Here is a 57,671-nt window from a genome sequence, read left to right on the forward strand (position 1 = left end):
AAAGGCCCATGCGAGTTCGTCTCCATGGGCCTTTTTTTTCATATTTGGAATTATACCATTATGCAATATGACACTTTGTAATGCTCCTCGGTAAACCTGCGCTTAACGTGAAGCAATACAAAGCAAAAACGGGGGTAGAAGCCTTGGTATGCTTCTGCCTAAATGACTTTCATAGCTTTTATGATTACGCCTTACGCCGGTTGTGACAGGAAAAAGCGATACGCTGGGTTATCCGTTACTTCTTCAACCTTGTAGCCTAACTCGGCGACATGCTGGTTAAAATCGTCTCGACTTTCTGGTGCGATATCAAACCCTGCCAGTACTAAACCTTCTGCTGCACCGTGGTTACGGTAGTGAAATAGCGTGATGTTCCACTGTTCACCTAACGTATTTAAGAAGTTCAGAAGCGCCCCTGGGCGCTCTGGAAACTCAAAGCTGAAAACTTGCTCGTTGAGAATAGTTGGCGGACGGCCACCAACCATGTGACGAACATGAAGCTTCGCTAACTCGTTATCGGTTAAATTAACGCAGTCATACCCTTTGCTCTCAAGGTCACTTTGCAGTGCAGCAAACTCTTGCTGACCGCCTTTAAGCTTAACGCCCACGAATATATGTGCTTCACTCTCGCTGGCATAGCGGTAGTTAAACTCGGTGATCGCTTTTGCCCCAACGCACTCGCAAAACTGTTTAAACGCACCTTTCGTTTCAGGAATTTTAACTGCAAATACCGCTTCTTTCTGTTCGCCTAATTCACAACGTTCAGACACGTAGCGCAGGGTGTGAAAGTTGATGTTTGCGCCACACAGAATGCCGCCTAGCTTCTTGTCTTTGAGGTCGTGTTGCTTAGCATATTTGCGAATTGCCGCCACCGACAGTGCGCCCGCAGGCTCAGCAATAACGCGGGTGTCATCAAAGATATCTTTAATTGCTCCGCATATTTCATCATTGGTAACAGTAATGGTTTCATCGATTAAACGATTGCACAGGCGAAAGGTTTCTTGCCCCATCACTTTAACCGCAACGCCGTCAGCAAAAATGCCCACGCTTTCAAGCTCAGTAGGCTCGCCTTGTGCTTTTGCTTTAATGAAACAGGCCGACTCTTCTGACTCTACCGCAACAATTTTAATGCTCGGCTTCAACTGCTTTAGATACACCGCAATACCCGCGGCTAAACCTCCGCCGCCAACGGCAATAAACAAAATATCAAGATTAGGATTTTGTTCTAACAATTCTCGCGCAACCGTACCCTGCCCCGCGATGACATCGGGATCGTCAAAAGGCGGAACAAAGGTATAGCCATGGGTTTCGCACAATGCTTTAGCGTGGTTACTGGCTTGGTCAAAGCTGGTGCCATGCAATACCACATTCACGTTTTCACCGCCGAAGCGACGTACTGCATCTACCTTAATATCAGGCGTAGTTTCAGGCATAACGATAGTCGCCTGAATGCCCTTCATTTTTGCGCTGTACGCTAAGCCCTGCGCATGATTACCTGCCGATGCGCCAATTACACCGGCTTGCAGCTGTTCAACGCTTAACGAGCATATGCGATTATAAGCGCCGCGCAGCTTGAAGCTTTTTACCGGCTGCTGATCTTCGCGTTTAAGAAAAATTTCATTGCCAAGTTCGGCCGAAAGCAGCGACATATAAGACAACTCACTCGCCACCGCAACATCGTAAACCGGGGCAAGCAAAATCTTCTTTAAGTACTCGTGATCGCTAACGTGTGTTGCTGTCATTACAAATTTTCCAGCTTAGTTACATCACGTACTGCGCCTTTGTCGGCACTGGTTGCTAACGCCGCAAAAGTTTTAAGTGACGTGGAAACTTCACGTACGCGATCTTTCGGTTTCCAAGGCTTATCGCTGGCTTCCATTTTCGCGCGACGCTGTGCTAGTTCTTCATCACTAATAGCAATGTTGATGCTTCTGTTAGGGATATCTATTTCAATTTTATCCCCATCTTCCACTAGGCCAATGCCACCGCCACTGGCAGCTTCTGGTGAGCAGTGGCCAATAGACAAGCCGCTAGTGCCGCCACTAAAACGCCCATCTGTTACCAAGGCGCAGTGCTTACCTAACCCTTTAGATTTCAAGTAAGACGTTGGGTATAGCATTTCTTGCATACCAGGGCCGCCACGTGGGCCTTCGTAGCGAATAAAGACTACATCACCGGCTTTTACTTCATCGCCCAGGATACCTGCTACCGCATCATCTTGGCTTTCGTAGATACGGGCTGTACCGTTGAATTTTAGAATAGACTCATCCACACCAGCGGTTTTAACAATACAGCCATCTTCTGCCAAGTTGCCATAAAGCACAGCAAGGCCGCCTTCTTGACTGAACGCATTTTCGATGGAGCGAATACAACCGTTTTCGCGGTCGTCATCGGCTTCATCCCAACGACAATCTTGACTAAAAGCTTTAGTGGTACGAATACCCGCAGGGCCCGCACGATAGAAAGTAATTGCGTCTTTATTCTCTGGGTTGGTGATATCCCACTCACTGATAACGTCAGTAAGCGGTTTACCTAAAACGTGGTTAACGTCGGTGTTCAGCAAGCCAGCCTTGTTTAGCTCATTCAAAATACCTAATACGCCACCCGCTCGGTGTACATCTTCCATGTGATATTTCGGCGTAGAAGGCGCCACTTTACAAAGGTGAGGCACTTTGCGAGACAACCTATCTATATCATCCATAGTGAAAGGCACTTCACCTTCCATTGCCGCCGCTAACAAATGCAAAATGGTATTGGTTGAACCACCCATTGCAATATCTAAGCTCATGGCATTTTCGAAAGCTTTAAAATTGGCAATATTACGCGGCAGAACGCTTTCATCATCATCGCCGTAGTAACGCTTACAAAGCTCAACAATTTGTTTACCCGCTTGTTTAAACAAACCTTCACGGTCGGCGTGCGTGGCTAGCATAGAGCCGTTGCCCGGCAAGGATAAACCCAACGCTTCGGTTAAACAGTTCATGGAGTTCGCCGTGAACATTCCCGAGCAAGAACCACAGGTAGGGCAGGCTGAACGCTCAATTTCGTCGGTATCAGCATCGCTAACCTTGTCGTCTGCTGCCGCTACCATGGCGTCAACCAAGTCCAGTTTAATAAGCTGGTCTGAAAGCTTTGTTTTACCTGCTTCCATTGGGCCGCCAGAAACAAAAATTACCGGTACGTTTAAGCGCATAGACGCCATTAGCATTCCCGGCGTGATCTTGTCGCAGTTAGAGATACATACAATGGCGTCGGCGCAGTGTGCGTTCACCATATATTCCACCGCATCAGCGATGATTTCTCGAGAAGGTAGGCTGTACAGCATACCGCTGTGCCCCATGGCGATACCATCATCCACCGCGATAGTGTTGAACTCTTTTGCAACACCACCCGCTTCCTCAACACTTCTCGCCACCAACTGACCGAGGTCTTTAAGGTGAACGTGCCCAGGTACGAACTGCGTAAATGAGTTCGCAATAGCAATAATAGGCTTTCCGAAATCAGAGTCTTTCATTCCAGTCGCTCGCCATAAGGCACGAGCTCCCGCCATATTTCTACCTTGCGTGGTAGTTGCAGAACGTAACTTGGGCATAAATCCTTCCCGTTAATTTTAGGTGCTAGTTTTAATTGCTAGACCTTATGAAAAACTTAAAAACAGTGGTAAACCAGTAATGCTTTGGCTCAACTTCCAATACGCGCTGTTTTACTCAAAATTGCATGTCATAGTGATGATGTAGCACATCATCAAAGGTAGTTCAAAACGAGGAGCAACAAAGCATGACCACTAACAAATCAGTAGCGCTTTGTTCTATATGATATATTTGACATACAATACCTACGTCCATTGGTATTGTAGTAATGAAATGTTGTTCGTTAGAGGTTATGGCTTTACCTCATCACTTACTATCACGAACTGCTTTCTAAACAGCACGTTTCGATATTGGGCAAAGAAATAGCATGAAACACAAGGCCTGATCAAGTATTTTGCGGTAGAAATAACGAGTTAGTGCAGGCAGTAAAAGGGTAAAAGACAATGTTTGATTGGTTTCATTGGTTAAACTTAGCGGGGGTTGCAGTGTGCGCAATTTCCGGCACTCTGATGGCCTATCAAAAGCGCATGGATGGATTCGGTGTAGTAGTACTTGCAAGCGCAACAGCTATTGGTGGCGGAACACTGCGCGATGTCATGTTAGATGTTCCGGTATTCTGGATTGCCGATACTGATTACTTGTACACCACGCTTATTGCCGCCCTTATTCCTATTGTATGGTTACGGATCAGCCCACGCTTTCCTTTTCATTATTTGTTAATAGCTGATGCTTTTGGGCTAGCACTGTTTAACGTAGTAGGTATAGAAAAAGCGTTAGCCAACGAAACAGGCATGGCAGTGGCAGTGGCTATGGGTACCATTACCGGCGTATTCGGCGGCCTGTTACGTGACGTAATATGTCGGGAAGTACCACTTGTATTAAACGGCGAACTGTACGCAATGACCTGCATTGCAGGGGGCGTGGTTTATGGCATAGGCATGCAAATGGACCTCGCTACACAGTGGTGTGGTATTGCAGCGTTGGTTACTACAATACTGCTTAGACTCGGCGCCATGCGCTGGCATTGGCAGCTGCCGGTTTTCTACAACGACCATCACTAGTGCTAATCTATGCTTGCGGAAAAGGGCCACCACTCGCCCTACTTTGTATGCGCGCTCGACAAATCCCTTCGTTAGTACAGTTACATCCTCGCTCTACTCAACTTAAAGTTTACGCCTAATGCGTTGGCTCAAGCTTTGGCCACGCTGGGGCTTTTACATTTTAAAAGCTCGAACAATAAGTCTGAATAGGGGTTACGTAAATTATGGGCATGGCTGTCGTTAAAACCTTTGCCGGGCAGGGCGTGTCAGCGCCAGAAGTAAGTGTAGAGATTCACCTCGCGAACGGTTTACCTGCTTTTCAATTGGTCGGCATGGCAGAAACCAGCGTTAAAGAAGCGCGGGAGCGGGTACGCAGCGCCCTCATTAACAGTGGTTTTGAGTTTCCCGCAAAACGAATAACCGTTAATTTTTCCCATTGCCGTGGGCATTTTAGCTGCGTCGGGCTATATATCAGACATTAGCCTGCTTAACATTGCATTTGTGGGTGAGCTTGCGTTAAACGGTGAAATAAAGCCTGTTAGCGGGCTTATTCCTGTGGTCATGGCAGCAGCAAACGAAGATATTGCACTTGTGTACCCGGGGGATAACGACGTAGAGGCGGCGTTAGTTTCTCACGCAACGCGATACCCTGCTTTCGATTTACTGTCTGTATATGAACATCTTACCGGCAACAAAAAACTTGCTAAAGGCCAGCCGTTTACTTCGCGAGCGCCTAACAAAACCTTAACAGGGTGGGATGACATTATCGGTCAAGAGCAAGCCAAACGAGCCCTGATTATTGCGGCAAGTGGTTCGCATAATTTACTTATGGTAGGGCCTCCAGGCACAGGTAAAAGCTTACTCGCCAGCCGAATGCTGTCACTATTACCCGATATGAGCGAAGAAGAAGCGCTGGAAGTTGCTGCCATCCATTCAGTGAAAGGCGAAAAACTGCATGCAGACCGATTTTTAACCCGCCACCTGCGCTCGCCCCACCATACAAGTTCTGCCGTAGCGCTTACTGGCGGTGGTTCAAACCCTGTGCCAGGTGAAATATCGCTGGCCCACAATGGTATTCTGTTTTTAGACGAACTGCCTGAGTTTGGGCGAAAAGCACTGGATGTTTTACGCGAACCACTTGAAACAGGCGATGTTCATTTGTCTCGCGCCTCGGGAAGCGCGACATACCCGGCTAATTTTCAATTAGTTGCAGCGATGAACCCAAGCCCGACTGGAGATATTGATGATAACCGGTTGACACCACAGCAACAGCTCAATTACTTGAATCGTTTATCAGGCCCGCTACTTGATAGAATAGATATACAAGTTGAAGTGCCTAGACTACCCGACTACGACCTACCAGAGCGCGCCAATAAACCTGACGATTCGTTACACGCAACGCGAGAGCGAGTGATTGCTGCTCGCCATAAGCAAGGCCTGCGACAGGGCAAATCGAATGGTGCGCTGCACGCGGGTGAGCTTGCCGATATATGTTTGCTTAATGACGCTGATTTACAGTTTCTGCAAGCCGCTGCCAAACAGCTTAATTTGTCTATGCGTGTGTTTCACCGCACGCTAAAAGTGGCAAGAACCATTGCTGATCTTGAAGAAGAAGACGCCGTTTCGCGGGCACATATTGCTGAAGCATTAGGCTATCGCGCTCTCGATAACCTTATAAAACAGTTGAGCGCTAGCTGAGCACCAACTATGCCTTAAACTTACCCACGCGTTTGCAAATTAAGCTGCATAAAGGCGTTAATCAGCGGCTCGTTTTGTTTGTCTTGCAGGCAGCATAAACCGAGGGCATAAGGCTCAATATCTTCAACAGGTATTTGGGTTACAGCATTGGCCATACTGGAGTGATCAAGTACCACTTTAGGCACAAAACCCACGCCACATTCAAGTGCCACCATGCTTACAATAGCTTCATTCCCGCCCACGTAGGCATATACGTTAGGGCGAATGCCATGTTCAGCAAACCAGTGGTAGGCAGTACGCCGAGTTGGCCCAGTTTCAGGCATGATCACCTGATGCTTGGTCCAATCAAGCTGACTTAATTGCGTAAGCCGCCATTCCTTTGGCGCAATAAGCACCAGGGGCACGTTATCAAGGGCGGTAAAATGCAAATCTGTCGGCATATCAGGGGTGTAAATAGCTATAGATAAATCGCACTGTTTGCCTTTAACTTTTTCTATGGCAAGGGCAGGGTCGCCGGTAATAAGGCGTATATCTACGCCAGGATGCTGCTGCCTGAATTGTCTGAGCATAGCGGGCAAATGACTTTGACTGGCGGTAACCGAGCAAAATACGCTGAGCTCACCCTGCAATGCGTCGTTATCTTCTTTTAAATCTACTTTTAACTGCTGCCAGTCTTTCAGCGCTTGCTTGGAAAACGACAGTAACTTATGCCCGCTGTGAGTTAGCGCCACTTTGCGATTATCACGCTTAAATAGCGTACAGCCTAGTTCGTCCTCAAGGCGTTGAATCACGCGGCTTAATGTGGAAGGCGATACATACATAGCTTCAGCAGTTACGCCAAAGTGTAGGCTGGTAGCAAGGTGATTAAAGAGCTGTAGACTACGAAAATCCATATACATTTCACTTTTTGCAATATTATCTTGCAAATATATCATTTTCCAAAACAAAAGAAATCTTTTAGTCTCACTACCAAGTCGTCATAGACGAGGTCTGTCAACACCAAGGTCGGTGTTTGATATTGACAAAAATGAATGTTGTTCGGAAATTTTTATGGCTAATTATTTCAACACCCTGTCACTTCGCCAGCAGTTAGATCAGCTTGGCCGCTGCCGTTTCATGGCACGCGATGAATTTGCTGACGGTTGTCAGTTCTTAAAAGGCAAGAAAATTGTCATTGTAGGCTGCGGCGCGCAGGGCCTTAACCAAGGCCTGAATATGCGTGACTCAGGGTTAGATGTTTCTTATGCGCTGCGTCAGGCAGCCATTGATGAGCAACGCGACTCATATAAGCGCGCAACCAGTAACGGATTTACCGTTGGTACTTACCAACAGCTCATTCCAGAAGCAGACGTGGTATATAACCTAACACCTGATAAGCAGCACGCTAGCGTAGTTGAAGCTGTTATGCCGCTTATGAAAGAAGGTGCGACACTAGGTTACTCTCACGGTTTCAACATTGTTGAAGAAGGCCAGCAGATCCGTAGCGATATCACAGTTATTATGTGTGCGCCGAAAAGCCCAGGTTCTGAAGTACGTGAAGAATATAAGCGTGGTTTTGGTGTACCAACACTTATTGCCGTGCACCCAGAAAACGACCCTGAAGGTAAAGGGTGGGATCAGGCTAAAGCACTTGCTAGTGCAACGGGCGGTGACCGCGCAGGTGTACTTGAGTCATCATTTGTGGCTGAAGTTAAATCTGACCTTATGGGCGAGCAAACCATTTTATGTGGTATGCAACAAGTTGCAGCAGTACTTGCGTTTGAAAAAATGGTTGATGACGGCATTGACCCAGGTTACGCAGGCGCACTTATTCAGTACGGCCTAGAAGCCATTACTGAAGCACTTAAGATTGGCGGTGTAACCAACATGATGGACCGTCTATCAAACCCTGCAAAAGTGAAAGCATTTGAGCTTTCTGAGCAGCTAACCGATTTACTTCGTCCGCTATTTGAAAAGCACCAAGACGACATCATCAGCGGTGAGTTCTCTCGCACTATGATGGAAGACTGGGCCAATGGCGATGCGAACCTACTTAAGTGGCGTGAAGAAACCGGTGAAACCGCGTTTGAAAACGCACCGGCTTATGAAGGTGAAATCAGTGAGCAAGAATTCTTTGACCACGGCATCTTACTGGTTGCCATGATCAAATGCGGTGTTGAAGTGGCGTTCGACGTAATGGTTGAAGCAGGAATTCTACCTGAGTCTGCGTACTACGAATCACTACATGAAACACCGCTTATTTCTAACACAATCGCACGTAAGCGTTTGTATGAAATGAACGTTGTTATTTCAGACACAGCAGAATACGGAAACTACTTGTTTGCCAACGCAGCAATTCCGATTTTGCGTGAGAAATTTATGCCTACCATTGATACCAGCGTTATCGGTAAGGGTTTAGCAGCTACTTCTAATCAAGTAGAGAACAAACGCCTTGTTGAAATTAACGAAGCCATTCGTTCACACGGTGTGGAATCGGTAGGTAAGACCTTGCGTGGCTACATGACTGACATGAAAGCCATCATAGGATAGGACAGTTTCTGTCGTTAGGTGCTTAACTAAGCCCTCTTGCCCGACCATTTTGGTCGGGCTTTTTTATGTCTGTAATTCAGTAATTCACATCTCTTTTTACAGCGAACTACTTCTCACTCAAAGCGGTTACTGAAAAATGCTTATCTCGTTAAGAAACAACCACTTACCGAAGCCGTTCAGCGAAGCGAACTGACACATAAGCCAGTGCAAAAAAGACAAGAAAACCCCAACCTATTGGCATCAAGTTCCCATTTAAAAAACTATCGACTATAAGGGCAACAGGCACCGAGAATAAGCTTGAAAAGCAACCAATAATTGCTGCACCTAAACCAGCCATATCGCCAAGAGGCTGCATTGCCATAGCGTTTAAATTGCCAAACAGAATACCTACAAAGAAAAAGCCAACGAACATAACGGCCACGGTCGGAATTAATGGCGGCAGACCATCGTAAGCAAATAGCAGTGCCAAATACACCACCGCAAAACAATTTACGCCTTTAAGCGCAAATCGACACAGCTTGCGCATGCCGAAGCGCATTACCATTTTTCCGTTAAAGTAAGAAGCAAGGCCTATGGAAAAGGCGAGGGTAGCAAAGATATACGGGAACCACTCGCCCACGTCGTAAAACACAGTAAATATGGTTTGCGATGCACTTAAGTACGCCAGAAATGCTCCAAAAATACAGCCCATAGCAAAGGTGTAACCCATCACTGCTGGGTTAGTCAGAATATACTTTGACGATAAAAAAAACTGCGCCCATGAAAACTTTTTACGCTTCGCCCGCGGCAAGGTTTCTCCTTGACGAGAAAAGAACCAGATACCAGCCATGGTAGCCACAATAAGAAATAGCGTGAAAATATGGAACCATGAAGATAACTCCATCACCGTTTGCCCGATAATAGGCGCCAGCATAGGTACTAAAATAAATACCATCATGATAAACGACATGACTTTTGCCATTGCATCGCCTACGTATAGGTCACGAATAATGGCCATTGAGGCTATGCGAGGGCCTGATACGCCAAACGCCTGAATAACACGCCCCACCAGCATGGTTTCCAGGTTGGTTGCCAACATACACACAAAAGTACCTAAGGCGAAAATACACAAGCCCACTAATATAGTTAAACGACGACCGCGGCTATCTGAAAACGGACCGAAAAACATTTGCCCAAATGCCATGCCTAAAAAGAAAACGGTGACAATTAAATGGGTTTGATGATCTTCTTCCACATTTAGAGACTCACCAATTTGAATAAGTGCGGGCAACATAGCATCTATACTCAGTGCTACTAGCGAAGTCATCGTTGCCATTAAAGCTACAAATTCAACAAGGCCAAGGGCGGGCTTTTGCGCAACTGCGGTTTCAACAGATACGCCATTAGGTGTCTGGGGCATAAAATCTCGAATGTGAATAAAGTGGAGGAAACGTATATGGTGCGCATATGGAGCGATAACGCACACGAATAATAGGATAACAGAATATCGATTAAAAAGCCGTCAGCAAAATATTGCTAATCGTAAATACTGGTGTTTTCAACGGGTAGACGACCAATACAGCAGATACTTAATAAAACGGGTTAAAAAACTATCCTCAGGCGATATTGTTAGTATGACTAGCACTTTTAATCTACATTTCTATAGCCTGTGGAACTTTAACAATGCAGTAAGCTCTATTATGTACTGTAAGCGGCGCACAACATGCTACGCATGTTTATCGGGGTCAAAACAATGCGCACTGTTTGGCTAGTGACAATAGTTATGTAGCATCGTTTTAATGAAAACGTTGTTTGCATAATTGGGGCACTTTTTTGCAACTGCGCACATAAAGGTTCTAAACCGCCTCACATTAGCGCAATAATGTGATCTCTCGTCGTACTTTGCAGATACAAATTACAGATATGGTATTATTAACCACAGATATATTATGGATTTTACCCACACGCGGTAAGCGTCTAAGCGCAGCGTTACCTTAAGGATTCAGCCTTTTCATGCCTTCGATTTGGAGCAGGCTTACTAGTTTTCGAGAGCCTCTATTCCGACAATTTATATTGAAAAAAAGCCGAGCAGTTCGTGTTTTGGTTTGCCATATCTTGTGCACGCTTACTTTCGCCTTGCTTAACAACTCTTACGCCCAAGAGCCTATCTCTTACAATATTCAAGGAGTTGAAGACGCTCAACTTCGCAATAATATTCGCCTGCATTTGAATAGTCTTGATGTAGAAAAAACTCTGCTCACCGACCCCTATTGGCAAGACGAAGTAGGTGAAACAGTAGCGACAGCAGTACAACCCTATGGTTATTACAACAGCGAGACCAAAGTGAACATTGAAGAAGGTGACAGGGTTACCGTGAATGTTGCTTTGAATGCGCCACTCACTATCAATAAGGTTACTCGCGAAATTATAGGTGCAGGACGCGAAGATAAGGCTTTTAGAGAACGTTTCAACTCGCTAAAACTCAAAGAGGGCGACGTGCTAAACCAAACCATCTACGAGTCGTTTAAGTCGTCCATGTTCAACTATGCACTATCTAATGGCTATTTTGATTACTTTTGGCAGGCTACTCGCCTCGACTTGGTGCGCGATGAAAAACAAGCCAACGTTCTGCTCATCGCACAGAGTGGCCCTCAGTACAAATTTGGTGAGCTAAAATTTATTGGCAACGACAAGGCAAAAGCTATCATCGAGCGACTGAAGCCCTTTCAAACGGGCGATGCGTACTCTTCATCTACGTTAGCTGACTTTAACAGAAGCCTGAATCAATCAGGGTATTTTACCCGCGTCATTGCCCGACCGGTTGTAAGTGAGGCTGATGGCTTGCAGGTTCCCATAGAAATATCATTGCTTCACCGCCCCACCGATGCGTTTAATGTTTCTGTTGGCGCGGCCACCGATACCGGACCACGGCTTCGCTTAGGTTGGGAGCGACCTTGGGTTAACAGCAAAGGTCACTCAGTTTCATCGGATATTTTCATTTCAGCACCAGAGCAATCCGTCACTGCTGATTACCGCATACCAATGAAAAATATCACTCGAGACTATGCCAGTATAGAAGCGGGCTACCAGTTTATTGAATACAGCAATACCTCGTTTGAAAGTGAAACGTTATCTTTAGCGGCACATCGATATTGGCAGGGTAATGATTCACCTTGGCAGCACGATGGCTCTATCACTTACTTACGTGAAACTTATGATCAGGGAGAGTTGAGCACGAATACCACCTCTTTGGTGCTGCCAGGGTACTCGTTAACCTATCGTGATAAAGACAGTGAACTTAATATTAATAACGGTACCTACCTTCAAATGCTCACCCAAATTGGTAAAGAAGGGTACGGTTCTGATATCGATTTTGCCAAAGCCGTTGTCGAAGCAACGTTTATAAGAACGTTTAATAATGTACACAGAATAGCGCTGCGCGGTGAGGCTGGGATCATAAAAACTAATCGTTTTGATGACGTACCTACTTCGCTGCGTTTTTACGCCGGGGGCGATAAAAGTGTTCGTGGCTTTGACTATCGAGAGATCTCTCCAACAGCGGAAGTTATCGACCCGGAAACAGGCGAACTTACCGTTGATTCAATTGGTGGGAAATACCTCGCTACGTCAAGTATAGAATATGCCTATCAAGTGGCAGAGAATTGGCGAGTAGCAGCTTTTGTTGACGCGGGCACAGCAACTAACGATACGAATACAACGCTGACATACAGTACTGGGCCCGGTGTACATTGGCTCTCGCCAATTGGCCCAATACGATTATATATAGCAAGAGGTTTTGCGCCAGAAGAAAACACATGGCAGCTACATATTATGTTGGGGCCTGAGCTATGAAAAAACGTACGCTTTCGGCCATTTTACTTTCACCGGTTCTTATACTGGTCGCATTGTATGCTGTTTTGATAAGCCCTTTAGGCGGTCCTGCCGTTAAGTTTTTGGCCAACACGCTGGTTGAAAACCTTTCCATCGATGCCATTGACGGCGGATTTGCTGACACGCTAGAAGTACATAATGTTGAGTGGGAGAACCCGCAATGGAAGGTAACTGCACAATATGCCTACATTGACATTACGTGGCGTTGTTTGTTTGAACCTAGAGTATGTATCAATGAAGTCATGCTTGAAAACGCTACGCTTACACAGCGCTCAAGCGCACCTGAATCTTCCGATGATACACCTGCAGGAGGCCAGGTTGAATTGCCGCTGCCTATTGATGTTGGGTATTTAGCACTAACGAATATCAAACTTGCGTTGCTTACGACAACAGTGGAGATTGATGAACTAGAGTTGGCCGATTTTGAAGGAAATAGCGCCCTTATTCTCGACAGTATAGCCGCCAAAGGTGTTCGTATTTCTCTTTTAGAGCAAAATGAAGCAGATAGTCCATCGTCTGCAGCCATCACCAATGCATCGAAGGCTAACAGTAATCAACCTGCCACACATACACAGCAAGCCCCCGAGGAAGAAGTGCCCAGTACTGATAGCGCTTTGCCTACGTCATACTCATTAAGCTACAACGTTCCTGAACTACCCAACATTGCCTCACCTATACCTTTGTCTCTTGGTAATTTTTTAGTAGAAGATCTACACATAATTCAAGGAGAGAGTGCACAACACGTCTCACTCATCTCACTATTAGAGGCTCACTTCAAGGGCAGTGATGTCGCTATTGCAGACATGACCGTTGTGCATGAACAAGGTGAAGTAAAAGGAAAAGCAAGCGCAACACTTGATGGAAACTTCCCATTAAATGTGGCTATTAACGCGAAAACGAAGCTTGGCGACACACCACAAGAACTGAGTGTAGCGGCTGAAGGCGCGTTGGACGACTTAACGCTGTCAGTTGCGGCCAGAGGCGCGATAACTGCGAATGCTAACCTTATGGCCAACTTGCTAGACAGTAATCTACCTATAGAATTCACTGCGAACTGGCAAGAACAAGCCATACCGACAATGGAAAATACTACGCTCAAAGAAGGACAGTTAACGCTTTCCGGCACCATGGGTGATTACGTGCTTAAAGGGGCTGGCGCCGCTACATTGCCGGACATTGGCAATGTTCCGGTATCACTTGATGTGGTGCTGAAAAAGAACAATATCTTTGTTAATCAAGCCAATATAAACGCCTTGGAAGGGAGCTTAACCAACACAGGTACTCTGTATTTAAATGAAAGCATTGCGTGGGAAGGTAAGACAACGCTTAAGAATGTATCAGGGCGAAAGTTCAGCACTTATGCGCCTGAAAAAATTAGCGGAGAAATAGACAGCATACTGCAATACTCTGAGCGCGGCGGATTACATATGAGCCTAAGAGATATGACTGTCACAGGCGTACTTCAGGGCAAACCGCTTCAGGTGAAGGGGAATGCGGTTTATGCTAGCCCGAGCGACTTATTCGTTACTAACGTCAATATCACTCAAGAACACCAGCAAGAGCGAAACACGATACGCGCCATTGCTCAAGTACTGAATAAGCGGCATTTAAATGCAGATATTGCGATAAACGTAAACGCAATTTCAAGCCTATACCCCGAAATAACGGGGGCGCTAACCGGCAATATAACAGCCACCGGTCCGTGGCAAAACCCGAGTGCCAACGGCACAATTGCACTTTCTAATATCGCGGTGTCACCCAATTTAAATGCCTCTGCCGCGCAGCAAGGGCCATTGAACGGCGAAATCAAAGTTACCGGTACCTATCGCGATCACACCGCAGATATTGACCTTGCTGTGCCAAATAATAATATTGGGCTGTCTTTGAAAGGCGCGTGGACGAATAACCATTGGGTTGGAAAAATCAGTGATACTGCGCTAAAAATTGCCAATATGCAGTGGACGCTATCAAGCCCGTTCAACGTTGACATAGGCACCACACCTGTAACGGCTAAAATTGGTCAGCACTGCTGGACCTCGCGAAAAGAAGGTGAGCTTTGTATTTCAAACGTGAATTATCAAGAAGACAAAGCCAGCTGGGATATTAGCGCAACATCGCTGCCCATTGGGTTATGGGCAAATGAGTTAGCGCCAACGGTTGTATCAAGCCCTTCAAAGGCAACACTTACCGTAAAAACCAAAGGCAGTTATTCAGCTAACAATCCCATTGATGCGACGTTCACTGCGTCTATGAGCTCAGCGCCATGGCAGCTGGGTGAAACGCGACCGCTGACGCTTACTATTAACGCTATAGAAACCAACGGTAAAATAACGCAGGGGCAATTAGAGTCGACATCTCTTATATCGAGCCAAGATATTGGTGATGCGACGCTATCGCTAAATACTCGCCCATTTGATGAGCGCGTTCCGCTAGAGGGAACGTTGATGATGGAAGGGCTTAACGTTGCGCCATTTAAACCCCTTTCCCCGGCAATAAGAACCCTGACGGGAAAGCTTAATGGTAACATTTCGCTAAGTGGGTTCATTGACGATCCAGCGCTAAACGGTGAATTGAGCATTGCCAATGGCGCTATTGATATTCAAGATACACCGGTCTCTCTGGCTGACTGGGAACAAAGCGTTGTACTTGATGGCCAAACCGCCGCTCTTGACGGTACATTTGTTTTGGGTGGTGGAAAGGGTGCGCTGAAAGGCGAGGTAGACTGGTCATCCAACCCCAGTGCGACATTTAATTTAAAAGGAAACGGTTTCGAAGTTCGTCAGCCAAACATTCGACTGAAGGTATCACCGAATATCGATATCGCCGCCACAAAAGAAAAAGTGGACGTGAGTGGCGAGGTAAATATTCCGTGGGCGAGAATTGAAATAGAGTCGCTACCTGAGAGCGCGGTTTCACCATCAAAAGACGTACACCTGCGGGGAGAACCGGATAGAGAGGAACCGCTGGATATCGTCCATGCTTCAGTATTGGTCAATATCGACAAAAACAAAACCGAAGAAGTGAAACTTGAAGCGTTTGGTCTTACCGCAAGTTTGTACGGCGGTATTCGCGTAAACACCCAGCCTGCGCTTGTGGGCTATGGTGACCTACAAATTTTAAATGGCCGTTACAATGCCTACGGACAACAGTTAATTATTCAAACTGGTGAAGTACAATTTAACGGCCCTATTGATCAACCGTTGTTGCTGGTTGAAGCCATTCGCGACCCGGCTAAAACCGATGACGACGTAATTGCAGGTATTCGTATTGATGGCGCTGCCGACTCGCCAAGTATCAATCTGTTTTCAGAGCCTGCAATGGATCAGCAAGGCGTACTGTCGTACTTGCTTACCGGCTCGGGTCCGAACTCAGGAACACAAGATCCTAATTACGCCGCACTGCTTTTAGGCTTTGGCTTGTCGAACACCAAAACCCTAACGGGCCAAGTTGGCAGTGCGTTGGGCATTGATGACTTCAGCCTAAGCACCAACGAGAACATGCTGTCAGTGACAGGGCAAATTAATGAACGATTATCAGTAGAGTACAACGTAGATGTTGGCTTGAGTAACAACGACGCTAACAGCACGCTACGCCGTAGGCAATTACCACCTGATTTAGCGCTAAAGTATCAATTGTTGCCTAGCTTGTACTTAGAAGCGATTCAAACCACATTGGAAGATCAATCTGAATTTGCCTTAGATCTCTATTATGAGTTTTTCTTGGGCGATAACAGAGTCCAAAAAGATAATGATGAAGACAACAGTGATCCTAACGATACCGATGTAAATGCAGAGCAAACGCTGAAAGATAACTGAGGCGCACCCAGTGTTAGTCGTAACACATCAGTAAAATGTACGTGAAGCTGCCATTGGATAATTGTAATTCCTAAGGCAGCTATGAGCGTGCAACGGACGCTCACAGTTCATAATTTTATTACTGAGAATTCTCAGTAAATCCCCAGATACACACAAATAACTTAGCTAACATTTTGATATAACAAAATAAAGTGAGCTTCTCATCATTGGATATTACTATGAAGTTTCAGTAATACCTCAATAAGGTTAGTTTTAAGCGTAAGCTGTATTATTAACAATTTGAATTATTAGACTTTTCTGGTAATTTGAATAGAAAATCGTAGACAGATATTACTGAGACATCTAAATAATAATCTGTTAGCTGCTTAATGCAGTAGCAATCCATTTCTTATAATCTGAATTATCGGAAGTAAAATTTAAAATTAATAGGACGTATAAATGAAAGTATTTTTGTTATTTATAATAATAATTCTCACAGGTTGCAGTGACCCTCAAGGTGAGATAGAAAAGCTAGGTATTCCATATACTCAAAAATCTTTTTTCGAGCAAGCCGTTTATAAAAAAGATACAAATTTGATAAAGCTTTTTTTGAATGCTGGCTTGTCTGTTGAGGCCACAGATGAAAGTGGAGATACAGCACTTATTAACGCTGCTATAAGAAATGATTTTGAAAGCATAAAAATGCTTATTAAAGAGTTTGATGCTAATGTACATACAAAAAACAAATATGGACGTGATGCCTTAGCTGCATTTTTAGATAATAATATTAAAGACTTTTCATCTATCAAAAAAATAACTCCATTTATGTTAGAACATGGAGCAACTTTAGATACATACTCCAATACAAAGAATAACTCTTTAGAAAAATTAACTCGAATTCATGATAACTACTATACAAAGGAAGCACATATTCCTTTATTAGCCCAATTCTTTGAGTGGGGGTATGATATTAACAAAAATATAAAGTCTTCATACTATATCGGTGGGCAAAGAATTCCATTAAATACTTATATGGATGCAGCGATTTCCGCCTTAGACTTTGAGTTAATTGATTTATTAATAGAAAAAGGAGCTAAATTTCAAAAGCATGAAGCTTTAGTAAATATATACAGATCACTTTATTACGACCAAGCAATAAGAAAATTACCTAAAAAGTATCAAGGTGATATGTCTGAGCACACTAAAAGAGCAATGCAGACGATTTCTGAAATAGCAAAAGGTTTAAAAGCATTTGAACCTGATATTTTATTTAAAATGAAATATGACAGAGATACAGTTGGTGTTTGGATGATAGAACCAATCAAACTAGCAATTGAAAAAGGCATCGATATTAATAAAATACCTTATGGTGAAAACCCATATTGGAGAGACAACAAAGCCTTACCAATCACACATAAACTTATTTCTAGCTCAAGATATTTCGAACCAGTTAAACCATTAATAACTGAATTACTTAAAATAGGAGCGGACCCTTCTATAGAAGTTGCAAGTAGAAGGAACTCCGGTTATTCATTTTCAGAGCATACTGCATTGACCTTAACCTGTGATAGAGTTTTTAGTAAAAGCAAACCCAATTTCTGCGTTAATAAATCACTTATAGAATATAATAGTTATTTCTTAAATTAAAAAATTCTAAATGCTTTTTTATACAAAATGGAACCGTCGATAAAATATATTATCGACGGTTTATATGACATAAGTTTTGTGTGTAATCGCAGCTAACAAGCAAATTAATCAGGACAAATTACAGTTGGTTTTTGCTCCTGCGTCGCTTATTTTAACCAACTGTAATTTGTCCATTATTTGGGCGTTACTAATGACCGCTTCTGGCAAAAAGCAGAAGTAGCGCGTCAATGATCTGTTCGTCCGTAATTTGCCTGAAACGGCCGAACGCAAGAGCTATGTCAAATGTTCGCTTAACGCTCATAATAAACGGCTAAGCAAGGTTCCAACCTAGCACTGAAAAGTTTGTCAGCGTGCAATGCCCCAAACAACATATCACATCTTTATCTGTGCCCTTACCTATACTGCGCCATATTCTCTAGTGCGTCGAGTTGACGCTCGAAGCGCTTTTGTCTTTTGTTGGCCCATACATACCACACTAGCATCACAATGCTTATTGAAGACAAGACAATAACAATTCTTGCGGCTTTTTCTGCCGTCAGCTCACCATAAAAATACCGCTCCAACGCCAAGCCTACCCCAAAAACCATGCCTATCCACGTTGAGTGTTTAGTCATATAAGCAATTCTGACGTTATTCCTGATTTGCTTAGTGAGTTTTGCGAGATGGTCAGTAGTTTGTGTATTTTTATAGAAAGCAGCTTCGCTTCTCAGCCACAGTTGGTAAGCAAGAAAAGGAATGGACGCGATTAAGATAAACATAATTATCATATGCGCAATATGCGACATGTTGTCCCAATATTTTAAAAGTACATAAATACCAGGAGCAACCATTAATAAATCCAATATTATGTACCAACGCTGTTTTGTTCGCTCGCTGCCCAAATTAGCTTTTACACCTTCAAGGTTGATAGTTGTCACTGGCTGGGCTTGCCATAGCGCAGAAAGGGAATCATTTTGCTCATTGTCTGCCAATACAGGCGGGTTTGTCTGATTTTCTTTGTCTGAATTATGCATGCGGTTGCTCCTGCATGATACTTTGCTTGGCGCGTTTTAATATCACACCAACATGATTTTTCGTCAGACCACTTACGTCTGCAATTTCATCGTAACTTAAACCTTCAAGGGAAAGCGTAAGCACTTGTCTTGACGGCAATGGAAGTGCTCGTACCGCGCGCAATAAGTGTTCTAATGACTGGTGTTGACTCGACATTTCTTCTGGTGAGTGGGTGTTACTCGCGAACCCGTCAGAGCCTAGGTCATCGTGGTCATATTGATGGGTATCAAGACGCTTCACTTGACTTGCTACGTGAGTTACTGCGCGGTTATGAGCTATCTTCAAAATATAGGTTTTCACGCTGCTATCGCCTTTAAAGCGCGACAGTCCCTGCCAGACGGCAAGAGCAATTTCTTGCAATAATTCTTGCTGCATCGCCTCATTCGCTTCATAACTGTTGGCTACACGGCTTAGTATTGCCCCGTATTGCGCAAAAACATCTTCAAAACCCTGCCCCAACGTCACATCCCTAATCACAAAAATTGTTGTTATTTTATTGTGTTACTTCTATCAGTCTGCCCCCACGAATTTTTATTACAAACTTTTTTCGTCAATGCTGTAATTTTTTTAAGCAGCAAACGACTAGTTAAAACAGCAAGTGCAGTAACGTGCGTTTAGGGCATTTTCCCTAAACGCCTTCAACCGTGAAATTTAGATTAGGAAAACACTATGTCTACGTTAAGTTTAGTTTTGTTAATTAGCAGCATTACGTCGCTTGTGCTTTTGGCAAGCTACCTAGACGCAAAATTTCAATGGCGACTAAACGACTGGATGAACGGCGAGTGCAGCAACCCGTTCGTTAAAAGCCTGACCGACAAACAGCAGCAACGTTTAGAGGAAAAAGATGCACAAATTGAAGCCCTGATGGCGCGTATTGAAACCCTTGAGACCATTGTTACTGAGCCTGCTTATGAACTGAATAAGAAAATCAACGCGCTCAAATAAACGGTTTTACTGGGCCCTGACATTCGTAAAATAACATCAAGCCCTAGCTCGATACCGGTGGGCGACGCATAAAGCGGGGGATCTTGCCCATTGCTATGGCGTTACCCACCAGCACAATGATAACCCCAATGACTGATAACACGCTCCAGGTGTAGCCTTCAAAGAAGGTAGAAATAACCAGTGCCACCATGGGGTATACCAAGACAACATACGCGGCTTTGTCAGCGCCCATTTGCTTTAACAACTTCATATAAGCGCCAAACGCAAATACAGAGCCAAAGATAGCCAAATAAAGCAGCGACAAATAAAACTCACTATGAGTAGGTATAACCAGTTCCCCCGGCATGGCCAAAGAGGTAATGAAAAGCAGCACCATGGCATAGCTCATAGCATAGAAGTTCATTTGGATAACAGGCGTGCCCGAGGTCAAAATACGTTCAGAGATAACGTTACCTGTTGACGCGCAGAAAAAGCTGACAAACGCTATGGCAAGGCCAGTAGCAAGCGCCGCATCCATAGACACCTTGGAAAACTCTGGCACAAATAAACACACAATGCCTAGCAAGCCAAACGTGGCGCCTATAACCACTTCTTTTCTTATGGGCTCCTTAAGCCACCAGCGCCGAAGTACAACGTTAATGTAGATAATACAAGAGCTCATAAGGGCTAACAGTGCGCTAATTATGTGCGCTTGCGCCATATACAATAGCGTGTAATTTAAGCTGTATAAAAAAAGGCCGACCGCTGCCATTTTCACATGAACATGAACCGGTAGCTTAAGCGGCAAACGCCTAATAACACAGTAAGCACCTAAGCAAGCCGACGCCAATAGATAACGCAGCGCAATGGCAAAGGTCTCAGAGGTATGCCCTATTTGGTAAGTGATGGCAATCCAAGTGGAGCCCCAAATCAGGCAGCATAGTGTAAACAAAGTAGCATTGTTCATGGTTGCGTTTTACTCAGAAACGCTGATAGATGAGCAATGGCACTATTGAACAATGTTTGCCTTGCCCCCTTACCAACCCACGCATTGTGAGGGGTTACTAACAAGTTCGGTAGCGACGCTTTTAGTAATATATGGTCAACAGGCGGGGGCTCTACACTTAATACATCTAGGCCTGCACCGCCAATTTGTTTATTTTTAAGGGCTTGATAGAGCGCCTCTTCATCAATTAACCCTCCGCGAGCCGTATTGATAAGAAAAGCAGTGGGCTTCATTAATAACAACGCATCGGCATTAATGAGCTTATCGGTATCTTCCGTAAGCGGGCAATGAAGACTTAATACATCGGCATTAGGTAAAAGCGATGCAAGACTAGGGCGAGGGTCGTCTTTTTTACCTGGGCGAGCTGCGATACTCACCTGCATACCCATTGCCTTGAACAATCTCTCTACGCGCTTGCCAAGCTCGCCATGTCCAACGATTACGGCATGTTTACCCGCCAGCTCTACTACGGGGTGACTAAGCAAGCAAAAGTGAGAAGAGGCAGACCACACTTGATTTTTCACATCGCGCTGGTATGCCACGAAATTGGTGGCTAAATTCAATACCAAGGTTAACGTATGTTGGGCAACACTGTCTGTGCCGTAGCCCTCTACATTTTGAACGGTAATACCAGCCTGTTCGCAGTAATCACGGTCGATATTGTTCATACCGGTGGCGGTCACACCGATATAGCGAAGCTGTTCTGCCTGAGCTAGATCTTTGGCGTTTAATACGACTTTGTTAACCAGCACAGCATCGGCATTTTTAATGCGCTCGGCTACCTCATCTGCATGGGTTTGTTGATAAAGCGTAACCTCAGCGTTTAGCTTATCTAGTGCCGAAGTATCAAGACTCGGTAAATCCATGGTTTCTGCATCTAAAAAGACAACTTGTGTTGTCTCTTCATCACAGTACTCTTTTCTTGCATCGTTAGATATCGAGTCGTTTGAAGGGTGGTATTCAGCCATAATTGCAACCTTCCTACATCACTTCCACGATGGACTCTAACGCTGCTTTCACGTTTACTGGGATAGGAATTGCCTTATCGGTCTTTCTGTCTACAAATACATGCACAAACTGACCATGCGCCACGCGGCGTTTGTTTTCACCGGCATAAACCGACAGCCCGTAAGTGACCGAGCTTCGACCAATTTTGATAACACGTAAACCCACAAAAATGTCTTCAGGATACGCTGCTGGTGCTACATATTGGCATTGACTACTTACCACATATGCCACGGTTTTCCCGTTATGGATATCTAAACCGCCTTCTTCAATTAAAAAGCGATTAACCGCGGTATCAAAAAAACCGTAATACACTACATTGTTAATGTGCCCATATGCATCGTTATCTTGCCAGCGAGTGGCGATGGTAATGCGATACGGATAGTCGGCAATAGTAGGTGTAATATCAGTCATTATCATTCCTTGGCATTTGCATGGTGTTTTTGCCTGTTAAATATGAAGTCAGCTTACGTCGGCATAGTCAAAGCGCCGTGTCCGCCCCCGTAACAGAACGACAAGTGGCTATTGCTGTAAATACAGCACCATATCGTCGCGATGAATTACAACATCTGTGGTCTCATAACCTAACACACTGGCTATATCTTTCGACTTTTTCCCTTTTATGAGGGATAAGTCTTTTGCGTTATACAAGCTAAGTCCCTTAGCTACAATTTCACCTTGGCTCACCACCTCAACAGCGTCGCCCTGTTCAAACAAACCGATAACGTCAACAATACCCGACGGCAGTAATGATGCCCCTTTTCGAACTAAGGCGTCTTTTGCACCGCTATCAATTTCTATTCTGCCAGCGGTTTTTAAGGTGTGAGTAAGCCATAATCTGCGCGCGTTAGCAGGCGTACTGCTTGCACTAAATAAGGTGCCAGGCACTTTACCCTCAAGCAGAGCGTCAAAGGTTTCACCTTTTCGCCCGTTAACAATCAGGGTTTGAATTCCGCTACTGGTGCACTTATCCGCCGCTTCAATTTTGGTGCGCATGCCGCCTGTGCCTACTGCTGTTCCCGCTCCACCAGCAAGGCTATAAATTGTGCTGTCTATTTTGTCTACCTGTGGAATGAGTGTGGCATTGGTGTCTTTTCTTGGGTCAGCAGTAAATAAGCCGTCTATATCCGAGCAAATAATTAAGGTATCAGCCTGCGCTACTAATGCCGTATAAGCGCCCAAATTATCGTTATCACCCACTTTAAGTTCATTAACGGCCACCGTATCGTTTTCATTCACAATAGGTAACGCATTGTGATTTAAGATTTCGCGCAACGTATTTTTAATATTAACGTAGCGCGTTCGATCTCGAAGGTCGTCAGCGGTAAGTAGTACCTGTGCACAAGGAAAGTCGAAAAAGCGCTGCCAATTCGCCATCATCAAATTTTGACCTATAGCTGCCATGGCTTGCTTTTCAGCTATAGAAGCGTTGTGCCGAACTTTTACTTTGCTTCTTCCTGCAGCTACGCTGCCTGATGAAACAAGAATAATTTCTTTGCCAGCCTCGCGGCTTGCGGTAATAAATCTTGCTAACGAGAGTAGATAGCGGCCACTACATTCATTGCCATCGGGTGCGATAAGCGCACTGCCCACTTTTATGACGGCGCGTTGCCAATTGAAACGGTTCATACAAGGAAGAAAAAAGAAAACAAGACTGACAGAATACGACAGTTAAAGCGCGAAACAAAACGTTCTGTTACAGTTTTTTTGCGTTAAAACATGGTTAGTTTACGGTCAATAAATTGGATTGTGCTTAGCATGCTTATATACTGAGGTTTGTTATTCTATAACAACTCTAAACTATAAGTTGCAAGGAAACTGCATGAGCACCTCAAAACGACACCTTTTCTGGCTAGCGCCAGTGTTGTCTATGCTGATTTCTATTCCAAGTTCCGCCGCTATAAAACAAACGAAAGGCGACTTCGAAGATAAATTCCGTCAGCTAGATGAAGTACTTCCTACTCCAAACGTTTATCGAAACGCAGCCGGAGAACCTGGGCATCAATATTGGCAGCAGCAGGTTGATTACGACATCGATGTTAAACTGCTTGAAGATAAGCGCCGTATTGAAGCAAGCGAAACAATTACCTATTACAATAATTCACCTGACACGCTGAAATATCTTTGGGTTCAGCTTGATCAAAATAAGTTCCGCGACGATTCCATGTCTGCACTTACCACAACCTTCGGTGGTATCGGCAATCGTGGGCCGGGTACGCAAGCCGCAAGCGGGAGCTCACCAGCAAAACTAAGCATGGGAGCACTTCGTCGTCAGCAGTTCGTAGACGACAACGAATTGGGCTACACGATTTCTCGCGTTGAAGACAAGGCTGGTAACGACCTTCGACACACAATCGTTGGCACGCTCATGCGTGTAGATTTAGCTAAGCCTTTAAAATCAGGAGGCAAAGTTACATTTGATATCGATTTTGCCTTTAACATCGTTGAAGAAGACGCTGTTTCAGCTCGCGCAGGTTACGAACACTTCCCTGATGATGAGCGAGAAGGCGGTAACGATATCTTCTTGTTAGCTCAGTGGTTTCCTCGTCTAGCGGCATACACAGACTACGAAGCATGGACCAATAAAGAGTTTATCGGCCGTGGTGAGTTCACGCTAGAATTCGGCAACTACGAAGTTGATATTACGGTTCCTGCTGATCACATCGTTTCATCAACAGGTGTGCTTCAAAACCCGAAAGACGTGCTAACGAAAACGCAGCGCGACCGGTTGAAAAAAGCAGAAAAAGCTGACCGTATCGTATTCATCGTTTCACCAGAAGAAGCGATTGAAAACGAAAAAGAGGGCACGACGAAGCTAAAAACGTGGACTTTCAAAGCAGAAAACGTACGAGACTTTGCATGGGCGTCTTCGCGTAAATTCGCGTGGGATGCACGTGGTTATCAGCAGGGTGGCGACACTCAACCGCTTGTAATGGCAATGTCCTTCTACCCGAAAGAAGGTGGCGAGCTTTGGCAGAAGTATTCGACAGAGTCAATCATTCACACCATGGATGTTTACAGTCGTTTTAGCTTCGATTATCCCTACCCAGTAGCGCAATCGGTAAACGGCCCGGTAGGCGGCATGGAGTACCCCATGATCACCTTTAACGGCCCGCGTACAGAACTACGCGACGATGGTTCACGCACTTACTCACTTGCTGAAAAACGCTTCCTTATTGGCGTGGTTATTCACGAAGTAGGTCATATCTATTTCCCTATGACGGTAAACTCTGACGAGCGTCAGTGGACATGGATGGATGAAGGTCTTAACAGCTTCTTAGACGGTGTTGCTGGTCGCGAGTGGGATCCAACCATTCCATGGGGCGTGGAGCCTCGTGATATCACAGGCTACATGAAGTCTCAAACGCAAGTACCAATTATGACTCAGTCTGACTCAGTACTTCGCCTTGGTCCAAACGCGTACACAAAGCCAGCAGTAGCGCTGAATATTCTTCGCGAAACTATCCTTGGCCGTGAGCTGTTTGACTTCGCGTTTAAAGAGTACGCGCAGCGTTGGATGTTTAAACGTCCTACGCCGTCAGATTTCTTCCGTACTATGGAAGAAGCGTCGGGTGTTGACCTAGACTGGTTCTGGCGCGGTTGGTTTTACACCACAGACCACGTAGACATTAGTCTAGATAGCGTATACAAGCTTCGTTTAGATACTGAAGATCCAGATATTGATTTTGCGCGCGAACGTGAAGCAGAAATGGAAAAACCAAAGTCACTTACTGATATTCGCAATAAAGAAGAAGGTAAAAAACTGTGGGTAGACCGATTCGAAGATATCAGCGACTTTTATGATGAAAACGACCGCTATACTGTTACCAACAAAGAGCGCAATAAATACAAGAAGTTCCTTAAAGGTCTTGAGCCATGGGAACGCACAGCGTTTGAACGTGCGGTTAAAGAAGACAAGAACTACTACGTGCTAGATTTTAGCAACAAAGGTGGTTTGGTAATGCCTATTATACTTGAGCTTGCGTTTGAAGACGGTACTAAAGAAGAAATGCGCATTCCTGCGGAAATCTGGCGTCGTACACCTAAGGCAGTAAGCAAGCTGATTGTTACTGACAAAGATAAAGAGCTAGTAAGTGTAACGGTTGACCCACATTGGGAAACTGCTGACGTAGACGTAGAAAACAACCACTACCCACGTCGAATCATTCCATCGCGCATTGAAGCGTATAAGAACAAGCCGCGTAATACCTACGAGTATCGCGACCTTATGCACGATTCAAAAACCGAGCTAGATAAAGACGAAGAGAAAGAAGAGGACAAAGATGACGAATAAGTTGTCTTGTTCTGGCTGGCAGCATGGCAAACGTGCTCTGCTGCCTAGTGCTTTTATATTCTTACTCACTGCGTGCATGGTTATTGGCGCAGTAACAGTAAGCACAAGTGCCAAAGCGCATCAAATTAAAGCTGCTATTACTACAGTCCTGTTCAACGCAAGAACAGAAAATATTGAAGTCATGCATCGTTTTAATTTGCATGATGCGGAGCACGCAGTAAAAGCACTGTTCGATAAACATGCTGACATTATGGATGATACCGACACGCAGCAAAAATTTGCTGATTATGTCGCACAGCACTTTGCTATTCTTGATGCAAATGGCGAGGTCTTGAAGCTTGCTGACGTTGGATTTGAAGTTGAGGGTAAGCACTTTTGGGTTTACCAAGAAACTGCTGAACCACCCACGCTGGTTGGTTTGCAAATCCGACACAATGCATTAAGAGACCTATGGCCTAAGCAGGTGAATACACTAAACGTAGAAGGAAAAGGCGATATTAAAACGCTAACGTTTACTGATTCGGTCAATTTGCTGGAAGTTAGTTTTGAAAAACAAGGTCACCATCACTAACCGGTAGTGTCAATTCACACACCAGTGAAAGTTAAAAATAGCCCGCTCACGTAGCGGGCTTTTTATATTACGTCTATTGACGTTCGTGGTGTCCGACCGAAGTCTTATAGCATTTACCGTCATCCTCGCCTAGTGTGACTATGAATAATTAGAAATACAGGGCTTCAACAATGAGCGATGGCACAATACATACGCTACAAGGCACCTCAACTAAACATAAACTGTCGCGCAGTATGCGAACAAAGACGAAATTGCAAAAGGTGCACCACCTTAACAAGCGTGAAGACGATGCGTTAAATGCGTCAGAAAACCAACCCAATGCGTTTACTAATAAAAAGAACGTTATGTGGGTAATATTAAGTGGTGCAATGGCATTAACATTTGTTGTGATGTTATTTTTGCCCGACTCAGGTATGGGAACAGGGCTGATAGCGACCTACTCTGCAATGCTGTGGTGCGGCTTTTTTGGTAGCGCATTATGGCGATTTAGCAATAAGAGCGGTTGGTCTGGATTTGCATTCGGCAGCCTGTTTGGATTTATCCTTCAATTTGCTTCTCAGCTACTGTAGATATTTCCCGAGTAAGTTATCGCTGTTGGGTGCTTTAAAGTTAATCGCATCAAAGTATTAGTGCGTAATAATAATTACGTGAACTAGAGTATGTTTGGCACTATGAATGCCTAACTGATGCATTACTAAGACAAACTATGACTGATAAGCCTGCTCAAAGAAAAGAAAAAGCAATTCCTTCTTCCCGCTTCTCCAGAGTGAGTCGACTCGGCGCACTGGCTGGGAAAATAGCAGGAAACGTTGTAACACAAGGCGCAAGCCAGTTATTAAAGGGCGAAAAGCCCGTATTATCATCACTTTTATTAACACCGCGAAACATAAGTAACATTGCTGACCAACTTGCCAGTATGCGTGGTGCTGCAATGAAGTTAGGTCAACTTATTTCCATGGACGCAGGTGATTTTCTGCCGCCAGAACTGGCTGCTATTCTAGGCCGTTTAAGAGAAGATGCCGACCCCATGCCCAAGGCACAACTAGTAGAAGTGCTAGACAATGCATGGGGCGCGAAATGGCAAGCAGACCTTTTGTATTTCTCCTTTGCCCCTATTGCAGCTGCCTCTATCGGGCAAGTACATAAAATAATTACAATGGATGGACGCATGCTAGCAGTGAAAGTGCAGTATCCTGGCGTCAAAAAAAGTATAGATAGTGATGTAGATAACGTGGCTACACTTATTCGTTTATCTGGTTTAGTCCCCAAGTCGTTAAATATTTCTCCCCTTTTAGAGGAAGCGAAGCAACAGTTACATCAAGAAGCTGATTATGAGCGCGAAGCATCTATGCTACAGCGTTACAACATGGCTTTGGCTTCTGACCCGACCCTGTCATCTTTACCGTTTGTATTGCCTGAAGTTTACCCCCCTCTTACGTCACACAATGTACTTGCGATGGACTTTATCGAAGCGCAATCATTAGACGCACTTTTGTCTGAGCCTCAAGACGTTAGAAACGCCATGATGACGGCACTAATGACGCTATTTTTCAATGAAATATTTAACTTTAGGCTTTTACAAAGCGACCCCAATTTAGGCAATTACAAATATCAAAAAGACCATCAAAAAATTGTTTTACTGGATTTTGGTGCAACAAGAGAAGTTCCACAGCACATTGCACATAGCTATCAGACCTTGCTTAAGAGCATAAAAGAGAACGATAGAAACACGATGCAAGCAACAGCTTATGACATAGGATTGATTGACAGTAATCACAATAATGCGCAAATAGAAGCCGTTATCGATATCGGCATGGAAGCCTGTGAAGCAATAAGGCACAACGGCGCTTACGATTTTGGAAAAAGTGACTTGATCCATCGTTTACATGACAAAGGCATTGCCCTGACAACGGAGCACGACTTTTGGCATACCCCTCCCGTCGATGCCCTTTTTATTCATAGAAAACTGGCTGGGCTCTTTTTATTGGCCAAAAGGCTTGGCGCTTGTGTTGATATGCAAAGCACGGCGACTAAATGGCTGTCGAACTAACAGCCGAGCGCGTTAATTGAGGGCGTTAGGCTAGTACGGTAAGTCCATGCTGAAAGGCAATGCCATCTGCTGCGCACTTTTCGGAGGATTACCAATCATCTCGTCATAAGGCGTATCATGCTTCATTACGGCTTTGTCGACAGAACAATGCGCAAAAGCTTCCCTTATATGACCTGAACTGTAAAACCGCATTGGCTTATCGTTCTTGTCGTACACCATGCCGCTTTGGCCGCCCATAGACAAATAAACGAGGTAGACATTCATTTCATAAGATTGGACTTCAAGATATTCAATAACTTTAGGATTATCTTCTATGTCATGAAAATAGAACTTATGCATACTTAACCCAAGCTTCTTTTAATTGTGTAGACATCTGCGCATAAGCACAAACAGCTACGTAATTGGTATTTGATAGCTTGCTTATTACGTGGTGCTATATTCTCTGGTTCAAAATATAATGTCTATTTCGAGGATACCGACGCAAATTACTGAATCGAACGGCATCCATCAGTATGATCAAGCTTGACACACAGCATATCGCATAGATAAATGCTGCCTCTCCCATCCCCGCCGCTAACCACATCATTGGAAAAACCAGCAGCCTAGGGCCCTCCATAGCAAGTGCCATTTTTGATTTGCCGAAAATTAGACTTAATTGAATTACCATGATGACAAGCGTGACCGCCGCAACGCCTTGGTGAAACGGTGTGAGCTCGAAAATGCCTAAGAGCATCGCTAGTCCAGTTGAAACCAAGATCATGAGTTGGATAATCATATAACGCAATACGGCTTTATATAATTTAGGATGGTACGATTGCTGTGTTTTCATCGTCTTACCTCTAATGGCAAAGTTTACGTCAGTGTCAATGCCATTTATGAATGCCCGAGTAGCAAACACGCCTTGTCGTCCACTCTTTTTATATTTAATTGTTCAATACAAAAAAAATAATAGATTCGTAAACAGTTATGTATAGGGGGTTCCCACTAACTTATGACATAAAAGCAATCGAAATCTCTCGCAATTGCGTTAAAAGATGGCGGTAGTATGGAAATTGCGATAAAGGGGAACATTTCTCTTGATTGAACTTCTAATATCACGTGTTATCTCTGGTAGTATTACCGAAAGGAAATTTTTGTAGGGGATTAATTATGAGCGAGTCGTCAGAAAAGAAATCGTTAGTACCACACATTATCATCATAAGCGTACTGCTAATCGTTGTGCTCGCTGTTGTGTTTTGGCCAAGTGAAGACAAGCAGCCTGAATCTACAGTTTTACCAGAACCGCAAGTAGTTGAGCCAGAAGAGGTAGCACCTACCGAGCCCGAGATCTTTGAACCAACGCCTCCTGCACCCACTGTAGAGCTTGAAGAAAAGGAAGAAATAGAGCCTTTACCAGAGCCGGAGGAAATTGAACCCGAACCGCTTGATGTAAGTGATCCAGCTGTAAAATCATCATTAGTAGAAAGCTCATCTGCGAATGAAGAAGCAGTAAATCGCATGTTAGTAAATGAAGGGTTACTGCAACGATTTGTAGTATCGGTAGCAAACTTAGCAGACGATAAAATGGCACCAAATCATCAATTGCTTACGCCTCCTGAACAAAACTTTCGCGTTTATTCTCAGGCCGGAAAACAGTGGATAGACGCTGCCAGCTACAAGCGATATACGCCGTATGTAGACGTACTTGAGTCTTTCAATAATGAAGCGTTACTTAACATTTACGACGTTTATAAAAGCGACATTCAGTCTAAATATGCTGAAATTGGCGATCCTGATCAAGATTTTAATGACGTATTACTCGACGCCATAAACCAACTTCTAAATACACCGGAAGTGCCGGTTCCAGTAGAGGTTTATACAGACTCGGTCGCGTATAAGTACGCCGACGAACGCTTGGAGAATCTCAATGAGCCGCAGAAGCAGCTACTTCGCACAGGTCCTGACAACATGCGTCGTATTAAGGCAAAACTCCGCGAACTAAAAGCCTTGGTTGAAGAACGTGGATCTAACTAGGTTTCAGCAGCAGCTAAAGGGCACGTCTTCAAAAACGCGCCCGCTTCCGCCCGTTGAGCAATGGAACCCTGACTTTTGCGGTGATATCAACCTGACGATAGCTCTAGACGGTCGGTGGTTCTACGAAGGCAGCCCTATAGGGCGTGCTAGCTTAGTTCAGCTTTTTGCCTCTGTCTTAAAGCGAGAAGGGAACAAGTACTTCTTAGTTACGCCTGTCGAAAAAGTAGGTATCACCGTAGAAGACACGCCCTTTCTGATAACGCAATGGGGAAAAGAAGAGGGTAACTCAGAGGGCGACAGCACTTACACATTTACCACACAAACAGGCGACATTGTGCGGTTAGAACGCGCTGATCAGCTTGAACTTCGGGTTCCACCAAAAGCAGTACAGGGCCCAGACGCGACGCCTATTCCCTATCTTTGTGTTCGCAGAAATCTTTGGGCGAGGCTACATCAAAACACGTACTATCAACTGCTAGAACAAGCCAAAGAGGAAACTAGCAGCTCGACTACGCAGTTTAAGATTCAGTCTAACGGTACATCTTTTGTTTTAGGTGAAATAACCCAGCCCGTATAGATAGCCAACCACGTAGCAAAAGTAGAGTTATTCGTTTCCACGGCTTGTTACCGCCAGTGTAGTAGTTCTGTATTAAGGTGACACACCAAAGAGCACGTATGTTTCAAACGGGCTTTCTCGCGAATTTGCTTGTTATCTCAAGCTTAAGAAAAAGTAAGCTTTACCAGGTATTACGTTATTCATCATTATTACTGTGTCGTTGATAGCGCTTTATTTTGCGTTCTCTCTACGCGTGCATTACATTCGATGTAGTCGATAAAACAATCAAAAGAAGACCTACATCATGAAAAAGCCTCTTATTACGCTTACTATTGCGAGCGCACTGATCTCGTCATCCTTTTCTGCGGCAGCCGACACTCTGATACATGCGGGAAAGGTATTTACAGGCACCTCAAAAACGCTTCAGGAAAACATGACCATTGTTGTTGAAAACAACAAAATCAAAGCGGTAAAAAAGGGGTTTGCTGAAGCCCTGGAAGGCGATAAAGTCATCGACTTGAAGACGTCTACCGTTATGCCCGGCCTTATGGATATGCATGTTCATTTATCGTCACAACACGGTGGACCGCAAACCTATCTTGAACGCTTTTCACTTAACGAAGCTGACTACGCACTGCGTGCAGCAAACTACGCAGAAATAACCTTAGATGCAGGCTTTACCACCGTACGTAACCTAGGTGATGGCTATAACGAAACAGTGGCTTTAAGAAATGCTATTGCAAAAGGCTATGCTACCGGCCCACGTATTTACACGGTAGCTAAATCTATTGCGACTACAGGCGGACATGCTGACCCAAGCAATGGTATGTCTCACTTACTTCGACCAGATGTAGGCCCTAAACAGGGTGTTGTTAACGGCGAAGTGGAAGCCCGTGAAGCGGTACGAGCCCGTTATCAAGATGGTGCTGACCTAATCAAAATTACTGCAACTGGCGGTGTATTAAGCGTGGCCAAAAGCGGGCAGAACCCACAGTTTATGACCGATGAATTAGAATCGATCGTCGATACGGCAAAAGATTACGGTATGACGGTGGCGGTTCATGCTCACGGAAAAGAAGGCATGAAGCGCGCTATTGAAGCTGGGGTAGATTCTATCGAGCACGGTACCTATATGGACAATGAAATCCGCACCCTAATGAAAAAGCACGGCACCTTTTATGTGCCAACCATATTGGCAGGAAAGTTTGTCGCAGACAAAGCCAAAGTTGATGGTTTCTTTCCAGAATTAGTGCGCCCAAAAGCGGCCGCTATTGGCCCACTTATTCAAAATACCTTTGAACAAGCGCATAAAGCAGGCGTAAAAATTGCTTTTGGTACAGACAGTGGAGTATCAGCCCACGGCGACAATGCCAAGGAGTTCTCATTGATGGTTGAAGCAGGAATGAAACCTGCTGACGCGCTACTTAGCGCCACCGTTAATAGCGCGAGTTTATTGGGAATAAGCGATATTCTCGGCACATTAGAACCAGGTAAGCTAGCGGACATTGTTGCAGTTCAAGGCAACCCGCTTGACGACATATCGCTAATGGAAAGCGTGTCTTTTGTAATGAAAGACGGGGTCATTTACAAGCAATAGAAAGGTAAAAAAGTAGTAGGGATTACATGGCACTGAGTAAAAAGGTTAAGCATAAAACCAAAAAGCTTATTGATTCTAAAAATATGTTGAAAGGTATTACCTTAGCATCATTTTTAGAGTCGACCATTGTGCCTATACCCCTTGAAGCTGTTATGGTGCCATTGATGCAAGCTAGGCGAGAGTCGCTTTGGAAAATCGCGTTAATGGCCACCGTAGGCTGCGTAATTGGTGCTATCTTCGGCTATGCCCTTGGCTATTACCTTTTCGACCTTGTTGGTCAGTGGGTTATTGATACCTTTTTTAGTCAGGAGCAATTCGACAGCGTTAAACAACAAATGCAAAATCAAGGCTTTTGGTTTGTGATGACGCTAGGCATTGCGCCTATTCCTTTTCAGGTTGCGATGCTGGCAGCAGGAGCAACCCAATACTCACTTCCACTTTTCCTGCTGGCCACTGTCATCGCACGCTCTGTTCGCTATTTCGCACTCGCGGCTGTTGTTTACTACGCAGGAGACAAAGCTGAGCAGCTTATTAAGCGCTACAAAATGAAAGCCGTGTTTGCTATTACGCTGGTGGTAGTCTTACTATGGTGGCTGTCCAATCTGATCTCCTAATTGAAGCGCCTTTCTATTTGAGGGCGCTGAAGCTATCAAAATAGCATCGAAAAAATCGTGCGAGTTCCCCCCTTAAATTACCAATTCGAATTACGCTAATAGATTTTTTGAACTTTACATTTGATAATGATTCTTATTTGCACTAATGTTATAAAAAAACGGGAGGTGCTTATATGAATGTTCAACGTTTATGCCCAGTTTACAGAAAGTGGCTACAGCTAAACCCTTCTAGCGCACGAGAGCATCGCTTAGCAATGCAGGCACAAACGCAAAAAGCCCATCAACAGGGTGAATTAGATTATGCCAGAGAGTTGGGTTATCAAACCTTTGAAGCCGCAAAGGCCATCCTTAATGCGCTTCAGCCAACATCTTTGCAGAAAGTCAGTGTAGTTCAAGAAGACGTGCTCGCCTTTTCCACTATGGGCATGTATTTATCTTCCTTGCTCGCAGAAGAACATAGGAAGCAAGAATCTCACGCTATTTTGCAGGAGTGCCAACAGCAGCTAATTGCCATATTGCCCCTGCACGCTACTAACCCGTCTGTATGCAGACTTATAACCGCTATTCAGCATACGCTTGAACAAACCTATGTACCTCAAATTAGCAGACAGCTTGCTTCTGCAGCTCTGCATTAAATCAAACAGTTGAAGGAGCAAATGATGATGTCGAAACCAGCCCTAAATGAAGACGGCTTTGTCTCATTAAACGTAAGAACATCTGTACTTCAAAAAATGCTTAATGGTGAAATATTGCACATGACAGATATTCACTGCACCTGTGCTCGTAGTAAACGTAAACTTCAAAAATTGCTGCTTCAAGCGGTCACAGAGAACTCGGAGCGCTAACTCAGCACAAAGATGAGAGGCAGGAGCAAAACGGAACGTAACTTGATAAGCAAATAATCAACTTAACAATCAATTTGCAATCAGGCTATGAGAGGACACCGTGGAGCTTTCATCAAAATGGAAAAAATTTACCGCCAGAGCAGGGTACAGCGCAAAAACAGTGATGTACGTTATGCTTGGTGCTTTTATTCTAACCTCAGTATTCACTGTTTTAAGCCGTGAAAAAGCCTCCCAATCCCATGTCTTTATTACACTGAAGCAACAACCTCTCGGGCAAATATTTCTTTCACTTCTAGTGCTTGGTTTAGCTTGTTATGCCTGCTGGCGCTGGCTGCAAGTTTTCATTACAGAAAAAGCTAGCGATGACAGTATCTTCGTTTACGCCATTAGCAAGCTGTTCTTTTTTATATCGGGTGCATTTTATTTCGTTGCCGCTTACGCGGGAGGTAAAACCTTACTCGAGATAAAAAGCAGTTCGTCCTCACAAGGCAGCGGGAAAAAAGTGAGCGAATTTTTAATGCAGTATGAGTGGGGATTGTTGCTCGTAGCCGCTATTGGGGTTTGCATAATCATATTTGCGATTGTGCAGTTTAAGCATGCTTACACGGCGGACTTTTTAAAGAAATTTTCTCTACATACGTTAAATCAAAATATCAGAAAAAGCGTAAACGTTACCGGCCGTCTGGGATATGCCGCAAGAGGGCTTGTTTATACCTTAGTAGGAAGCTTTTTTATTCTAGCCGCCCTGCTTAGCAATCCATCACAAGCTGGTGGGTTACAAAAAGCGCTAGAAACATTAATGAAGCAGCCTTTTGGGCCTTATCTCATTGCTAGCGTAGGCGCAGGCTTTATTATGTTCGGGCTATATTGTGCCCTAGAGGCAAAATACAGAAAAGTAGAGTAGGAAATTTAAATGATAAAAAGGCGCTTAAGCGCGCCCTTTCTTAATAACGTATTGATAAGGCATAGTCTCAGTTTGAGACGCAACCAGCGTATGGTCCATAAAGCGGCAAAAGCTAGGAATATCTCTGGCGGTTGAAGGATCATCAGCCGTGACCGATAGGGTGTCTCCATCGGCCAGCTTACGAATGTTCAAACGCACCATCATTACGGGCTCTGGGCAACGAAGTCCTAGCGCATCCAAGTGTTGACTAGCCGTGCTGAAGGCGCTATCAAAATCAGATGCCATAGTTTTCACGGTACGTATTGATAGCATTAATTTCGCTAGCATATCCGCCTTTTTCGGTCAGATAAGCCACCACATCGCCAAGCGATACAATAGAGATAACTTGAGTGCCAAAGTCGCGCTCGACCTCTTGAATAGCTGACAGTTCGCCATTACCGCGCTCTTGTCTGTCTAAAGCAATCAACACGCCTGATAAACTGGCCTGCTGCTGTTCAATTAACGTCATCGATTCGCGAATAGCCGTACCGGCAGTGATCACATCATCCACCAGCATAACCTTACCTTCTAGTGGGCTGCCTACTAGGTTACCGCCTTCACCGTGGGTTTTCGCTTCTTTGCGGTTGAAGCAATAAGGCACATCGAGGTTGTGGCTATCGGCCAGTGCAACGGCGGTTGTCGTTGCAATTGGAATGCCTTTATAAGCTGGACCGAAAAGCACATCGAACGCAACGCCTGCATCCATTAACGCATCAGCGTAAAAACGCCCTAGCTTGGCCAAATCGCCACCGCGATTAAACAAACCTGCATTGAAAAAGTACGGGCTAACGCGGCCTGACTTTAAAGTAAATTCGCCAAATTTCAGTACGCCACGCTCAATGGCAAACTCAATAAAATCACGCTGAAACGCTTTCATGATGACCTCTTTATTACTAACTTATCCGTAGGCACTAAATTCGCTTTAATAACTTAATTACGCTAGCGCTGCCTTTTGAATGTCGAACAACTCACGTAAGCCGTGCTTGCCAATTTTTAGCATTTCGTCAAGTTCTTCAAACGAGAACGGTTCGCCCTCTGCCGTACCTTGAACTTCAATTAGCTTGCCGGTTTCGGTCATAACGATATTCATATCTGTTTCTGCCTCAGAGTCTTCCGTGTACTCAAGATCAGCAATTGGCATACCTTCATAAATCCCCACTGAAAGGGCAGCAATCATATGCTTAAGCGGGTTAGTTTTAATAATGCCTTTTGCACGCATGTAAGTCAGCGCATCAACAAGGGCAACACACGCCCCGGTGATCGACGCCGTGCGCGTACCGCCGTCGGCTTGAATAACGTCGCAGTCTAACGTAATGGTGTTTTCACCCAGAAGTTTTAAATCTACTGCTGCTCGCAATGAACGCGCGATTAAACGCTGAATTTCTAACGTACGGCCGCCTTGCTTACCGCGCGCCGCTTCACGGCCACTTCGCGTGTGAGTAGCACGCGGAAGCATGCTGTACTCAGCCGTGATCCAGCCTTTCCCTTGGCCTTTCATAAAGCGTGGTACACCTTCTTCTACCGTCGCATTACATAACACCTTAGTGTTACCGAACTCTACAAGAACAGAGCCTTCTGCGTGACACGTGTATTGGCGAGTAATAGTAACAGGGCGAATTTGACTGGCGGTTCTGCCGCTTGGACGCATAGTGTTCTCCACAACGTAAGTGCTTAAAAATGGGTAGCATATTACAGGTTATTTCCAACGATTTGAGGATATAAAGCTCAATTCATGGTTAAAACCTATCAATTGGATGTCGCTACAAAATCGCGCTAAGTATAACGCAATACCTATGGCCGTTTAAAACGAACTTTACATGTTTGCTTATTGAATTTAGTAAATGTGCGCTAATATACAAAACACAAGAAAACCTGCGTTAGATATTTACGCATACAACACGACGTTCGGGTTGTTTTTGCAGGCTTTCAGTTAAATTTAAAGGATATTTATGATTTACAGCATGACAGCGTTTGCGCGCGTAGAAACCAAAAAAGAGTGGGGATCGGCCGTATGGGAAATACGTTCTGTTAATCAACGCTTTTTGGAAACCTACTTTCGCTTGCCGGAACAGTTTCGTTCATTAGAGCCCGTTTTACGTGAACGGTTTCGTAAAAAGCTTGCCCGAGGGAAGGTGGAATGTGCGCTACGCTTTACCGCGAACGATGCTGCTGTTACTAAGCTAAGCTTAAACGAAGAGTTGGCAAAGCAAGTGTTGCAGGCTGCCGATTGGGTACAATCTCAAGGTCAATCTACTGGAGTAAATCCGCTAGATGTTTTGCGCTGGCCTGGCGTAATTGCAGCGGAAGAGGCCGATATGGATACCATTCATGCAGACGTAATGGCGGCATTTGATCAGGCATTAAACGACTTTATCAGTGCCCGTGCTACAGAGGGTGAAGCCCTTAAAGGTATGATCGCACAACGCCTTGACGCTATTGAAGTGGAAGCTGAAAAAGTGGCCGCTCGTATGCCTGAAATCATGGTATGGCAGCGAGAAAAAGTGCAAGCCCGCTTTGAAGAGGCAAAGGTAGAACTTGATGCAGGCCGTTTTGAACAAGAAATGATCATGCTGGCGCAAAAAGTAGATGTAGCAGAAGAATTAGATCGCCTAAACGCGCACGTTAAAGAAACCCGCAATATCCTGAAAAAAGGCGGGGCGGTAGGTCGCCGTTTAGATTTTATGATGCAGGAGTTTAATCGCGAATCGAACACGCTAGGTTCAAAGTCTATCAGCACTGACATCACACAGTCGGCCGTTGAACTTAAGGTATTGATTGAGCAGATGCGTGAGCAGATCCAGAATATTGAATGATGATTCTATCTAATACACGTTGTAAAAAAAGACCATAAAACCGCCTCTGGGGCGGTTTTTTATTCGTTACGTACAACCATCACCGAACTAAACTGAAGATTTAATTTTTTGGTAGTATGTATTTGCACCTGCTTCTGTTAAACCAGCTTCATCTTGAAACTTAATTAGTATGTCTTTTCTAGAGAGACCGTCTTTTTGTCCTAGCTCAAAAATCGCCTTAGCCAAAGACATTTTACTAGATGCTTTTGCTGTTGAACCTTTAGATTTAGTGCGAGTTTTAAGGTTATGTTTTTCGTCTTTGCCTTCGTTAAATTTTAACTTGGGAAAGTCATAACCAATCATAAATAGCGCACATTCAATATCCCGCAATAATGCTGCTTTATCACCTACCAAGCTAGTTTGATTTTCAAGCGCCTCAGACAAAAGCCAATTCGCTTTTAAGTTATCCCTAGTATGAACATTTCCGGCTGAAAGAATTGAGAATTGAAAGTTATTCACTGAAGGGTTACGAGTTTGCTTACCTCTCGCTGAACCATAATGGAAGCTTAATAGTTTACTTTGTGCACCACCTGTTTTGTTATAAAAACTCGTTTCTAGGTAACCCAACGCACCACCAACTCGACCATCATAAATGATAAAATTTGAACAAATAAGCGAGTATATTTTTGTAAACCCTGCATTCATTATTACATCAATGGATTCACCATTAACTGATACTTTATATTTACCATTACAAGTAATATCTGGAGAATTAAACAGTCTTTTGCAACTCGCTAGATATTCTGGAAGTTTAGTTCCCAAAGACATTATTTTTTCGTCATTCTGATTGAGAACACCGCCCCAATCTAAAATCATTAAACAATAATTTTGACATGCTTCAAGGTTCACTTTGCTTATTGCTGAAACTAAACCTCGACTAAAACCCTCTAAGCATGTTTTGTTTTCAAGTAACGACTTCCCTGTTTTCACCTCATTGGAAAATCGATCTGTATATCTAAATGGCCACTCATATTTATGCAAGGCATCTAGGAACGAATCGAAATAGATGTCTTTTTTCCCATAATACCAATGATATTCGTGTTCAAAAGGCTCTTTCCCATTAATTAAGTCAGACAGATAAGATGCAAACTCTTTTACCACTGCTTGATTTAAGTACTCGTTTTTATTCATTATAACTTCCTGCTAACTTCCTTTGGCTAATTAATCGATTTGCCTGCAGGGTAACTAATTAATAAGACAGGAAATGTCCTAAAAATGGTTATTCACCATCTCTTGCCAAGCTTCTTGGATCATTACCATTGCTAACGTATCTAGTTCACAGTACATCAATAGTCCGCGTTCAAGTTCTTTTCTTTCATAATCAGACATCTCAGTAAACTGGAGTCGAGCATAGGCAGTCAAAGCCAGACCGCCATTATTTAGTTCATCGGATTCTGATAGCAGCGCTATGTCATGCTCAGATGCTTCAGCAAACATTTTTGGCAATGACTTATACGGGTCTTTTACTTTTCCGCTTTCATCAAATTCAATCCAAGCTTTGTTTTTAAAATTTAAGCTTGGTAACTCTTCAGTCCCATAAATGGGTTGTTTGTATTTTTCTTTAAGAAATTGAGAGCTATTTAAAATAGCAGGTAGCACCGCCTTAATGGAGTTTGAGCCACCCGTGGCGGGGTCGTAATAATATTTTTTCACTAGCTCCCACTGGTCAACCATGTTTCTGTCACCCAGCCAATTGTCTTTGCTGTTATTGGAAGACTTAGTGATTGACTTAATAAAGCTACAAAGATCGTCTTTATCCGCTTCAACCGACAGTCTCAATTGCTGATATACCATGTTAAGATACGCATTCTCATGGTTGGAATATCTAAAAATAGTGCCGTCGTCCTTTTCTAATTGGGCCTTTAATTCCCTTACAAAGTTGAAGTTTGGGAACTCACCAACCTGAGTGCTAAGAAATTCACCTGCATGCTCTACACGACCGTCTTCATGTAACATGTGGTGGGAAAACTGGAAGGCTATGCCTTCGTATGGTGACATTCCTTCGTAAAATGGTATTGCTACAGCACAGGTTTCAAAGTCGATAAAGTGAAGAGGATAAATCCAAGATGCCATTTCATTTCGCATGCTATCAACATCAAAATACACACTTGAATCGTTGTCTTGCACTTTTTCTATTTGAAGCCACTGCCTCTCTTTTAATGTAAGTGCAGGGGTTGATGACTCTTCGTAGTTGATGTCTTCTGGCGCAAGGTCTTTTAGCTTTACTTTGCCATTTTCTATACAGCGATTTGAACCTCTAAAGTTAGAGATATTTAATACCGTTGGCTCGTTAAAGTCTTCGTTACTCCAATGCAGTTGCTCTTTCCAGCATTCCTTAAATCCACTTTTAAAGCCATTCGCCTCATCTTCTTCCGAGCATTTGAACTCACAACTTTTACACTTTGAGCCTATGACTGGCATCACCTTTTCATCATTAGCGTACCGTTCAGCTAGCATTTCGACATTAGGGATAAAACCTTCTGCTGGCATACCCGTTTGTAATTCGGTTTCATAAGCTATTTGAACCGCTTTGTCTGTATTTACCTTTTTGAGAATTTTAACCGATAAGTCCGAGGCAGATAACGAATTAGAAACAGACACACCGCGTCTGTTTCTGTCATCACGCGTTAATTTAAATTTCTGATTTAAACCATTGACTGGGCAAGGCGTTTCCTTATCAACAACCATTAAATAGCTGCTAACAATCGCACTAGGCCTGGCTTGTTTTAATACGTATTTTTGAAACGCAACGTCGAAAATACAGGGTTTCCACTTTGCAGCTAACTTTCCAGAAGTGTTTAAAAAGTCTTTGTCGTTTTTAGCCGAATACGACTTAGCTTTAACTTCAATGAGCTGATACTCATTACCTTGTTTAACTAAAATATCAACACGAACAAATAAGTTGCCATAGCGAATTGCAGGCTCAAAAATAACGACATTTTCCTGCTTTAACAGCGCATTAGTTCGCTTTATTGATTCTTCATAGTCGAGAGAGGTAACGTCATGCCCTTCAGGATAATAACACTTTGCCAGTTCTCCCACTTGAAAACCACCATCAGCTAATGAGGCCAAAAACGGATCATCAAGCTTGTTATCCAAGTATTCTTTTTTAGCCGTGTAAAACAACTTAGTTGGGCATTCTGTGGCTAACTTAAATCGAGATTTAGTTAAATACCTTGGCTGGCTCATTACTTTATACTCGCTTATATCAAGTTCTCTGTAAGTGTAATTTTTGATTGAGGTACGACGCGTTCCATTTAATCAAAAAATTGTGGTCACAACATTTTTATGGCATTTGATGCTTTCGCCAGGCAGCATTGCAGCGCCAAATCCCATCGATTGACATTAATGGCATATTAAAAGAATATCGAGACAACACATGTCCTATATTGTTTGCGCTTTTTTATGAAGTCATTAAATTCACAGTTTAGAAACGCGATAGTACGAAGCATTGATGTTGGTGAACACAGAGCCATTAAAATAAAAGATTTAATTGAAAACCGGTTGCCTAGCTATAGAAAAGAAAGCCAAGACTCTTTTCATTCTTTTAAGAAAAACGCGTCCCGAATTATCACATCAATGCTAGGGGACAATGGCGAGGGGCTCTCTAGGGTTAAAAAGGGAAATGCTTATTTATATTTCTGGCCATCTCAACAAGACAAAGATGCTGCTATCGATCAATTTAAAATGACAGAGGAAAGGGCATTTGCATTTACGTTTATTAAGGAGTATTTGCCTGAGTTAGTTCCCCCTCATATCTTTTCAGTATTACAAACTGACTTTAAAAAAGCGGAAGAAATATTAGATCAATCAGAGTTGATACATTATTTATCTAAGATTGATTTCAACCCGATGGGTTATGACATGCATAGTGCATTAGATCACGAACTTGCCACAATTGAAGAACAAAATTTATGGCAGTTTGTGTTTGATTGCACATTTAAAGAGAAATGTTTTTCAGCGTACTATAGATCCATACACAAAAATTTTGATGCAAAAAAACTGGTTTTATCACCGCAAAGAATTGTATTGCTAAATCACCATCTACATGTGTTGGCATATGAACATGGTAGCCATACCACGAGATATTTTGAAATTAGTAAACTGTATCGTTTTACAGATTCAAAGGACCAATTTATTAAGGTCAATAAAACAGAATATGAAACTAGAGTAAAGGTCTCCGCTATTTGTCATACTTGGGTTAAACGTAGTTTCGAAACTACATCATTAGCTCACAAATCTACGTTCACAAAATTAGGGAATGACGACTGTTGGCTTTTAGAAATAGACCTGAATTTCCCTCATCATTTCAACAGGGAAGGGCCTGACCCTTTCTTTGTTGCAAACTATTTAAGTGGATTTTCAGATTCAATCGTTGTGTTGGAACCTGAGTTTTTAAAAAATGAAATGAAACGCAGAACCAGTAATTTAGCAACCGTTTACAATGATGAGTGTGACGTGGAAACGATAGTAGCTTTAAGCCCCCATGTGATGGCAAGTAAGTAGCGTTTCGATGAATGGTATACTTTTTGAGAAAGCGCTTTCTCTTTAAAGACATTGAAATCATACTTGTAAAGAAAGGTCTTTCTCTGCAGAAAAATAGATAGATTAAAGCGACTGGTGATACTTGTGACGTTGGTACATGCACCTTTTAATGCGTAGCGCATTTTCACATATAGCGGCATAATAATGGGTGTATCTTCCGTGTTTTAAAATGTGAGGAGTGGCCTAGTGCCTACCATTTATCAAGTTGCTGAACGCGCAGGCGTTTCTCTCTCTACAGTGAGTCGTGTATTAAATGGCAAACAAACTGTAAACCATAATTTGAGAACACGGGTTGAACAAGCAATCTCTGAGTTAAATTATAAGCCAAATTTATCCGCTCGTTCTCTGGCTAAAAACAAAACCGACAGCATTGGTGCCATTGTTCCTAGTAATAGCTCTGCATCGTCTGCCAAGCTTTTAAACGCCATAATCACCCATCTTCGTGCCGAAAATAAACACGTCATTGTGACAACAACCACTGATACTGAAGAATCAGAAAAGTCTGCTGTAGAGTTTTTAGTTTCTCGTAATTGTGACGCAATACTCATGTATTCGGAAATGCTTTCAGATAACTATTTGACAGAGCTTCACAAAACTAAGGTGCCAGTTGTACTGATTAATCGGCAAATAACTGAAATTTGCGAGCAAGGTTGTACCACAGATAATGAAAGGGCAGGCTATTGTGCAACTCGTCATTTATTAGAAAATGGTCATCAGAACATCGCTTTCCTTTCTGGTCAAAAACATAATAATTCAGTAATCCGACAGTTAGCTGGGTACGAAAAAGCGCTCAAAGAAGCGGGGTTAGTCATCTCCTCATCGTTAATGAAAGAGGGCGAGTATTCAGCGGAAGCTGGGTATTCAGGCCTGTTAGATTTATTAGCATGCGACGTTGGTTTTTCTGCTGTTATTTGCAGTAATGACGTTATTGCCTCGGGGGTACTGAGCTGCGCTAGAGAGTTAGGAATGAACCTTCCTTCTGATTTTTCAGTGATGAGTATTAATGATACGGGCTTGGCTAATCATCTTTACCCCCGACTAACCTCTGTAGATACATGCATAGATAAGACAGCTAATTGGGCTTTTAGTCATATAATGAACTGTGTTTATGGGCAAGACTATAATGTACAGTGTGGTAGCGAACTAACGATAGTAATGCGCGACTCTACCGTACCTTACATGCCGTGAAGGTAGGCAGCAACATCATCTTTTGGGGCAGTTAATGCTGATTGTTGTGTTTCATGTGAAACATTAATTAATCAGTGTTCTTTTACTTTGTTTAGGGGATTAATGTGAAATATTTAGCCGCGTTCTTTTTAGTGATGCTATCGGTAACGAATGTGCAGGCGACAGAAAAAGACAATATCAACAGAGTTCTTGATAGCCTGCATGAAAATGCTTCGCTGGCTAAGTTCGAGGAATATTTTAATCTTTACAGTGATGATGCTGTTTTTATTGGCACAGACGCTTCTGAAATTTGGACAATAGGTGAATTTAAAAAGTACGCAAAGCCTTATTTCGACAATGGCAACGGGTGGACCTATAACCCTAGAAACAGGCATATTTATTTTTCACCAAACCAGAACGTTGCATGGTTTGACGAACTTCTAGACAATGAAAAGCTTGGAGAAACAAGAGGTACGGGCGTATTAGTAAGATACGAGAACGAGTGGAAGGTGAGCCAATATCACCTAACAATTCCCATTCCCAATGCGCTCGCCAGCGGCATAGCTGAAAAAATTCAAGCCCACAAAAACAAAACGCCTCATTAAAATTGAGGCGTTATATTGTTTCAAGCTTAACTCAAAGTTTAGCTGTTTGACTGGGTAAGAGGTTGGATCTCCATCTCTACACGACGGTTCATAGAACGATTAGCAGCACTATTATTAGGTACCTTTGGCGCGTACTCACCCATACCTACAGTCGTAATTCGAGTCGGATTCACCGAATAGTTAATTAGCAAGTTCTTCACAGCACCGGCTCGTCGTTCTGACAACGACTGGTTATATTGTTCAGAGCCGGTATCGTCAGTATGCCCCTTGATCATTAATACTGTTTTTTCATAGTTGTTCACTACTTTCGCTACATCTTGCAAAACAGGGTTAAAGTTTGGACTTATGCTTGAGCTGTCGGTAGCAAATGTGATGTCTCCTGGCATGATAAGTCGAAGGTTGTCCCCTTCACGAACAATTTGCACACCGGTATCAGAAAGTTCACTTCTTAGCGCTTCTTCTTGTTTATCCATGTAGCCACCAATTGCACCACCGGCAATGGCCCCTACGGCAGCACCCCAGGCATAACGGCTCTTATCGTTATCACCTGTTGCTTTACCTAATAGCGCTCCTACTACAGCGCCAATAGCTGCCCCTTTTTGCGTATTATTGGGATCGTTAGCACACCCAGCGACCGTTAATGATGCAGCGATAAGACTTACAGCGAGAGTTTTTTTCATGGCTTCCTCTTTTCTCAATTTTGAGCTTATATTCCAAAAGCAGTATCAAGTTCAACACAATGCTTGCGCCCAATGACTTGAACGACGTGCGATTCTGAAATATTCGCAGTATCAATAACAACTTACCCAGCAAGTAGTGTTCCAAAAGAATATAACTATATTCGCACTTAACAATGTTGCTAATTTTAAGCCTGATTTACAAAAAATTATTCATATCGTACAAAGAGTTAAGTTTTGGTATAAACGCTTTTGCTATTTTTAAGTGTACAATAGCTAACCTGAACACAAGCTAAATAACTACGGCTTAAGGAGAGACACACTTCTGATGCTGTAAAAAATACACTGTGTTGCTTTACAGGAACACTTCAGCCAATTGATACTGAACGTTCAAAGAACGCATTTACATCAATCTTATAGTCAGAGGCGATAACTGCACGTTCTACGGTAACCGACTTATCCACCGAGAGGTCAATATCTTTCGGAGTAAGATAATGACTATTTCGCACCGAGTAGAAAACCTTCACCAAAGGAGTGAGCGGGGAAGTGCGTTGTTCAATTACCATTGCAAGTCGTTCGTTAGAGAGTAGTACGAGACTTCCAACAGGATACACACCAAGGCATTTGATAAATTGCTGAACAAGTGATTGATCTAAACGAGAGGGGGCATCACTCATTAAAATTGAAAAAGCTTTCTGACTCGACATCCCTGGTTTGTACACCCTATCTGCAGTAAGTGCATCATACATATCTGCAATTGCAAGCATTCTGCCCGCGCGACTAATGTTTTCACCTTTTGTACCTGCAGGATAGCCTAAACCATCCAGACGCTCATGGTGCTCACTTATAGCCTGAATTAAGGGTAAAGCAATATCCGTTTCTTTCAGATAATCCACGCCATGCTTTACATGGCCCTTCATAATGTCCATCTCACTTTCTGTAAGTCGCCCCGGCTTATGCAAAATCTCATCAGGGATTTTAATCTTGCCTAGATCATGAAGAAAGCCTGCGTAAGAAAGATCTTGCACCTCAGATTCAGACATACCTAAGAAACTTCCGAAGTTGGCCAGCAGTATTGCAACGTTGAGGGAATGTTCGAGCAAATAATCGTCTTTTTCTCGAATTTTTGTTAAGCAAAGTAGGGCATCAGGATTTCTATCGACTGACTCGACTAACTTGTTGGAAAACGCTTTGGGTATGCTCGCATCAAACGGCGTTTCTTTCTTTACATTCTCTAGCAATAGCTTTTGAATGGATTTTCCTTGTTCATGCAGTAAAGAAGCGCGTCTAAGCTCGGCGTCTAACGATACCTTTGGTGGTTTATTTGACTGCTCAGGCTCACTCTCCACAATCGACTGGGCTGGGCTGTTCTCGCCGTCCTGACCAACAGAGAAGGCTTTATCAGTATCTATAGCAACTGTTTTTACACCGCGCTTCTTTAGCGCTTCAACTAATTCCTGGGAAGTAACGCGACCTTGACTTTTTACCGTCAGTGAACCTTTTTGTTCAAGAATTTGATGAACAAACATGCCTGGTTTTAACTGGTCAATACTAATTTTTTTTAACATGCTTACTGCGACATTCTTTTCAAAAAGTAGGTGTTTAACATCAATGGATACAATTCGATTCAGAGGTCTAATACTCTAACTTAGCAAGTATAGTGTGTAAATCTGGTTTCCAACCGTATTCCTTCATATTAATTCGACCATTTTTAACCATAACCCCTTCCTCTAGAAGCAGCGCGCATTGCGCTTGCGCCATTTCTGAGCCCGCAGGAAACGCAATGTGACCACTAGCACGTACTACACGATGCCAAGGACAGTCCTCAAGACCTCGAAGCGCTTTGCCCATGAGCCTAGCTCTACCTGGCAAACCGCTCAAGTCAGCGAGTTGACCATAGCTAACCACATTACCAACGGGAACTATAGATAGGGTTTTCTTCACCCGAAATAATATTGCATCGTTACACATGTTGTATATTATCCATTATTCCTAACCACACCGAAAAGAGCCCTTAGACAACGCCATGCGAGCGTATTGTAAACATTGTCATTATCCAGTTTCTACGTGTGTCTGCAGCGCAATTAACACCGTTTCTGTAGATTTAGGTATTACGGTGATACAACATCCCAAAGAAGCTTCTCACGCGAAAAATACGGTAAAACTCTTGCAGCTATGTATGCCGCATATTGAAGTTGTGAGAAGTACAGACCAAGATGGCATTAGAGACTTACAGTTACGATGTGATAGCCAGTCTAGCGCTGTTATTTATCCGAATCAGAACAGCTGTGCATTAGAAAGTATTCCGAAACATGGTAAATCGCAGCTGCAACATATCATATTGCTCGATGGAAGTTGGCGACAAGCCTTTGGAATTATGCAACAGCATCAATGGCTACAAGCATTGCCTTCTTACCATTTTGAAGACCCGCACCCGTCAGAATATCGCATAAGGCATACATCTGTAACACACGCACTATCCACATTGGAAGCCGCAGCATTTTGCATCAGTAAACTTCGTGGAATAAATGTATCAACACTGTATCGTGCCCAAGAAAAACTACAGTCATTCTGGCAGGGTCCACCGTCCCACAGAAGAGGTGCCAACAAACATTAACGCTGCATCGGTATAAATCCATTCTGCCCAGAAATCAGTGTTATCCAATTTCTAATGGCAGGATAAGCCGAAAGGTCAAAACCACCTTCATGCGCCACATGGGTGTAAGCAAATAGAGATATGTCTGCCAGTGTTAGCGCATCGCCGAGTAAAAAGGGAGTCTTTTCGAGCTGTGTTTCCATAACTGCCAATGCTCGATAACCACCCGCCTTTTTCGATTCGAATTCAGCCTTCCTGTCATCAGGTAACCCCAAATACAAATTAATATAACGCGCTACCGCTATATACGGCTCATGACTGTACTGTTCAAAAAATTGCCATTGTAGTAGGCGCGAAAACTGGAACGTTGAAGACGGTATGAATTTTGAGTCTTGAGCTAGATAATGCAAAATAGCATTAGATTCTGAAATAACGCGACCATCATCGAGCTCTAAAATTGGAATTTTACCATTTGGCGACTTTTCCAAAAACTGAGAAGTGCGTGTTTCACCGCACATGATATCAACATCAACCCAGTCGCAATGCATTTCTAAAAAAGACAGTAGAAGCTGAAGTTTATAGCAATTACCTGAACGCTTATCGCCGTATAATTTCATTAGTGACCCCGAATTTCCATTTGAAGCATTTTTTGGTTTAGTGCTCAGTCACCAAAAATACACCCCACGATAATAAGGGTAAACACAGACAAAATAAAAGCGTTATACTCTGTCTTGTTGACAAAGCTTCGCCAAACTTTTCTTCATCATGCAGCAAACACTCAATTTCACTGCTTTTAACGTCTGTCACGCTCTCTTTAATCAGTGATTCTAATTGTGTATCTATCTCTTTTGTCAACGCGTGAGTTAGCTTCCTGATCCTGTACAAACAAATAGTAAGTGGAGTCAAAAGGAACAGAGCGAAAAAAGCGGTTAAAGCTAATATAAAAAGAAAATCAAATGTATGAATAGGCTGCTTATACCAAAAGATTGGCAAAACAAGGGTTACTGTCGATGCAGCAGCAAATGTAGTTAGCGAAACATTGATAACTTTTCGGTAAAGCTTAATGCTTGATACCGTGTCTAAATTACCTTTCGATAACAGTACCCAGAGATATTTATTGTTAGTTACTAATTGAAATAAAAAAAGTGATAGCAGCAACCAAAAGGGAATGGCACTTATTGCCACAATGAACACTTCCTTTTCATGTATACGTGTAATTACGCCTTCAACAAGCATGTATACAATCGGCATGATGAAGCCAATAGTCGTAGACCAAATAATATGCTTTTTATAGGTGTGAGCCATCTGTTGTCTGTGCGCAACAAACGTTCTCTGTTCGTTCCTGATAGAAAGAATACCAAAAAGATTGTAGGCTAAATTTTTGTGGATTGAGCGAATAGAAAAGAGAAACACGCCACTTAACAGCGACGTGCCTAGTGCTGTATTGAAGTCACGTTGCGCGTTGTTTGTCTCTATAGGCAGGCTCATAGACCCCATTGAAAAATGAACAACGACAAGAATTAGCACAAGGGCTATTGGATAAACGATATTGTCTATAAATGATGCTTTCATAACTACAATAGATTCAAATTATTAAACGAAAGCGCCATTAGACACTGCACTGAAAAAAGACCAAGTCGTCACAATTAGCATCAAGCATGCAAAAAGTCGCACTTTATCTTTTACGTTACTTATTTTCATAGAAAGCGCGGTTAACACTTCCAGTTCGCTTGCCAAGTTGTTTGCCTGATCATTTTCGCCTGACTTTATTGCTTCACTCATTTCTGTTTTAAGCGTATTGAGTCTATTGCGCTTTTCTCTTGTCCATTGACGCCGTAAGTCTTGTACAGGTCTAAAAACATAAACGCTCACTATAAACGCAAAAAAAGTAACGAATACGGTATCGATAAATGGGATACTTTTTCCAAACCAAAATATAGGGAAGAAACCGACGGCCCCAAGCGATATCGTACCATTCACAAACCCAAGACGTATCAGCGACGAAAGTGAGTTTAAATAATCATAATAATTTTTTGTCTGATTTAATATGTTGGCTTTTAGATAGCGAATATTCGATGTCACCTGGACTAAAAAAAGAAAAAATAAATGCCAGAAAATAAGCGCGTTTATCGTAATTACATATTGATGAAACTTTACATCACCAGAGAGTAAATTCTCCATGAAGACATAAACTAGTGTTACCAAAACAGCTATCATAAAACAATTTATAGCATGAAGTTTAAATGTTGAAGTAAGGGTAGTGCGATGTTCGTTAAAGCGGCTTAATTGACTGGTTTTGACAAGTATAGATATAAGCGTGCTAGCTACGTTTTGATGTATAAAGCGCAAAGAAAACCAAAAATAACCTGATAGAAACGACATACCTATTGCGGTGTTAAAGTCACGTTGCATGCGAACGTCACTTTCAAGGGGCAAAGTGAGAGAGCCTGAAATAAAATGAATAGCTAACAGTGCCAGCACAAGGAGCGTAGGGAAAAGCCCAATCGATACACCTTGGTGTATATTAGAATAAGGGGATAGCTTCATTGTTAAAATTGTTATGTATGGGTATCGCGTAGTTTATAAAGAATTCAATTGTAATTTTGTCGCGACCAAAGTCGGCTTTCGATACCTCATCAACCTTAAGGGTTACAGGCTTTCTTCGCAATAGAAATAAACGTAACATTGTGTGAATGCTTAATTTTCGGCCAAATAATAAAAAACCCGCCATTTGGCGGGTTTTTTCAAAGCTGGGCTTTTTACTTGCGTAACTTCTGAATAAGGCGAAGTTGCGCAATTGCTTCAGCAAGCTCGTGAGCTGCTTCTGCATAATTAAAGTCAGCACCTGGGTTGGCGATGTGCTCTTCTGCACGTCGTTTGGCTTCTTCTGCTGCCTGCTCGTCAAGATCTTCAGCTCGAACCGCGGTATCAGCCAGTACGGTAACGTTGTTAGGTTGCACTTCTAGTACACCACCCGCAACATAGATAACTTCTTCTTCACCGTGCTGTTTAACCAAACGCACCATACCAGGTTTAATAGCAGAGATAAGTGGCGCGTGCCCTGGGGTAATACCCAGCTCACCTTCGCTACCTGTCACCTGAATCGATTCAACGCGTCCCGAGAAAATCGCTGTCTCTGCGCTTACTACGTCCAAATGTACTGTCATTGCCATGTGAACCTCCTGATTAGGTACGTTAGCATGATGCTAGGCTAGCCACTGCTAGCCTCGTCATTATGCTTTCTTGGCTTTCTCTAGCGCTTCTTCGATAGAACCAACCATGTAGAAGGCCTGCTCTGGAAGGTGATCATACTCACCGTCTAGAATGCCTTTAAAGCCACTGATTGTGTCTTTTAGCGATACATATTTACCAGGTGCACCGGTAAATACTTCTGCTACGAAGAACGGCTGAGATAGGAAACGCTGAATCTTACGAGCACGTGATACCACTTGCTTGTCTTCTTCAGATAGTTCGTCCATACCTAGGATCGCGATGATGTCTTTCAACTCTTTATAGCGCTGAAGAACAGTCTGTACGCCACGTGCTACGTCGTAGTGCTCTTGACCAATTACTAGCGGGTCTAGCTGACGAGACGTTGAATCTAGAGGGTCTACCGCAGGGTAGATACCTAGAGACGCGATATCACGAGAAAGTACTACCGTTGCATCCAAGTGAGCAAAGGTTGTCGCTGGAGATGGGTCAGTCAAGTCATCCGCAGGTACGTATACCGCTTGGATTGACGTGATTGAGCCAGTCTTCGTTGACGTAATACGTTCCTGAAGTACACCCATCTCTTCTGCAAGCGTAGGCTGGTAACCTACCGCAGAAGGCATACGACCTAGAAGTGCTGATACCTCAGTACCTGCTAGGGTATAACGATAGATGTTATCTACGAAGAATAGAACGTCACGGCCTTCGTCACGGAACTTCTCAGCCATTGTTAGACCGGTAAGTGCAACACGTAGACGGTTACCCGGTGGCTCGTTCATCTGACCGTATACAAGCGATACTTTATCAAGTACGTTTGATTCGTTCATTTCGTGATAGAAGTCGTTACCCTCACGCGTACGCTCACCAACACCAGCGAATACTGAGAAACCGCTGTGCTCGATTGCGATGTTACGGATAAGTTCCATCATGTTTACGGTTTTACCTACACCCGCACCACCGAATAGACCAACTTTACCACCCTTAGCGAATGGACAAACCAAGTCGATTACTTTGATACCAGTTTCTAGTAGTTCTACCGAGCTAGACTGATCTTCGTAGCTAGGCGCTTCACGGTGAATAGACATACGCTCTTCTTCACCAATTGGGCCTGCTTCGTCGATTGGGTTACCCAATACGTCCATGATACGACCAAGTGTCTTCGTACCAACTGGAACCATGATTGGGTTACCGGTATTTTCTACTGCAAGACCACGTTTTAGTCCGTCAGTAGTACCTAGTGCGATGCCACGAACAACACCACCACCTAATTGCTGTTGCACTTCCAGGGTTAGACCTGACAAGTCACCTTCGGTAACTTGTAGTGCGTCATAAACTCTTGGTACCGCATCTTGTGGAAATTCAATATCCACAACGGCGCCAATGATTTGGACGACCTTACCTTGACTCATAATTTGTCCTCGTTATCTCTTTTAAACCTTTGCCTACACCGCTGCGGCACCGCTCACAATCTCACTGATTTCTTGTGTGATTGCAGCCTGACGCGCTTTGTTATATACCAGTTGTAACTCATCAATGAGGTTACCGGCGTTGTCGGTTGCTGCCTTCATGGCAACCATTCGCGCAGCTTGTTCTGACGCCGCGTTTTCTACAACACCCTGATACACCTGAGACTCAATGTAACGAACCATTAGTGCTTCCAAAATTTCTTTTGGATCTGGCTCGTAGATGTAGTCCCAACGATGTTGATATTCTTCGTCTTCTGACTTTGGCAAAGGCAATAACTGATTGATCACAGGTTTCTGTGTCATGGTGTTAACGAAGTCATTGAATACCAAGAATACTCGGTCAATTTGTCCTTCGTCGTACGCTTTAAGCATAACGCGTACAACACCCACTACATCGCTCACAGACGGCTTGTCACCTAAACCAGATTCAGCAGCAAGCAACTTGCCACCAAAGCGGTTGAAGAAACTGCACGCTTTAGAACCTAATGCAGCGAAATCCACTTCTACACCCTGTTCACGCCATTTTTTGACGTCTTGAGTGACGAGCTTAAATTCATTGGTGTTCAAGCCACCACATAAGCCTCGGTCAGTGGAAATCACAATGTAACCGACGCGCTTGACTTCACGCTCTTCCAAATAAGGATGGCGATATTCAAGGTTACCGTTTGCAATGTGACCAATCACTTTAAGCATATTTTGTGCATATGGACGGCCAGAAGCCATGCGTTCCTGCGCCTTTTTCATTTTAGACGCAGCAACCATTTCCATCGCACTGGTAATCTTCTGAGTATTTTTGATACTCCCAATCTTACCTTTTATTTCTTTACCGCTGGCCATGACTATCTCTCCGATTACTCAACGAATTGCGCTGGTGGTTAAACACCAGCACCATTGATTACCAAGTTTGTGTCGCTTTAAACGTTGTTAAAGCGTCGTTCAACTTAGAGGCAATCTCGTCGTTGTAGTTACCTGATTCGTTGATAGTCTTCATAAGGTCAGCGTGTTCGCTGTTCATGTAAGAGTGAAGAGCGGCTTCAAAATCTAGGATTTTGTTAAGCTCGATACCCTTAAGGAAACCTTTTTCTACCGCGAACAGAGATACACCCATATCAGCAATTGAAAGTGGTGCGTACTGCTTCTGCTTCATAAGCTCAGTTACGCGCTCACCGTGCTCAAGTTGCTCACGAGTTGCGTCATCAAGGTCAGAAGCAAACTGCGAGAACGCCGCAAGTTCACGATACTGAGCTAGGGCTAGACGAATACCGCCACCCAACTTCTTGATGATTTTAGTCTGTGCAGCACCACCAACACGAGATACCGAGATACCAGCGTTAACCGCTGGACGGATACCTGCGTTAAACAAGTCAGTTTCTAGGAAGATCTGACCGTCGGTAATTGAGATTACGTTAGTTGGTACGAATGCAGATACGTCACCAGCTTGCGTTTCAATAATAGGAAGCGCAGTCAATGAACCTGTCTTACCTTTCACTTCGCCGTTTGTGTAACGCTCAACGTATTGCTCGTTTACACGTGCAGCACGTTCTAGTAGACGTGAGTGAAGGTAGAATACGTCACCTGGGTAAGCTTCACGGCCTGGTGGACGCTTAAGTAGTAGTGAAATTTGACGATAAGCAACAGCTTGCTTAGACAAATCATCGTATACGATTAGCGCGTCTTCACCGCGGTCGCGGAAGAATTCACCCATAGTACAACCAGAGTAAGGCGCTAGATATTGAAGCGCAGCAGACTCAGATGCAGATGCTGCAACCACGATAGTGTGGTCAAGTGCACCGTGCTCTTCTAGTTTACGTACTACGTTAGCGATAGTAGATGCTTTCTGACCAACCGCTACGTACACACATTTAATGCCTGTACCTTTTTGGTTGATGATAGCGTCAACAGCCATTGCTGTTTTACCGCACTGACGGTCACCGATGATAAGCTCACGCTGACCACGACCTACTGGGATCATGGCGTCAACTGACTTATAACCAGTTTGTACTGGTTGGTCTACCGATTGACGCTCGATTACGCCAGGTGCAATTTTTTCAACTGGCTCAAAACCAGCAGCGTCGATTGCGCCTTTACCATCGATAGGCTCACCTAGTGTGTTAACAACACGACCTAGTAGTGCATTACCTACTGGTACTTCAAGAATACGACCAGTAGATTGTACTTTATCGCCCTCTTTAAGGTCCGCATAAGGACCCATAACAACTGCACCTACAGAGTCTCGCTCAAGGTTTAGTGCAATTGCGTAACGGCTTCCAGGAAGCTCGATCATTTCACCTTGCATTACATCTGCAAGGCCGTGAATGCGGATAATACCGTCTGTTACTGCGACGATAGTACCTTCATTACGTGCTTCACTGCTTACATTGAACTGTTCAATTCTTTTCTTGATCAGTTCAGCAATTTCAGTGGAATTAAGTTGCATGCTCTTATCCCCGTTATGCTTGCAACGCGTCTGCTAGACGGTTCAATTTCGACTTTACGGAACCATCAATAACTGTATCGCCGGCATTAATTACCATTCCAGCGATCAGGGCAGGGTCCACGTTACAATTAAGCTTCACTTTACGTGCCAAACGTTTTTCCAAAGATGCAACCAACTCATTTTGTTGTGCATCAGTCAGCGTAGATGCTGAGGTTACGTCCACTTCTATTTCTTTGTCGTAATCTGCTTTAAACGCATCAAACAAAGTAGAAATTTCAGGCAACGCGGCTAAACGTTTATTCTCAGCCAAAACCTTAACCAGATTTTGGCCGTGTTCGTCGAGTTGCTCACCGCAAACATTGTTAAAAATGTCCGCAAGCGTGTCAGCGGCAACTGCACCAGTCAAAAGCTGGTGCATGTCATCATTCGCTGCTACTTCGCCCGCAAAGGCCAGCATTTCTTGCCATTTTGCAACGGCATCTTTCTCGACAGCAAAATCGAAAGCAGCTTTAGCATAAGGACGAGCAACGGTTGTCAATTCAGACATGGCTCATCTCCCTATTAAAGCTCAGCGACAAGTTTTTCAACAATGTCGTTTTGTGCGTTTGCATCGATTTCACGTTGTAAGATTTGCTGTGCGCCAGCTACTGCAAGTGCAGAAACCTGCTTGCGCAAATCTTCTTTGGCACGATTGCGTTCAGCTTCAATCTCGGCATAACCAGAAGCGATAATTTTCTCGCGTTCCGCATGGCCTTTTTGCGTTTCTTCGTCAACCAATTGGTTGGCACGCTTTTTAGCCTGCTCGATAATTTCAGCTGCTTGCGCTTTCGCATCTTTCAATTGCTCAGTAGCTTTCGCTTGAGCAAGCTCTAGGTCTTTCTCTGCACGCTCAGAAGCTTCAAGCCCATCGGCAATCTTCTTCTGACGTTCTTCAATCGCTGCCATTAGTGGAGGCCATACATATTTCATGCAGAACACCACGAACACAGCGAAGGCGATTAATTGACCAATAAAAGTGGCGTTAAAATTCACAATCGCCCCTCCTCTTAAAGTTCGCTAAAAAAGTGTTTAGTAGAATTAGGCACCAACAGCGAACAATAGGTATAGAGCGATACCAACACCGATCATCGCGATGGCGTCGATAAGACCCGCTACGATGAACATCTTAACTTGTAGTTGAGGTGCTAGTTCAGGTTGACGAGCAGCAGATTCAAGGAATTTACCACCTAGTAGACCGAAACCAATAGCGGTACCTAGGGCACCAAGACCAATCAGTAGTGCAACAGCGATGTATAACATTTACGTCTCCGATTTAAGTTAAATTTAAAGTTAATGTTTAAAAGTCAAACTCTGTAAAAACGGTGTCGATTAAAAATTAAAACCGACACCCGTTAATGCTTAGTGGTCTTCACACGCCAGGCTTAAGTACACGATGGTAAGCATCATGAAAATAAACGCTTGAAGCGGAAGTACCAGAATATGGAACACAGCCCACATGAAGTGCAGTGGAAGCTGGAAATAGCCAATTGTAGCAATCAAAATGAAGATTAGCTCACTGGCATACAAGTTACCGAACAAACGCAGTGCTAGTGAAAGCGGACGCGCAAGCAAAGTAACCGTTTCAAGAATGAAGTTCACCGGAATAAAGATAGGGTGACCGAAAGGCTGCATAGTAAGTTCTTTTGCAAAACCGCCAATGCCTTTCATCTTGATTGAATAGAAAAGAATAAGAATAAACACGCCTGAAGCCAGTGCGAACGTTAGGTTAAGGTCAGTGGTTGGCACTGCCTTGTTGTAAACGTCGTGTGGATCCATGCCAAAAGCCGCTTGGCCGATAAGACCAGATACCCATGGAATAAGATCAACTGGCACCAAGTCCATAAGGTTCATTAGCAATACCCATACAAAGATAGTTAGCGCTAATGGCGCAATAAGTGCGCTCTTGCCGTGGAAAGTGCTTTTAACGTTGTCGTCAACAAACTCAACAACAAGCTCAACAAACGCCTGCATTTTGCCAGGTACGCCTGTTGTCGCTTTTGAAGCAACGCTTCTAAAGATAATTAGGAAAAGAAGACCAAGACCGATAGACCATGCCAGTGTATCAACATGCCATGCCCAAAAACCAGCGTCAGAACACGCTTTGTTAAAAGCAATTCCGTTGTCAGTTGAGCACATGGTGGCATTGGTCAAGTGGTGCTTGATGTATTCTGAGGTAGTGTATTCAGATGCCATTGTTTAACCCAAGTTGTAAAGTGTAAAAATTTGGTGACTGGTTCTTTTGTCTCAATCGGTTGATTACGTTATTTTCGTTATCGCAACGCCTTGCGTTGTCTTTATTCTTTCGTACCGTAGTGAAACATGGCTAGCCCGTGGCTAGCGGTTGTAATCACAAATGCCATGAAAATTTCTAATGGCGAGGCATTTAAGCCCTTAAAAGCAATTACAAATAAAATGATTGTCAGTGCCAGCTTCAATTTTGA

Annotated in this window: 54 protein-coding genes and 1 pseudogene (1 of these 55 only partly in view); 23 read left to right on the top strand and 32 right to left on the bottom strand. The window is 43.6% G+C overall.

Annotated features, from left to right (window positions below):
* Window positions 1-191 precede the first annotated feature (191 nt).
* The gene (gene ilvA, locus BK026_RS14410) at window positions 192-1,739 is read right to left on the bottom strand and encodes a threonine ammonia-lyase, biosynthetic (protein ID WP_071816477.1); all 1,548 of its coding nucleotides are present in this window, start codon (window positions 1,737-1,739) and stop codon (window positions 192-194) included.
* Window positions 1,739-3,589 (bottom strand): dihydroxy-acid dehydratase, encoded by a 1,851-nt coding sequence (gene ilvD, locus BK026_RS14415; RefSeq protein WP_071816478.1) that lies wholly within the window; start codon window positions 3,587-3,589, stop codon window positions 1,739-1,741. Before ilvD ends, ilvA begins: the two co-directional genes overlap by 1 nt.
* A 441-nt stretch (window positions 3,590-4,030) precedes the next feature.
* Here ilvD and BK026_RS14420 point away from each other — a divergent pair, with 441 nt between their 5' ends.
* Together BK026_RS14420 and BK026_RS14425 are read left to right on the top strand one after the other, a co-directional pair.
* Window positions 4,031-4,648 carry a trimeric intracellular cation channel family protein gene (locus BK026_RS14420; RefSeq protein ID WP_071816479.1) on the top strand — a complete coding sequence of 206 codons (618 nt, stop codon included), beginning with the start codon at window positions 4,031-4,033 and terminating at the stop codon, window positions 4,646-4,648.
* A gap of 203 nt (window positions 4,649-4,851) precedes the next feature.
* Window positions 4,852-6,325, top strand: a pseudogene (locus BK026_RS14425) (YifB family Mg chelatase-like AAA ATPase).
* A 20-nt stretch (window positions 6,326-6,345) separates the two neighbouring features.
* On the opposite strand, the gene ilvY reads toward BK026_RS14425, so the two are convergent.
* The gene (ilvY, locus tag BK026_RS14430) at window positions 6,346-7,218 is read right to left on the bottom strand and encodes an HTH-type transcriptional activator IlvY (protein ID WP_071817686.1); all 873 of its coding nucleotides are present in this window, start codon (window positions 7,216-7,218) and stop codon (window positions 6,346-6,348) included.
* A gap of 157 nt (window positions 7,219-7,375) precedes the next feature.
* Here ilvY and ilvC point away from each other — a divergent pair, with 157 nt between their 5' ends.
* Entirely contained in the window at window positions 7,376-8,854 is a 1,479-nt protein-coding gene (gene ilvC, locus BK026_RS14435) for a ketol-acid reductoisomerase (RefSeq protein ID WP_071817687.1), read from the top strand.
* Between the two features lie 163 nt (window positions 8,855-9,017).
* On the opposite strand, the gene BK026_RS14440 is transcribed toward ilvC, so the two are convergent.
* Window positions 9,018-10,253 (bottom strand): multidrug effflux MFS transporter, encoded by a 1,236-nt coding sequence (locus BK026_RS14440; protein ID WP_071816480.1) that lies wholly within the window; start codon window positions 10,251-10,253, stop codon window positions 9,018-9,020.
* Between the two features lie 593 nt (window positions 10,254-10,846).
* On the opposite strand from BK026_RS14440, the gene BK026_RS14445 reads away from it, so the two are divergent.
* The 3 genes from BK026_RS14445 (at window position 10,847) to BK026_RS14455 (ending at window position 18,165) form a co-directional block, all read left to right on the top strand.
* Window positions 10,847-12,685: an autotransporter assembly complex family protein gene (locus BK026_RS14445; RefSeq protein ID WP_071816481.1), complete on the top strand. Its 1,839-nt coding sequence runs from the start codon at window positions 10,847-10,849 to the stop codon at window positions 12,683-12,685.
* Complete coding sequence (locus tag BK026_RS14450; protein ID WP_071816482.1) at window positions 12,682-16,539, top strand: translocation/assembly module TamB domain-containing protein; 3,858 nt, start codon at window positions 12,682-12,684, stop codon at window positions 16,537-16,539. Before BK026_RS14445 ends, BK026_RS14450 begins: the two co-directional genes overlap by 4 nt.
* A 438-nt stretch (window positions 16,540-16,977) precedes the next feature.
* The gene (locus BK026_RS14455; RefSeq protein WP_071816483.1) at window positions 16,978-18,165 is read left to right on the top strand and encodes an ankyrin repeat domain-containing protein; all 1,188 of its coding nucleotides are present in this window, start codon (window positions 16,978-16,980) and stop codon (window positions 18,163-18,165) included.
* Between the two features lie 392 nt (window positions 18,166-18,557).
* On the opposite strand, the gene BK026_RS14460 is transcribed toward BK026_RS14455, so the two are convergent.
* Window positions 18,558-19,178: a hypothetical protein gene (locus BK026_RS14460; RefSeq protein ID WP_071816484.1), complete on the bottom strand. Its 621-nt coding sequence runs from the start codon at window positions 19,176-19,178 to the stop codon at window positions 18,558-18,560.
* Window positions 19,171-19,677 carry an RNA polymerase sigma factor gene (locus BK026_RS14465; protein ID WP_071817688.1) on the bottom strand — a complete coding sequence of 169 codons (507 nt, stop codon included), beginning with the start codon at window positions 19,675-19,677 and terminating at the stop codon, window positions 19,171-19,173. Before BK026_RS14465 ends, BK026_RS14460 begins: the two co-directional genes overlap by 8 nt.
* Window positions 19,678-19,887: 210 nt before the next feature.
* Between BK026_RS14465 and BK026_RS14470 the strand changes: the two genes are divergently transcribed.
* Window positions 19,888-20,163, top strand: a complete 276-nt coding sequence (locus BK026_RS14470) for a hypothetical protein (RefSeq protein ID WP_071816485.1) — start codon at window positions 19,888-19,890, stop codon at window positions 20,161-20,163.
* 43 nt (window positions 20,164-20,206) lie between these two features.
* Here BK026_RS14470 and BK026_RS14475 read toward each other — a convergent pair whose 3' ends face one another.
* The 4 genes from BK026_RS14475 to proB all read right to left on the bottom strand — a co-directional run bounded on the left by BK026_RS14475 (window position 20,207) and on the right by proB (window position 23,782).
* Complete coding sequence (locus BK026_RS14475; protein WP_071816486.1) at window positions 20,207-21,109, bottom strand: DMT family transporter; 903 nt, start codon at window positions 21,107-21,109, stop codon at window positions 20,207-20,209.
* Window positions 21,106-22,014, bottom strand: coding sequence for a D-2-hydroxyacid dehydrogenase (locus BK026_RS14480; RefSeq protein WP_371264985.1), 909 nt, complete (start codon window positions 22,012-22,014; stop codon window positions 21,106-21,108). The genes BK026_RS14475 and BK026_RS14480 overlap by 4 nt, the downstream gene beginning before the upstream one ends.
* A gap of 115 nt (window positions 22,015-22,129) precedes the next feature.
* Window positions 22,130-22,567: a thioesterase family protein gene (locus tag BK026_RS14485; protein ID WP_071816488.1), complete on the bottom strand. Its 438-nt coding sequence runs from the start codon at window positions 22,565-22,567 to the stop codon at window positions 22,130-22,132.
* Between the two features lie 108 nt (window positions 22,568-22,675).
* On the bottom strand, window positions 22,676-23,782 hold the full coding sequence (gene proB, locus BK026_RS14490; RefSeq protein ID WP_071816489.1) for a glutamate 5-kinase: 1,107 nt from the start codon (window positions 23,780-23,782) through the stop codon (window positions 22,676-22,678).
* 193 nt (window positions 23,783-23,975) lie between these two features.
* Between proB and BK026_RS14495 the strand changes: the two genes are divergently transcribed.
* The 4 genes from BK026_RS14495 to BK026_RS14510 all read left to right on the top strand — a co-directional run bounded on the left by BK026_RS14495 (window position 23,976) and on the right by BK026_RS14510 (window position 29,068).
* Window positions 23,976-26,447: a M1 family metallopeptidase gene (locus BK026_RS14495; protein WP_071816490.1), complete on the top strand. Its 2,472-nt coding sequence runs from the start codon at window positions 23,976-23,978 to the stop codon at window positions 26,445-26,447.
* Window positions 26,437-27,018: a DUF6702 family protein gene (locus tag BK026_RS14500; RefSeq protein ID WP_071816491.1), complete on the top strand. Its 582-nt coding sequence runs from the start codon at window positions 26,437-26,439 to the stop codon at window positions 27,016-27,018. Before BK026_RS14495 ends, BK026_RS14500 begins: the two co-directional genes overlap by 11 nt.
* 170 nt (window positions 27,019-27,188) lie before the next feature.
* The gene (locus tag BK026_RS19850; RefSeq protein ID WP_071816492.1) at window positions 27,189-27,587 is read left to right on the top strand and encodes a hypothetical protein; all 399 of its coding nucleotides are present in this window, start codon (window positions 27,189-27,191) and stop codon (window positions 27,585-27,587) included.
* Window positions 27,588-27,724: 137 nt separating this feature from the next.
* Window positions 27,725-29,068 (top strand): AarF/ABC1/UbiB kinase family protein, encoded by a 1,344-nt coding sequence (locus tag BK026_RS14510; protein ID WP_071816493.1) that lies wholly within the window; start codon window positions 27,725-27,727, stop codon window positions 29,066-29,068.
* 30 nt (window positions 29,069-29,098) lie between these two features.
* Here BK026_RS14510 and BK026_RS14515 read toward each other — a convergent pair whose 3' ends face one another.
* Both BK026_RS14515 and BK026_RS14520 read right to left on the bottom strand, forming a co-directional pair.
* Entirely contained in the window at window positions 29,099-29,407 is a 309-nt protein-coding gene (locus tag BK026_RS14515; protein ID WP_071816494.1) for a DUF6482 family protein, read from the bottom strand.
* A 94-nt stretch (window positions 29,408-29,501) separates the two neighbouring features.
* Window positions 29,502-29,897, bottom strand: a complete 396-nt coding sequence (locus tag BK026_RS14520; protein WP_071817689.1) for a hypothetical protein — start codon at window positions 29,895-29,897, stop codon at window positions 29,502-29,504.
* Between the two features lie 320 nt (window positions 29,898-30,217).
* Between BK026_RS14520 and BK026_RS14525 the strand changes: the two genes are divergently transcribed.
* The 7 genes from BK026_RS14525 to BK026_RS14555 all read left to right on the top strand — a co-directional run bounded on the left by BK026_RS14525 (window position 30,218) and on the right by BK026_RS14555 (window position 35,597).
* Window positions 30,218-31,081, top strand: a complete 864-nt coding sequence (locus BK026_RS14525; RefSeq protein WP_071816495.1) for a DUF3014 domain-containing protein — start codon at window positions 30,218-30,220, stop codon at window positions 31,079-31,081.
* Window positions 31,068-31,658, top strand: coding sequence for a DUF1285 domain-containing protein (locus BK026_RS14530; RefSeq protein WP_071816496.1), 591 nt, complete (start codon window positions 31,068-31,070; stop codon window positions 31,656-31,658). The genes BK026_RS14525 and BK026_RS14530 overlap by 14 nt, the downstream gene beginning before the upstream one ends.
* A gap of 283 nt (window positions 31,659-31,941) precedes the next feature.
* The gene (locus BK026_RS14535; RefSeq protein WP_071816497.1) at window positions 31,942-33,234 is read left to right on the top strand and encodes an amidohydrolase family protein; all 1,293 of its coding nucleotides are present in this window, start codon (window positions 31,942-31,944) and stop codon (window positions 33,232-33,234) included.
* A 26-nt stretch (window positions 33,235-33,260) separates the two neighbouring features.
* The gene (locus BK026_RS14540; RefSeq protein WP_071816498.1) at window positions 33,261-33,848 is read left to right on the top strand and encodes a YqaA family protein; all 588 of its coding nucleotides are present in this window, start codon (window positions 33,261-33,263) and stop codon (window positions 33,846-33,848) included.
* A 173-nt stretch (window positions 33,849-34,021) separates the two neighbouring features.
* The gene (locus tag BK026_RS14545; protein ID WP_071816499.1) at window positions 34,022-34,483 is read left to right on the top strand and encodes a hypothetical protein; all 462 of its coding nucleotides are present in this window, start codon (window positions 34,022-34,024) and stop codon (window positions 34,481-34,483) included.
* 27 nt (window positions 34,484-34,510) lie between these two features.
* A complete protein-coding gene (locus tag BK026_RS14550) occupies window positions 34,511-34,693 on the top strand; it encodes a hypothetical protein (RefSeq protein ID WP_256253828.1) in 183 nt (60 codons plus the stop codon).
* 100 nt (window positions 34,694-34,793) lie between these two features.
* Complete coding sequence (locus tag BK026_RS14555; RefSeq protein ID WP_071816501.1) at window positions 34,794-35,597, top strand: DUF1206 domain-containing protein; 804 nt, start codon at window positions 34,794-34,796, stop codon at window positions 35,595-35,597.
* A 24-nt stretch (window positions 35,598-35,621) separates the two neighbouring features.
* Here BK026_RS14555 and tusA read toward each other — a convergent pair whose 3' ends face one another.
* The 3 genes from tusA to rph are packed head-to-tail and all read right to left on the bottom strand — an operon-like array spanning window position 35,622 to window position 37,284.
* Window positions 35,622-35,882, bottom strand: coding sequence for a sulfurtransferase TusA (tusA, locus tag BK026_RS14560; RefSeq protein ID WP_071816502.1), 261 nt, complete (start codon window positions 35,880-35,882; stop codon window positions 35,622-35,624).
* Window positions 35,872-36,513 (bottom strand): orotate phosphoribosyltransferase, encoded by a 642-nt coding sequence (gene pyrE, locus BK026_RS14565; protein ID WP_071816503.1) that lies wholly within the window; start codon window positions 36,511-36,513, stop codon window positions 35,872-35,874. The genes tusA and pyrE overlap by 11 nt, the downstream gene beginning before the upstream one ends.
* Window positions 36,514-36,570: 57 nt before the next feature.
* On the bottom strand, window positions 36,571-37,284 hold the full coding sequence (gene rph / locus BK026_RS14570; RefSeq protein ID WP_071817690.1) for a ribonuclease PH: 714 nt from the start codon (window positions 37,282-37,284) through the stop codon (window positions 36,571-36,573).
* A 301-nt stretch (window positions 37,285-37,585) separates the two neighbouring features.
* On the opposite strand from rph, the gene BK026_RS14575 reads away from it, so the two are divergent.
* Window positions 37,586-38,449, top strand: a complete 864-nt coding sequence (locus BK026_RS14575) for a YicC/YloC family endoribonuclease (protein ID WP_071816504.1) — start codon at window positions 37,586-37,588, stop codon at window positions 38,447-38,449.
* Between the two features lie 87 nt (window positions 38,450-38,536).
* Here the strand turns inward: BK026_RS14575 and BK026_RS14580 are convergent, their stop codons facing one another.
* Together BK026_RS14580 and BK026_RS14585 are read right to left on the bottom strand one after the other, a co-directional pair.
* The gene (locus BK026_RS14580; RefSeq protein ID WP_071816505.1) at window positions 38,537-39,619 is read right to left on the bottom strand and encodes a hypothetical protein; all 1,083 of its coding nucleotides are present in this window, start codon (window positions 39,617-39,619) and stop codon (window positions 38,537-38,539) included.
* 78 nt (window positions 39,620-39,697) lie between these two features.
* Window positions 39,698-41,677: a DUF2779 domain-containing protein gene (locus BK026_RS14585; RefSeq protein ID WP_071816506.1), complete on the bottom strand. Its 1,980-nt coding sequence runs from the start codon at window positions 41,675-41,677 to the stop codon at window positions 39,698-39,700.
* A gap of 216 nt (window positions 41,678-41,893) precedes the next feature.
* Between BK026_RS14585 and BK026_RS14590 the strand changes: the two genes are divergently transcribed.
* From BK026_RS14590 to BK026_RS14600, 3 genes are all read left to right on the top strand, one after another.
* The gene (locus tag BK026_RS14590) at window positions 41,894-42,994 is read left to right on the top strand and encodes a WYL domain-containing protein (RefSeq protein WP_071816507.1); all 1,101 of its coding nucleotides are present in this window, start codon (window positions 41,894-41,896) and stop codon (window positions 42,992-42,994) included.
* 225 nt (window positions 42,995-43,219) lie between these two features.
* Window positions 43,220-44,221: a LacI family DNA-binding transcriptional regulator gene (locus BK026_RS14595; RefSeq protein ID WP_071816508.1), complete on the top strand. Its 1,002-nt coding sequence runs from the start codon at window positions 43,220-43,222 to the stop codon at window positions 44,219-44,221.
* A gap of 104 nt (window positions 44,222-44,325) precedes the next feature.
* A complete protein-coding gene (locus BK026_RS14600; protein ID WP_071816509.1) occupies window positions 44,326-44,805 on the top strand; it encodes a nuclear transport factor 2 family protein in 480 nt (159 codons plus the stop codon).
* 38 nt (window positions 44,806-44,843) lie between these two features.
* Here BK026_RS14600 and BK026_RS14605 read toward each other — a convergent pair whose 3' ends face one another.
* The 3 genes from BK026_RS14605 to BK026_RS14615 form a co-directional block, all read right to left on the bottom strand.
* Window positions 44,844-45,485: an OmpA family protein gene (locus tag BK026_RS14605; RefSeq protein WP_071816510.1), complete on the bottom strand. Its 642-nt coding sequence runs from the start codon at window positions 45,483-45,485 to the stop codon at window positions 44,844-44,846.
* Window positions 45,486-45,850: 365 nt separating this feature from the next.
* Window positions 45,851-47,050 (bottom strand): HD-GYP domain-containing protein, encoded by a 1,200-nt coding sequence (locus BK026_RS14610; protein WP_071816511.1) that lies wholly within the window; start codon window positions 47,048-47,050, stop codon window positions 45,851-45,853.
* A gap of 67 nt (window positions 47,051-47,117) precedes the next feature.
* A complete protein-coding gene (locus tag BK026_RS14615) occupies window positions 47,118-47,453 on the bottom strand; it encodes an MGMT family protein (protein ID WP_071816512.1) in 336 nt (111 codons plus the stop codon).
* A gap of 55 nt (window positions 47,454-47,508) precedes the next feature.
* Here BK026_RS14615 and BK026_RS14620 point away from each other — a divergent pair, with 55 nt between their 5' ends.
* Window positions 47,509-48,099 (top strand): tRNA-uridine aminocarboxypropyltransferase, encoded by a 591-nt coding sequence (locus tag BK026_RS14620; protein WP_071816513.1) that lies wholly within the window; start codon window positions 47,509-47,511, stop codon window positions 48,097-48,099.
* Here the strand turns inward: BK026_RS14620 and BK026_RS14625 are convergent.
* The 12 genes from BK026_RS14625 to BK026_RS14685 form a co-directional block, all read right to left on the bottom strand.
* Window positions 48,096-48,695: a glutathione S-transferase family protein gene (locus BK026_RS14625; RefSeq protein WP_071816514.1), complete on the bottom strand. Its 600-nt coding sequence runs from the start codon at window positions 48,693-48,695 to the stop codon at window positions 48,096-48,098. The genes BK026_RS14620 and BK026_RS14625 overlap by 4 nt on opposite strands.
* A gap of 37 nt (window positions 48,696-48,732) precedes the next feature.
* A complete protein-coding gene (locus BK026_RS14630) occupies window positions 48,733-49,650 on the bottom strand; it encodes a hypothetical protein (RefSeq protein WP_071816515.1) in 918 nt (305 codons plus the stop codon).
* A gap of 21 nt (window positions 49,651-49,671) precedes the next feature.
* Window positions 49,672-50,625, bottom strand: a complete 954-nt coding sequence (locus BK026_RS14635; RefSeq protein WP_071816516.1) for a hypothetical protein — start codon at window positions 50,623-50,625, stop codon at window positions 49,672-49,674.
* Window positions 50,626-50,837: 212 nt separating this feature from the next.
* Window positions 50,838-51,251 (bottom strand): F0F1 ATP synthase subunit epsilon, encoded by a 414-nt coding sequence (locus BK026_RS14645; RefSeq protein WP_071816518.1) that lies wholly within the window; start codon window positions 51,249-51,251, stop codon window positions 50,838-50,840.
* Window positions 51,252-51,311: 60 nt separating this feature from the next.
* Window positions 51,312-52,697 (bottom strand): F0F1 ATP synthase subunit beta, encoded by a 1,386-nt coding sequence (gene atpD, locus BK026_RS14650; RefSeq protein WP_039221268.1) that lies wholly within the window; start codon window positions 52,695-52,697, stop codon window positions 51,312-51,314.
* Window positions 52,698-52,730: 33 nt separating this feature from the next.
* Complete coding sequence (gene atpG, locus BK026_RS14655; RefSeq protein WP_012520217.1) at window positions 52,731-53,591, bottom strand: F0F1 ATP synthase subunit gamma; 861 nt, start codon at window positions 53,589-53,591, stop codon at window positions 52,731-52,733.
* Between the two features lie 58 nt (window positions 53,592-53,649).
* Window positions 53,650-55,191: a F0F1 ATP synthase subunit alpha gene (atpA, locus tag BK026_RS14660; RefSeq protein ID WP_039221264.1), complete on the bottom strand. Its 1,542-nt coding sequence runs from the start codon at window positions 55,189-55,191 to the stop codon at window positions 53,650-53,652.
* 13 nt (window positions 55,192-55,204) lie between these two features.
* Window positions 55,205-55,738 (bottom strand): F0F1 ATP synthase subunit delta, encoded by a 534-nt coding sequence (atpH, locus tag BK026_RS14665; protein ID WP_071816519.1) that lies wholly within the window; start codon window positions 55,736-55,738, stop codon window positions 55,205-55,207.
* Between the two features lie 14 nt (window positions 55,739-55,752).
* Window positions 55,753-56,223 (bottom strand): F0F1 ATP synthase subunit B, encoded by a 471-nt coding sequence (atpF, locus tag BK026_RS14670; protein ID WP_014951452.1) that lies wholly within the window; start codon window positions 56,221-56,223, stop codon window positions 55,753-55,755.
* A 45-nt stretch (window positions 56,224-56,268) separates the two neighbouring features.
* Window positions 56,269-56,490 carry a F0F1 ATP synthase subunit C gene (gene atpE, locus BK026_RS14675; protein WP_012520222.1) on the bottom strand — a complete coding sequence of 74 codons (222 nt, stop codon included), beginning with the start codon at window positions 56,488-56,490 and terminating at the stop codon, window positions 56,269-56,271.
* 99 nt (window positions 56,491-56,589) lie between these two features.
* On the bottom strand, window positions 56,590-57,423 hold the full coding sequence (atpB, locus tag BK026_RS14680; protein ID WP_012520223.1) for a F0F1 ATP synthase subunit A: 834 nt from the start codon (window positions 57,421-57,423) through the stop codon (window positions 56,590-56,592).
* Between the two features lie 101 nt (window positions 57,424-57,524).
* A protein-coding gene (locus BK026_RS14685; protein ID WP_083575175.1) for an ATP synthase subunit I crosses the window boundary here: on the bottom strand, window positions 57,525-57,671 show its 3' end. The gene runs 240 nt beyond the window's last position; 147 of the gene's 387 nt are visible here — the last part of the coding sequence; its start codon lies off the right edge, out of view; the stop codon is at window positions 57,525-57,527.

The sequence above is a fragment of the Alteromonas sp. V450 genome (assembly GCF_001885075.1).
GTDB lineage: Bacteria > Pseudomonadota > Gammaproteobacteria > Enterobacterales > Alteromonadaceae > Alteromonas.

Bases quoted from the DNA above. Each gene is read 5' to 3' on its own strand.
- ilvA (WP_071816477.1), bottom strand. From the start codon at position 1,739: ATGACAGCAACACACGTTAGCGATCACGAGTACTTAAAGAAGATTTTG.
- ilvD (WP_071816478.1), bottom strand. From the start codon at position 3,589: ATGCCCAAGTTACGTTCTGCAACTACCACGCAAGGTAGAAATATGGCG.
- BK026_RS14420 (WP_071816479.1), top strand. From the start codon at position 4,031: ATGTTTGATTGGTTTCATTGGTTAAACTTAGCGGGGGTTGCAGTGTGC.
- ilvY (WP_071817686.1), bottom strand. From the start codon at position 7,218: ATGGATTTTCGTAGTCTACAGCTCTTTAATCACCTTGCTACCAGCCTA.
- ilvC (WP_071817687.1), top strand. From the start codon at position 7,376: ATGGCTAATTATTTCAACACCCTGTCACTTCGCCAGCAGTTAGATCAG.
- BK026_RS14440 (WP_071816480.1), bottom strand. From the start codon at position 10,253: ATGCCCCAGACACCTAATGGCGTATCTGTTGAAACCGCAGTTGCGCAA.
- BK026_RS14445 (WP_071816481.1), top strand. From the start codon at position 10,847: ATGCCTTCGATTTGGAGCAGGCTTACTAGTTTTCGAGAGCCTCTATTC.
- BK026_RS14450 (WP_071816482.1), top strand. From the start codon at position 12,682: ATGAAAAAACGTACGCTTTCGGCCATTTTACTTTCACCGGTTCTTATA.
- BK026_RS14455 (WP_071816483.1), top strand. From the start codon at position 16,978: ATGAAAGTATTTTTGTTATTTATAATAATAATTCTCACAGGTTGCAGT.
- BK026_RS14460 (WP_071816484.1), bottom strand. From the start codon at position 19,178: ATGCATAATTCAGACAAAGAAAATCAGACAAACCCGCCTGTATTGGCA.
- BK026_RS14470 (WP_071816485.1), top strand. From the start codon at position 19,888: ATGTCTACGTTAAGTTTAGTTTTGTTAATTAGCAGCATTACGTCGCTT.
- BK026_RS14475 (WP_071816486.1), bottom strand. From the start codon at position 21,109: ATGAACAATGCTACTTTGTTTACACTATGCTGCCTGATTTGGGGCTCC.
- BK026_RS14480 (WP_371264985.1), bottom strand. From the start codon at position 22,014: ATGGATTTACCGAGTCTTGATACTTCGGCACTAGATAAGCTAAACGCT.
- BK026_RS14485 (WP_071816488.1), bottom strand. From the start codon at position 22,567: ATGACTGATATTACACCTACTATTGCCGACTATCCGTATCGCATTACC.
- proB (WP_071816489.1), bottom strand. From the start codon at position 23,782: ATGAACCGTTTCAATTGGCAACGCGCCGTCATAAAAGTGGGCAGTGCG.
- BK026_RS14495 (WP_071816490.1), top strand. From the start codon at position 23,976: ATGAGCACCTCAAAACGACACCTTTTCTGGCTAGCGCCAGTGTTGTCT.
- BK026_RS14500 (WP_071816491.1), top strand. From the start codon at position 26,437: ATGACGAATAAGTTGTCTTGTTCTGGCTGGCAGCATGGCAAACGTGCT.
- BK026_RS19850 (WP_071816492.1), top strand. From the start codon at position 27,189: ATGAGCGATGGCACAATACATACGCTACAAGGCACCTCAACTAAACAT.
- BK026_RS14510 (WP_071816493.1), top strand. From the start codon at position 27,725: ATGACTGATAAGCCTGCTCAAAGAAAAGAAAAAGCAATTCCTTCTTCC.
- BK026_RS14515 (WP_071816494.1), bottom strand. From the start codon at position 29,407: ATGCATAAGTTCTATTTTCATGACATAGAAGATAATCCTAAAGTTATT.
- BK026_RS14520 (WP_071817689.1), bottom strand. From the start codon at position 29,897: ATGAAAACACAGCAATCGTACCATCCTAAATTATATAAAGCCGTATTG.
- BK026_RS14525 (WP_071816495.1), top strand. From the start codon at position 30,218: ATGAGCGAGTCGTCAGAAAAGAAATCGTTAGTACCACACATTATCATC.
- BK026_RS14535 (WP_071816497.1), top strand. From the start codon at position 31,942: ATGAAAAAGCCTCTTATTACGCTTACTATTGCGAGCGCACTGATCTCG.
- BK026_RS14540 (WP_071816498.1), top strand. From the start codon at position 33,261: ATGGCACTGAGTAAAAAGGTTAAGCATAAAACCAAAAAGCTTATTGAT.
- BK026_RS14545 (WP_071816499.1), top strand. From the start codon at position 34,022: ATGAATGTTCAACGTTTATGCCCAGTTTACAGAAAGTGGCTACAGCTA.
- BK026_RS14550 (WP_256253828.1), top strand. From the start codon at position 34,511: ATGTCGAAACCAGCCCTAAATGAAGACGGCTTTGTCTCATTAAACGTA.
- tusA (WP_071816502.1), bottom strand. From the start codon at position 35,882: ATGGCATCTGATTTTGATAGCGCCTTCAGCACGGCTAGTCAACACTTG.
- pyrE (WP_071816503.1), bottom strand. From the start codon at position 36,513: ATGAAAGCGTTTCAGCGTGATTTTATTGAGTTTGCCATTGAGCGTGGC.
- rph (WP_071817690.1), bottom strand. From the start codon at position 37,284: ATGCGTCCAAGCGGCAGAACCGCCAGTCAAATTCGCCCTGTTACTATT.
- BK026_RS14575 (WP_071816504.1), top strand. From the start codon at position 37,586: ATGATTTACAGCATGACAGCGTTTGCGCGCGTAGAAACCAAAAAAGAG.
- BK026_RS14580 (WP_071816505.1), bottom strand. From the start codon at position 39,619: ATGAATAAAAACGAGTACTTAAATCAAGCAGTGGTAAAAGAGTTTGCA.
- BK026_RS14585 (WP_071816506.1), bottom strand. From the start codon at position 41,677: ATGAGCCAGCCAAGGTATTTAACTAAATCTCGATTTAAGTTAGCCACA.
- BK026_RS14590 (WP_071816507.1), top strand. From the start codon at position 41,894: ATGAAGTCATTAAATTCACAGTTTAGAAACGCGATAGTACGAAGCATT.
- BK026_RS14605 (WP_071816510.1), bottom strand. From the start codon at position 45,485: ATGAAAAAAACTCTCGCTGTAAGTCTTATCGCTGCATCATTAACGGTC.
- BK026_RS14610 (WP_071816511.1), bottom strand. From the start codon at position 47,050: ATGTTAAAAAAAATTAGTATTGACCAGTTAAAACCAGGCATGTTTGTT.
- BK026_RS14615 (WP_071816512.1), bottom strand. From the start codon at position 47,453: ATGTGTAACGATGCAATATTATTTCGGGTGAAGAAAACCCTATCTATA.
- BK026_RS14620 (WP_071816513.1), top strand. From the start codon at position 47,509: ATGCGAGCGTATTGTAAACATTGTCATTATCCAGTTTCTACGTGTGTC.
- BK026_RS14625 (WP_071816514.1), bottom strand. From the start codon at position 48,695: ATGAAATTATACGGCGATAAGCGTTCAGGTAATTGCTATAAACTTCAG.
- BK026_RS14630 (WP_071816515.1), bottom strand. From the start codon at position 49,650: ATGAAAGCATCATTTATAGACAATATCGTTTATCCAATAGCCCTTGTG.
- BK026_RS14635 (WP_071816516.1), bottom strand. From the start codon at position 50,625: ATGAAGCTATCCCCTTATTCTAATATACACCAAGGTGTATCGATTGGG.
- BK026_RS14645 (WP_071816518.1), bottom strand. From the start codon at position 51,251: ATGGCAATGACAGTACATTTGGACGTAGTAAGCGCAGAGACAGCGATT.
- atpD (WP_039221268.1), bottom strand. From the start codon at position 52,697: ATGAGTCAAGGTAAGGTCGTCCAAATCATTGGCGCCGTTGTGGATATT.
- atpG (WP_012520217.1), bottom strand. From the start codon at position 53,591: ATGGCCAGCGGTAAAGAAATAAAAGGTAAGATTGGGAGTATCAAAAAT.
- atpA (WP_039221264.1), bottom strand. From the start codon at position 55,191: ATGCAACTTAATTCCACTGAAATTGCTGAACTGATCAAGAAAAGAATT.
- atpH (WP_071816519.1), bottom strand. From the start codon at position 55,738: ATGTCTGAATTGACAACCGTTGCTCGTCCTTATGCTAAAGCTGCTTTC.
- atpE (WP_012520222.1), bottom strand. From the start codon at position 56,490: ATGTTATACATCGCTGTTGCACTACTGATTGGTCTTGGTGCCCTAGGT.
- atpB (WP_012520223.1), bottom strand. From the start codon at position 57,423: ATGGCATCTGAATACACTACCTCAGAATACATCAAGCACCACTTGACC.